Source organism: Paenibacillus sp. LC231, from assembly GCF_001860525.1.
Lineage (GTDB): Bacteria > Bacillota > Bacilli > Paenibacillales > Paenibacillaceae > Paenibacillus_AQ.
This window is the reverse complement of the sequence record NZ_JFOM01000027.1, coordinates 1-57,671: the sequence shown is the minus strand read 5'-3', so window position 1 is coordinate 57,671 and position 57,671 is coordinate 1. Positions and strand designations below refer to the sequence as shown.

At 50.6% G+C, this 57,671-nt stretch carries 41 protein-coding genes (1 of these 41 running past the window's edge); 9 read left to right on the top strand and 32 right to left on the bottom strand.

Going from position 1 to position 57,671, the window contains the following annotated elements:
* Positions 1–1,066, bottom strand: partial view of a spore germination protein gene (locus AK95_RS19915; RefSeq protein ID WP_083397679.1) — the 5' portion only. 509 nt of this gene lie to the left of the window's left edge; the window shows 1,066 of its 1,575 coding nt (coding positions 1–1,066); it begins with the start codon at positions 1,064–1,066; its stop codon lies beyond the left edge, outside the window.
* A gap of 135 nt (positions 1,067–1,201) precedes the next feature.
* Here AK95_RS19915 and AK95_RS19910 point away from each other — a divergent pair, with 135 nt between their 5' ends.
* On the top strand, positions 1,202–2,590 hold the full coding sequence (locus tag AK95_RS19910) for an amino acid permease (RefSeq protein WP_071221651.1): 1,389 nt from the start codon (positions 1,202–1,204) through the stop codon (positions 2,588–2,590).
* On the opposite strand, the gene AK95_RS19905 is transcribed toward AK95_RS19910, so the two are convergent.
* From AK95_RS19905 to AK95_RS19835, 14 genes are all read right to left on the bottom strand, one after another.
* Complete coding sequence (locus AK95_RS19905; protein WP_071221650.1) at positions 2,534–3,382, bottom strand: aspartate--ammonia ligase; 849 nt, start codon at positions 3,380–3,382, stop codon at positions 2,534–2,536. The genes AK95_RS19910 and AK95_RS19905 overlap by 57 nt on opposite strands.
* Before the next feature lie 135 nt (positions 3,383–3,517).
* Positions 3,518–4,153, bottom strand: coding sequence for a LysE family transporter (locus tag AK95_RS19900; RefSeq protein ID WP_071221661.1), 636 nt, complete (start codon positions 4,151–4,153; stop codon positions 3,518–3,520).
* A gap of 129 nt (positions 4,154–4,282) precedes the next feature.
* Complete coding sequence (locus AK95_RS19895; RefSeq protein ID WP_071221649.1) at positions 4,283–9,982, bottom strand: LamG-like jellyroll fold domain-containing protein; 5,700 nt, start codon at positions 9,980–9,982, stop codon at positions 4,283–4,285.
* 139 nt (positions 9,983–10,121) lie between these two features.
* A complete protein-coding gene (locus AK95_RS19890) occupies positions 10,122–11,570 on the bottom strand; it encodes a glycosyl hydrolase family 28 protein (protein WP_071221648.1) in 1,449 nt (482 codons plus the stop codon).
* Positions 11,571–11,719: 149 nt separating this feature from the next.
* The gene (locus AK95_RS19885; RefSeq protein WP_071221647.1) at positions 11,720–13,273 is read right to left on the bottom strand and encodes an extracellular solute-binding protein; all 1,554 of its coding nucleotides are present in this window, start codon (positions 13,271–13,273) and stop codon (positions 11,720–11,722) included.
* A 72-nt stretch (positions 13,274–13,345) separates the two neighbouring features.
* Positions 13,346–14,215, bottom strand: coding sequence for a carbohydrate ABC transporter permease (locus AK95_RS19880; RefSeq protein ID WP_083397677.1), 870 nt, complete (start codon positions 14,213–14,215; stop codon positions 13,346–13,348).
* Positions 14,216–14,243: 28 nt separating this feature from the next.
* The gene (locus AK95_RS19875; RefSeq protein ID WP_235613169.1) at positions 14,244–15,227 is read right to left on the bottom strand and encodes an ABC transporter permease; all 984 of its coding nucleotides are present in this window, start codon (positions 15,225–15,227) and stop codon (positions 14,244–14,246) included.
* Between the two features lie 212 nt (positions 15,228–15,439).
* Complete coding sequence (locus AK95_RS19870) at positions 15,440–16,339, bottom strand: AraC family transcriptional regulator (RefSeq protein ID WP_071221645.1); 900 nt, start codon at positions 16,337–16,339, stop codon at positions 15,440–15,442.
* Between the two features lie 75 nt (positions 16,340–16,414).
* The gene (locus AK95_RS19865; protein WP_071221644.1) at positions 16,415–17,566 is read right to left on the bottom strand and encodes an AGE family epimerase/isomerase; all 1,152 of its coding nucleotides are present in this window, start codon (positions 17,564–17,566) and stop codon (positions 16,415–16,417) included.
* 344 nt (positions 17,567–17,910) lie between these two features.
* Positions 17,911–19,593, bottom strand: coding sequence for an RICIN domain-containing protein (locus tag AK95_RS19860; RefSeq protein WP_083397675.1), 1,683 nt, complete (start codon positions 19,591–19,593; stop codon positions 17,911–17,913).
* Between the two features lie 478 nt (positions 19,594–20,071).
* Positions 20,072–22,156 (bottom strand): beta-galactosidase, encoded by a 2,085-nt coding sequence (locus AK95_RS19850; protein WP_071221642.1) that lies wholly within the window; start codon positions 22,154–22,156, stop codon positions 20,072–20,074.
* A 17-nt stretch (positions 22,157–22,173) separates the two neighbouring features.
* Complete coding sequence (locus tag AK95_RS19845) at positions 22,174–23,856, bottom strand: type 2 periplasmic-binding domain-containing protein (RefSeq protein WP_071221641.1); 1,683 nt, start codon at positions 23,854–23,856, stop codon at positions 22,174–22,176.
* 27 nt (positions 23,857–23,883) lie between these two features.
* Positions 23,884–24,753 carry a carbohydrate ABC transporter permease gene (locus tag AK95_RS19840; protein WP_071221640.1) on the bottom strand — a complete coding sequence of 290 codons (870 nt, stop codon included), beginning with the start codon at positions 24,751–24,753 and terminating at the stop codon, positions 23,884–23,886.
* Between the two features lie 15 nt (positions 24,754–24,768).
* On the bottom strand, positions 24,769–25,698 hold the full coding sequence (locus tag AK95_RS19835; protein ID WP_071221658.1) for an ABC transporter permease: 930 nt from the start codon (positions 25,696–25,698) through the stop codon (positions 24,769–24,771).
* Positions 25,699–25,952: 254 nt separating this feature from the next.
* On the opposite strand from AK95_RS19835, the gene AK95_RS19830 reads away from it, so the two are divergent.
* The gene (locus AK95_RS19830; protein ID WP_235613168.1) at positions 25,953–27,680 is read left to right on the top strand and encodes a sensor histidine kinase; all 1,728 of its coding nucleotides are present in this window, start codon (positions 25,953–25,955) and stop codon (positions 27,678–27,680) included.
* Positions 27,658–28,461 carry a response regulator transcription factor gene (locus AK95_RS19825; RefSeq protein WP_071221639.1) on the top strand — a complete coding sequence of 268 codons (804 nt, stop codon included), beginning with the start codon at positions 27,658–27,660 and terminating at the stop codon, positions 28,459–28,461. The genes AK95_RS19830 and AK95_RS19825 overlap by 23 nt, the downstream gene beginning before the upstream one ends.
* A gap of 196 nt (positions 28,462–28,657) precedes the next feature.
* Here the strand turns inward: AK95_RS19825 and AK95_RS19820 are convergent, their stop codons facing one another.
* Together AK95_RS19820 and AK95_RS19815 are read right to left on the bottom strand one after the other, a co-directional pair.
* Complete coding sequence (locus AK95_RS19820) at positions 28,658–30,037, bottom strand: BNR repeat-containing protein (RefSeq protein ID WP_071221638.1); 1,380 nt, start codon at positions 30,035–30,037, stop codon at positions 28,658–28,660.
* A 56-nt stretch (positions 30,038–30,093) separates the two neighbouring features.
* Positions 30,094–31,656, bottom strand: coding sequence for an extracellular solute-binding protein (locus AK95_RS19815; protein WP_235613167.1), 1,563 nt, complete (start codon positions 31,654–31,656; stop codon positions 30,094–30,096).
* Positions 31,657–31,695: 39 nt separating this feature from the next.
* Here AK95_RS19815 and AK95_RS34240 point away from each other — a divergent pair, with 39 nt between their 5' ends.
* A complete protein-coding gene (locus AK95_RS34240; protein WP_162487612.1) occupies positions 31,696–31,845 on the top strand; it encodes a hypothetical protein in 150 nt (49 codons plus the stop codon).
* A 490-nt stretch (positions 31,846–32,335) separates the two neighbouring features.
* On the opposite strand, the gene AK95_RS19810 is transcribed toward AK95_RS34240, so the two are convergent.
* From AK95_RS19810 to AK95_RS35165, 5 genes are all read right to left on the bottom strand, one after another.
* Positions 32,336–34,105 (bottom strand): cache domain-containing sensor histidine kinase, encoded by a 1,770-nt coding sequence (locus AK95_RS19810; protein WP_071221637.1) that lies wholly within the window; start codon positions 34,103–34,105, stop codon positions 32,336–32,338.
* Positions 34,102–35,613, bottom strand: a complete 1,512-nt coding sequence (locus AK95_RS19805) for a response regulator (RefSeq protein WP_071221636.1) — start codon at positions 35,611–35,613, stop codon at positions 34,102–34,104. Before AK95_RS19805 ends, AK95_RS19810 begins: the two co-directional genes overlap by 4 nt.
* A gap of 163 nt (positions 35,614–35,776) precedes the next feature.
* A complete protein-coding gene (locus tag AK95_RS35245) occupies positions 35,777–36,022 on the bottom strand; it encodes a DUF6138 family protein (RefSeq protein ID WP_071221635.1) in 246 nt (81 codons plus the stop codon).
* Positions 35,997–36,152 (bottom strand): DUF6138 family protein, encoded by a 156-nt coding sequence (locus AK95_RS35240; protein ID WP_201259412.1) that lies wholly within the window; start codon positions 36,150–36,152, stop codon positions 35,997–35,999. The genes AK95_RS35245 and AK95_RS35240 overlap by 26 nt, the downstream gene beginning before the upstream one ends.
* 158 nt (positions 36,153–36,310) lie before the next feature.
* The gene (locus tag AK95_RS35165; RefSeq protein WP_071221634.1) at positions 36,311–36,820 is read right to left on the bottom strand and encodes a PadR family transcriptional regulator; all 510 of its coding nucleotides are present in this window, start codon (positions 36,818–36,820) and stop codon (positions 36,311–36,313) included.
* 201 nt (positions 36,821–37,021) lie between these two features.
* Between AK95_RS35165 and AK95_RS19790 the strand changes: the two genes are divergently transcribed.
* Positions 37,022–38,251 carry a cytochrome P450 gene (locus tag AK95_RS19790; RefSeq protein ID WP_071221633.1) on the top strand — a complete coding sequence of 410 codons (1,230 nt, stop codon included), beginning with the start codon at positions 37,022–37,024 and terminating at the stop codon, positions 38,249–38,251.
* Positions 38,252–38,600: 349 nt separating this feature from the next.
* On the opposite strand, the gene AK95_RS19785 is transcribed toward AK95_RS19790, so the two are convergent.
* A complete protein-coding gene (locus tag AK95_RS19785; protein ID WP_071221632.1) occupies positions 38,601–39,509 on the bottom strand; it encodes an AraC family transcriptional regulator in 909 nt (302 codons plus the stop codon).
* Positions 39,510–39,644: 135 nt separating this feature from the next.
* Between AK95_RS19785 and AK95_RS19780 the strand changes: the two genes are divergently transcribed.
* The gene (locus tag AK95_RS19780) at positions 39,645–41,630 is read left to right on the top strand and encodes an alpha-amylase family protein (protein ID WP_071221631.1); all 1,986 of its coding nucleotides are present in this window, start codon (positions 39,645–39,647) and stop codon (positions 41,628–41,630) included.
* Positions 41,631–41,954: 324 nt separating this feature from the next.
* On the opposite strand, the gene AK95_RS19775 is transcribed toward AK95_RS19780, so the two are convergent.
* The 4 genes from AK95_RS19775 to AK95_RS19760 form a co-directional block, all read right to left on the bottom strand.
* A complete protein-coding gene (locus AK95_RS19775) occupies positions 41,955–44,153 on the bottom strand; it encodes a heavy metal translocating P-type ATPase (protein ID WP_071221630.1) in 2,199 nt (732 codons plus the stop codon).
* A gap of 235 nt (positions 44,154–44,388) precedes the next feature.
* Positions 44,389–45,411: a serine hydrolase domain-containing protein gene (locus AK95_RS19770; RefSeq protein ID WP_071221629.1), complete on the bottom strand. Its 1,023-nt coding sequence runs from the start codon at positions 45,409–45,411 to the stop codon at positions 44,389–44,391.
* 53 nt (positions 45,412–45,464) lie between these two features.
* Entirely contained in the window at positions 45,465–46,289 is an 825-nt protein-coding gene (locus AK95_RS19765) for a MerR family transcriptional regulator (RefSeq protein ID WP_071221628.1), read from the bottom strand.
* Between the two features lie 113 nt (positions 46,290–46,402).
* The gene (locus AK95_RS19760) at positions 46,403–47,191 is read right to left on the bottom strand and encodes an alpha/beta fold hydrolase (protein WP_235613166.1); all 789 of its coding nucleotides are present in this window, start codon (positions 47,189–47,191) and stop codon (positions 46,403–46,405) included.
* Positions 47,192–47,466: 275 nt separating this feature from the next.
* Here AK95_RS19760 and AK95_RS19755 point away from each other — a divergent pair, with 275 nt between their 5' ends.
* Positions 47,467–49,512 carry a serine hydrolase domain-containing protein gene (locus AK95_RS19755; RefSeq protein WP_071221627.1) on the top strand — a complete coding sequence of 682 codons (2,046 nt, stop codon included), beginning with the start codon at positions 47,467–47,469 and terminating at the stop codon, positions 49,510–49,512.
* A 484-nt stretch (positions 49,513–49,996) separates the two neighbouring features.
* On the opposite strand, the gene AK95_RS19750 is transcribed toward AK95_RS19755, so the two are convergent.
* Complete coding sequence (locus AK95_RS19750) at positions 49,997–50,962, bottom strand: DUF4097 family beta strand repeat-containing protein (RefSeq protein ID WP_071221626.1); 966 nt, start codon at positions 50,960–50,962, stop codon at positions 49,997–49,999.
* A 198-nt stretch (positions 50,963–51,160) separates the two neighbouring features.
* Positions 51,161–51,976 (bottom strand): ZIP family metal transporter, encoded by an 816-nt coding sequence (locus AK95_RS19745; RefSeq protein WP_071221625.1) that lies wholly within the window; start codon positions 51,974–51,976, stop codon positions 51,161–51,163.
* A gap of 332 nt (positions 51,977–52,308) precedes the next feature.
* Here AK95_RS19745 and AK95_RS19740 point away from each other — a divergent pair, with 332 nt between their 5' ends.
* Entirely contained in the window at positions 52,309–52,869 is a 561-nt protein-coding gene (locus AK95_RS19740; protein WP_071221624.1) for an NAD(P)H-dependent oxidoreductase, read from the top strand.
* 77 nt (positions 52,870–52,946) lie between these two features.
* Here the strand turns inward: AK95_RS19740 and AK95_RS19735 are convergent, their stop codons facing one another.
* Positions 52,947–53,318, bottom strand: a complete 372-nt coding sequence (locus tag AK95_RS19735) for a winged helix-turn-helix transcriptional regulator (protein WP_071221623.1) — start codon at positions 53,316–53,318, stop codon at positions 52,947–52,949.
* 112 nt (positions 53,319–53,430) lie between these two features.
* Complete coding sequence (locus AK95_RS19730; protein ID WP_071221622.1) at positions 53,431–56,619, bottom strand: bifunctional cytochrome P450/NADPH--P450 reductase; 3,189 nt, start codon at positions 56,617–56,619, stop codon at positions 53,431–53,433.
* A gap of 390 nt (positions 56,620–57,009) precedes the next feature.
* Here AK95_RS19730 and AK95_RS19725 point away from each other — a divergent pair, with 390 nt between their 5' ends.
* Positions 57,010–57,501 carry a DUF2798 domain-containing protein gene (locus tag AK95_RS19725; protein ID WP_071221621.1) on the top strand — a complete coding sequence of 164 codons (492 nt, stop codon included), beginning with the start codon at positions 57,010–57,012 and terminating at the stop codon, positions 57,499–57,501.
* A gap of 79 nt (positions 57,502–57,580) precedes the next feature.
* Here AK95_RS19725 and AK95_RS33555 read toward each other — a convergent pair.
* On the bottom strand, positions 57,581–57,671 hold a 91-nt coding region (locus AK95_RS33555; RefSeq protein WP_162487510.1), incomplete at its 5' end, for an IS3 family transposase.

The following is a 57,671-nucleotide window of genomic DNA, read 5'->3' as shown; positions in this document are numbered from 1 at the left end:
CAGGCAGTGGAGTGCCTTCCCTTTGCGCTGCCAAACTAATGAGAAGTGGAGTCGGAATCATCTCCTGATTAAACGTCGAGAAGGCAATATATAAGGAGGGAAGCAGCAGGGATACCACAAAAGAAACAAAGCGAATGGCCCGCAAAAATGTGGTCAAGTCATACCGTTGATAGTAGTCTTCACTAGAATGGAGGAACTTAAAAAAAGTAACAGGAGCAATCAGTACAAAGGGTGAACCATCAATCAAAATGGCAACTTGTCCTTCCAAAAGGCTTCCAGCCACTGCGTCAGGGCGTTCTGTGTTAATCATCGTTGGAAAAGGTGTCACGGAAGCGTCTTGGATAAATTCTTCGATATATCCGCTTTCCAGCACGCTATCCGTATCAATGGAATGTAAACGTGACATAATCTCTGATACAACCTGCGGATCCGCAATACCCTCAATATGAGCTGTAGTCACTCTGGTATTGGTATATTTGCCGATTACCATCGTTTGAACCCGCAAATCCGGTGTTCGAAGCCTTCTTCGGATAAGGGATAGATTGGTCGAAATATCTTCAGTGAAGCCATCTTTAGGTCCTCGAATCACGGTCTGTGAACTCGGCTCAACAATCGATCGCTTCTCCAGACCTGCAACAGATGCTGAATAAGCGACATCCAAGCCATCAATTAAGATAACGGCTTTACCTTCTAATACCGCCGGGATTAAGGCATGAACGGATCGCAGCTGAGTTACCTGCCTTGCCGGCAATACTTTTTTCAGCAATGCATCCATATCAGGCGTTCCAGCGGTATCCACTGTAACGGTTAACCAAGCTTCCATGATTCCGTTAAGCTGATCCAGATCAACTAGTCCCTCTATGTAGCACACCGCAATTTCCGGTATACCGTCGCGACCCGGTACTATTCTGACAATAAAATCAGAGCTATTCCCCAGTTTCTGCTCCAATATTTGAATGGAGTCTTGAAGTGACGGGGTTATCGGATGTGGTGTATCCGTTGTTTTCTTTGTTCTGTTCTTTGGAATGCTTCGTTTCAGCGCATTTATCAGTAATCGACTTAACATACACTCACTCCCCACCAATCTATAGCTATTATGGGGACTTACATAATAATTATTCCAATAATGGTTAATCTGCTCAAACCAGATGCATACTCCGCACGGTACATGAACAACTTAACCATAGTGGAGGTATATGCTATGGATTCACCTGGGTGTGCAGGACCGAACGATTCCGCATCGATGGATCAAAAGAGCAGCAAAGGCAGCTTAAAGTGGTGGCAGCTCTCACTGCTTGGCATCGGCTGTACGATTGGTACGGGGTATTTTCTAGGTTCCGGCATTGGCATTAAGCTGACGGGACCTTCCATGGTTGTATCATTCCTTATCGCTGCTATAGGAACCTATATTGTCTTTCATTTTTTGGCCAAAATGACGACGGCGGATCCTCAAGAGGGATCCTTTTGTTATTATGCGGGAAAAGCGTTTGGGCGGTGGGCACGTTTCGGAAGCGCATGGAATTACTGGAGCACGAAAATTCTAATCATGGGCAGTCAGCTGACGGCTCTGTCCATCCTGACCAAGTTTTGGTTCCCTGATATTCCGCTATGGATATTCGCAGCCATCTATGCCGTATTATCGATTGCCGTCGTTCTGCTGGGTACGAAAGGCTTCGATAAGGTGGAAAATATATTGGCCGTCATAAAAACAGCGGCGATTCTCATGTTTATTCTTCTCTCAACTGCAGCGCTTATGGGCTGGATTCGCGGGGGCAGCGATGGTAGACCCGGATTTCCCGATTCGGTTGGACAAGTGTTCCCTGGCGGATTTCCCGCATTCTGGTCCTCGCTCTTATATGCTTTCTATGCCTATGGGGGTGTCGAAACCATTGGTTTGATGTCCATGCAGCTCAAAAACAAAAAGGATGCTCCCAAGTCAGGAAAAGTCATGCTCATCGGACTGACCGTGATCTACATGATATCCATCGGGCTTGCTGTCTTCATGGTTTCCTACAAACTCTTGAGTGAGAAAGAAAGCCCGTTCGTTACGGCGCTATCCAGCTATCCGCTAACTTTCTTTCCCCATGTATTCAATGGAGCGATCATTATGGCCGGATTCTCGACGATGAGCGCTTCATTGTTTGCCGTAGTGAATTTGCTTGTGACGATGGCTAAGGACGGCGATGCACCAAGTATTTTTACGAAGAAGCTGGAAAAGTTCCGGAAGCTGCCGCTCCCTTCCTTGGTGCTTGCCGCGGTCGGTTTATCGGCTTCAATCGTCACGGCACTCCTATTGCCCGGAAAAATATACGAATACATTACAACGGCTGCCGGCATATTGCAGATGTATAATTGGTCGTTCATTATCATTTCGGCTTACAAAATTCTAAAGGTCAGAATGTGGGATGTGATTCTGGGTGGATTCGGCATCATCCTCCTGCTCGGTGCCGTAACCGGAACCATCATGGAGAAGAGCATTCGGCCCGGTTTTTTTGTCAGCTTGATCTTGGCTGCGCTTGTGGCTATCGTGACGCTAATTATGGTCAAGATATGGAATAAGATGCAGACCAACACCATCCCTAATGAATAAAGAAAGGATATCTTCATTGTAAGATATCCTTTCTTTTTGCTCCACCGCACAATTCAATACCGGATACCACAAAACAATATCCCCGTTAAAAGTCCAGTCATCATAATCCGGCGAGCGGCCGTCATGCACCTGACCGGACTTCATCGTTCCGCCTATTTGCATAATGAATACGGCGCCATGTATCCTGACAATTTCATTTTCCCTTTCCTTCGGCGTTAAACTAGGAAAGCGATCTTCCAACTCCTGCGTCGTGATGAAAAAAATTCGCTCCGGGAGGATCGGCTTCAAGAAGGGATGAAGTTCATAAAGGTACTCTTCCGTGGATTTGATCACATCATATATCCTTACAACTTCATGTTCTAAGGTGGCGAGAGTACGCATGTCTTCGCATATCACTTTTTCCCAATCCCACTGATCGACGTATATGGAATGCAGATTATCCATGTTTTCATCCCGCCTGACGGCTTTCATATCGGTGTATAAACCTTCCCCACTCGTAAAGCCGTATTGGGCAAGAGCCGAACGTTTCCACTTTGCAAGGGATTGCACAATTTCGACCCGGCCTTCCTTCATATCCATCACATCAAAAGATTCGGTCCGTTCCGTGCCGTTCAAATTGTCGTTAATACCTGTGCCCTCTTTTACCATAACGGGTGAGGAGACTTCGGTTAAGCGGAGTGCCTTCTCAAGCCCGGTCTTAAAATACGATTTGGTTTTTTGTATGGCGATAGCCGTTTCCATCCTGTCCAGCCTGGATTGGTAACGCTCAGGAATCACGATAGATCTTAGCAAGTCGTTTTTCTCCCCTTCACAACGTATTAAAATGTAAACTTCTGCCTAATTGACTGAGAACAGTTTATGTTTACCTTCCAATACTGTCGCTTTGTCCCATGTATATTGAACGGAATTGGGTAGAAGACCACTTGGTTATCCTGTTAACGCAAGAATGCCCTGAATACCAAAGTACACACCGAAACCGATCAGTGATATTCCCGATATGACCGAAATCGCAGTCAGCATGTTCTCATTGAGGAAGCGACGAAGTCCTGTCGTTAAACCGGCAACGCATAGATCCCAAAGGGTTAAGCCCAAAAAGATCATGCTGCTATACAACAGCAAATGGCTCGTCCCGAACGCTGAGGCCGTCTTGGCCAGGATGGAGCCATAAATCCCCAGCCAAAACAGTATGGATAAAGGACTCGTGATGGACATGAAAAAACCGAGCAGAAAACAGCTTAACAACGAATCCTTTTTTCTTGCCGCCGAGCTGATTTTCAATTTATTCACTTTCGTTATGCTTTCAACCCCGCTGTAAATTAACACGAATCCGCCAAAGAGCCACAAAAAGATCTGAACGATCGGAAAATTAAGAAATTGAACGAGACCTAAATAAATGAACAACATAAAAGCTGCGTCTGCCAGCATTGATCCAGCTCCGACTACCCAAGCATGCCAGAAGCCGTTCTTGATGCCTTTATCAAGCCTGGCCGAGTTCACGGGCCCGATCGGAGCAGCCAATGTTAATCCCAGAATAATGTAGCTAATTAATAAATTCACGTTCAATCGCATTCACTCCCGCCTACGAATACCAAGCTTGTACATTTTATGTGAAAAAAGCGGTTGGATATGACTTCTAATCCTAAAACCAAGAAAAAAACCGCCTATCAAAGGCGGTTGTTGTACATAAGCAAATCAGTATACCGTTTCGGCCCATCGGACCAGAATCGAAGCTTGTTCCTCGGTAAAGAACTTCCCGGCATGGCCCCGAACCTGACCGATATACCCGTTCATAATTCCTCTTGCGGCTTCGATGTGACCGCTGTCAGCCTTTTCTTTTGCCTGCTCCAGCTTTTTGTTATAGGATTTCGCCACAGATTCCGAGGCTTTATCCCCCGTCTCCCGAAGGAATGCATTCGTCATGCTCTTTAAGCCGTCATACGTCGCCGTCACCGTAAATGCATGCGTACCCGTTGTCCGGTGTCCTGCCAGATCCTCTACTGTAACCGTTACCTTGTTCTCTCCCGGTTCGAGAAGATACGCTTGCGTCTGCAGTAGCGGTCCATCGCATGGCGTACCGTATACGCTGGAGGTTACATCCGCCGCGCTGCACGTGATGCTCACCTGCTGATCGATGGTATAGGAAGACTCGCCATGAAAGTGCAGTTCTGGTTCTGTCAAGTCAAGTTTAATCTCCAGCGATCCGGATTGATCCGCATCAGCGGTAGAACGATATAAGAAACGATGGATCCCTTCTTCGTTCAGAACAACCTGCTCCTTGTAGGCCATCCATGTGTTTCCTCCATCCAGGCTGTACTCCGTGCTCGCAGCCGGTCTCAATGTAAGGATTACAGGGCTCGTGTACCAGCCATTGCTGCCGTTCGGATCGGTTGGATCTGCCGTAACATCGACGCCTTTTCGCTGGAGACCTTCGAGTGCGGCAAGCAGATCGGTGGAAGCAACATCGACATCCTCCTGGTTGGAATCACCCGCAGATGCCACCGTATTCGCATGAGCCATGGCTACCTCCAGCACTTCATAACTTTCTGGCGTACAGCATTCCGCATCCACCTTGGAAGCCTTATTCAGCAGCAAGGCAAGCAGGGAATCGTCAAACCATGTAGATGTTTTGTTATAAACAGCCTGTATTTCTTCAGAGCTTAATACGGAATCATACACACGAAAGTCATCGATCTTACCGGTAAACAACGGATCTGCGAATTGACTCCTGCCGATATAGTTGTTGCTGGGCTTGAAGTCGCTCGGTTTGATTGTCATGTTGTTCTTCTCGGCTTTCAATTCGCCGTTGACGTACAATTTGCCCGCGCCGTCTCCCAACGTAACCGCTATGTGCACCCACTGATCCGTAGCAAGCTGCCCCGTCTCCACGAACTGCTCGCCGCCCCCGTTCTTGATGGCGAAGCGAAGCGTATTGCTGCCCGATCGCGGCGATAGAAACAAATATTGATTTGTGTTGTTCCCAAAATCGAATATCCGCTGCCACTGACTGCCTCCCTTCCAGTACACCCAAGCCGCGATCGTGATGTTGTCGGCTGCTGCTTTTTTATCGGTCGCTGGAAGAGTGACATAGGCATCTATTCCGTTCAGCTCGACCGCCTGCCCAACTTTTCCGGCCGTGTACTCGGTTGTTCCGGATAAGGCAGCACTGGACGAACTCAAGACATTATCGGCGTTTCCGTCGAACGGGTAGAGCGCTGCCTTATAGGGCTCCAGCAAATTCTGTGCCGAATAGACCTCATTAATCAGCGCTTCCTCGTCTCTTTCCGGCTTGTTCATCTCCGTCTTAATCCGTTCCAGTTCTTGGTGGTACAAGTAGTAACTTGCCTTCGTATAGTCCGATGCCGGCAGGCCCTCGGCATGCCTTAAAACGTCTTCGAGGGAGTCCGCAGAAACCATCACGTCATAGAAGGCCTGCGCGGATCCATCAGCGTGAATCGGCAGGATCTTGTAAAACACCTTGCCATTCCGGACGTTGGATTCCTCGTAAGAAGTGCCTCTAGTCCCTGACAGGACGAGTGTCCACGGCGATCCCTCAACCGGCTCTGTGGTGCCCGGTTTCAATTCCGGATCGGTCAGGCCCGCCTCTTCATCGGTCGTGCGATACACGTTAAACCAAGAAGCCTGCTTCGGCTTGTTCCAATGGATCGTGATCTGATCCTGCTGCTTTACAAGGAACGGTGTGAGATGGCCTTGCGGCGTTTCCGTAACCGTTACGTCGCTGAACTGGGCTGAATCGGAAGCGGTAACGCCCGTGTAGTATGCATAAGTCAACAATGGGGACATTTTCATAATATAGGTCCAATTGCTGCCGTCCTTGGATACAAACGCGTACACCGTCTGTGAATCGTGGTCGCGTATCAATTTCACGTACGGATACTCGGCGGCCGTATATCCCTGCAGCTTCGCATCATAGGGGCTTGCCGTTTCATTCCACCAATGATGGAAGGAGTTCCGCGTTCGGTTCTGCAAGACAAGCTCCCCATTCTCATCCGCTCCGAAATAAATATATCTTGCTTTATCAGCGGTGTGCCGATCCCGCATCATGATGCCGCTAGCTTCACCCGAAGCACCGTCGATCTTCGCGCTGATGGTACTGCTTCCTGCGGTTACCCGGCTAACATAATGCAGCGAATCGTGGATATCCCGTAGATATAGATTGTAATCGTCCCCTTGACCAAGCCCCGTTCCTTCGGCTCCTTCAATCGTTATGGAAGAACCGTTGATCAAGGCGGTGCCTGACGTATTGCCAATCCGGTCGTCGCGCCAAACATCGTCTGCGTTGGCGGATGCCGGCGCGGTCAAATCAACTTTCACTCGATAAGAATCCCAGCCCTCGCCGTTCTCGTTCACAGCAGAGACTGTATAGTAGTAAACCTTACCGTTTTGCACGTTCGTATCCTTGTAATAATTGCCTTGGACATCCGTTGCAATGACCGAATAAGGCCCCTCTTCCGACTCCGATCGCTTCACGGTATAGGACTGACCGCCGGACGTCGTTTTCCAAGTGACGCCCACGTAACCGTTACCTGCAAGCGCATGCACGAAATCGACATGAAACGGTTTAGGGGCGAGTTCGAGATCAGAGGTTAGTTTCAGCACCATGGCGGATTTCGGCACAGCCGTTACCTTGCCGTCCACAACCGGCACGTTCGTCCCCGATACAAGGTCGATCACCTCGGCGCCCGAGAAGTCGGACGGCAGCTCAACGTCGAAGGTTTGTTTGTTTCCGTATTCGTCCCGGGTCGTGTTAAAAATCATGAAATATTTTCCGTATCTGGAAGTCTGCAGCTCGGGATATCCGGAATAAGGGGTATCCGCTTCGAAATTATCGCGATTGACGGTGCCTACGCCGGGCTGATAAGAAATCGGCGAAGGCTCTCCGGCCAGCGCCTGCGGCGCTCCGCTCCAATTGTTCGCACGATCAGACTGGAAATCCCAATCGATGTTGCCTGCACGCAAGTAATAATCTTCATATCGGAAAAGGTTATTGGTCGCGATCTGAACGATATGGTCATATTGATCCTTCATAATATGAAGCCGCCCGTTGCCTGCCATCCCTCGATTGCGATAAAACAAGGAACCCAGCATCCTGAAATCGCCGTCTCTGACCGACACGTACATGTTGTCGACATCTGCCCAAGCCCATTGATCGTAATCATTCGGATCAACGCCCAACGCTGCGATTTCTTCCGGTTTATAGTAATCGAAATCCGTATGCGGCAGAACGACACCTGCCTGAATATCGCCTCCGAACCGGTCGTAATCGGCACGACCGGTTGTAATGTATTCATAAGTGTCTGCCAATCGGAAATCGGGTCCGCTCATCGTTCCCCGGTGTCCGAAATCCTTGGTGTGGAGCAGCTGATGATCGGCAAGCTGCTGCTGCACGAAACCGACCGCTTCCTTGGCAAACTCCCAATATTCCTCCCATTCCGGACCACTGTACCTCGCCTCGTCCTGAGCCATCGCCATCTCCAGCGACGCGAATTGCATCCCCATGCCGAGCCCGATTCTGGCGCTGTAAGCAGGCATGCCGGTTAATCCCTGATTTCGCTCATCCGTTACTTGCTCCGCTCGCATGATTCTTTTCCCATTATCATCCAGAGACGTGTAACGGACAAATCCGCGGGCATGAACCGATTTCAACGCCGCCTTCAGAATCTCGTCATTCATGTTCTCGTCGCCGGCATGGTTAAGCGTTTTATAGAAATAAGTGACAAGATAGTTGGCAGATTCTCCGTAGTTCGCAACATAGCCGTTCTCCCTCGTGAGCCCCGCCTCGGTCAAACCGGTATAATGCTTGCCGTAGGGCAACCGTCTAACGACATTGCCGTCGGCGTCCAGCTTGCTCTTGGCAAGCCCCTTGCCGACGATGTGTACGAAGTCATCGGTAAAGACCGCACTCCCATCGTGATAGAACAACGAATGGTACAGATCCAACTCTTGACCATCCGGGCCGACCAGCTCTTCTTCTCCAAGAAACGGCTGTATCCCTAAAGATTCAAGCAGGATCCGTTGACTGCGTTCTCTGCCCTCGTAGTAATCCGAGCCGATGATCCGCTGTCCTTCGTGTGCCTCCCAGGCTCCAACATACGTATAGTAAACCTGGTTATAAATATAAGACAGCCGGGTCCTGGCGAAATCAAAATTCGCCTTCAGCGTCCGCTCCCAGGCCTCTCTGCGCGTCAATTCCCCGCCATCCCAGTCCACACCGGCCAAAGAAAATTCGCCGGTAACGCTTCCCGTAACGAACGGTTCATCCAGAAACGCATGGAATGCCTCTTCTCCGTAGATCTCATCGTCTCTAATCAGATTCTCCGCGATATACAGCGCTTCGCCAAGCGCGCCGTAATAACCGCCCCAATCGCCCTGGTGTCCGCCGCGCAGCACCAGTCTCGTATTGCCGTAATAATCTTTGACATGATTATCGATCGTTTTGAAGATTCGTTCCAGCGCCGCTCTTTTCTCTTCAGGCGTCTTTGCCGGCGACCAGTCGTATTTCAGAACGCTCGCGTAAAACATCAGTTCATCCTGATAGCGAATAATCGATAATTTACTGCCGGCACTTCCATCGACTTTCCCCGATAACGTGTTGAACAGATTGATGTGATCCTGTCTGTAGTTGTCAAGCAGCGCCTGCTTCTCGGCATCCGTCAGATCGGGCGGCAGCATCGTATCCGGGTTCTGGCCCGGTTTAAATTTATGCCCCTGCTGTTCCCCATCGACAGGAATATAGGCTTGTGTATGGGTGTAGGCACTATAATAGCCCCTCGTGTCGGTGATCATCGTCCCCCATGGGTTGAACGATTTAATCGTGATTTCGACCGTATCTTTCCCGGCCGTCGATTCCAGGGGAAGCAATATCGTATTGTAAAAGAACCGGTTCGGCAGCATCCAGCCCTTGTTGATGGCTTCATAATCCCCGTTGCTGATATAACCGACCTGCTCTCCGTTTATATGAATCATGCTGACGGAGGAGGTTTCGTTGCCGGAAAATTTCACAGTGATATAATTGCGTAAAACGGGGTCGACCTTCATCGTAAACGTCAAATCTCCGCCCTGCCCTTCCGCCGGTTGCCGCGGGTTCGATATTCTGGCAGGCTCATCGAAGAGCCCGATGATCGAGCTTGTGAACGCTCCCTGGAAATGATGGGCAGTTTCCGATGCCGTGTCGCCGAATACAATTTGATCCAAGAAACCTGCTGCTTGGGATGTCCCGCCGGATGCGTCGGCAGGAGCCTGAGCGGCGGATGCGGATTCCACTCCGATCGATGGCAGCATCAATGAAACTGCCAAGCACAGGACAACAAGCTTCCTGCCCCATTTTCCCGGTTCCTTCCCATGTTGAAATACAGAAGTAATGAGACTTTGCATTCGATTGTTGCCCTCCCCTAGATTCATATCTTCAAATTTATGGATAAGCGTTCACATGCTCTAGCTGCTTCGGTCATTCATAGTCTCGATCAAGTTTCGTCTGGCCTATTTATAAAGGAAAGCCTGTCGGAAGACCCGCCTATTCAAATGTCACGTTGCTTTGAAACTCGTTGCTTTGAATATTGCCCGCCTCCGCGCTTGTAATGAGCTCACCACTCAGCCGCAAATTGCGGAAATGTACGCCTGTCACCCTTCGCTTCGCGTCGTAACCCGCAATCACCGAAGGATTATCGCACGTTCCTTGATAGGAAATATCGTTGAAATAAACGTTCTCCACGCGGTTGCCGGGTACCGGATTATACTTCGGGTTATGAAAGACCCGTATATCGAAGAGCCTTCCCAGCTCGAACGGCTCGATTCGTACATCGTTGAAGGATACGTTCCTTACCGTATTTTGATCTCCGGCATTGATGGCCAGACAGCCCCAATAACCGTCTTGGGGCTCATGATGCTCCAGGATATCGATATCGTGGAAGGAAATATTTTCGATGGTATCCCCGCTCCCCTCATGGTCGCCATGAACGCCTATCATAACGGGATGAGCTACGTCTGCCCACAGAACCGCGCGATTCACCCGTACGTTCGACGTATCGCCCTTAAATGCGCCGCGGCTGGCATAAATGGCGATGCAATCGTCGGAGGTGCGCAGAAACACGTCCTCGATAAGGACATTACGACAGGACATCATATCAATGCCGTCGCACCACCCTCGCGTGCTGAACGCCTTGAAGCCGCGAATGCGAACGTTCTCCGATTGGCCCAGATGAATGCTGTAGTGGGGCGGATCGATGGAGATGATGTCCTCGACCGTAATGTGGCGGGAATAATTGATTTGCACGGACCGCCAATAGGTGGTCTTCTCGATGTCCCGCAAGTAAACAATCCCTCTACCCCGAATATGGACATTCTCGACGTGATCGCATACAAGCGAACCGATAATGATCGATCCGCCCGCAAGATACACCGTCGTGTTCGATGGCACATGAAATAATCCATCCTGGAATCGGTGCATGCCGGGTCCGAAATAAATGACGCGAATGGATTGCTCTCCCGCTTCGCTTGCAGATGGAAGAAGATCGATTTTGTCCTGAATCCCATATTCCCCGGGTTCCATGAAGGCTACTTCGCAGGATTTCGGATCCGGCGCATCTACTTCGAGACCGTTCGCAAACAGATGAAGATTGTGAAACCGATCCCCGTTCGCCTCAATGCTTAAGCTGCATGGCCGGTCAAGCCGGAGCCAGATTTTATTGACATCGTGATTGGATTGGATGTGACTGGCTATAGGCCTGACTTCCACTTGATGAAGCGCCTCTCTCCTATAAATAATCTCGACCTCGACAATGCCGGCAAAATCGAATGTCGCCATGGACGCTTCGCGCACATCGTGCATATCGACCCGAACCAGATAGGTACAGAGGTCTTGATACTCCCCATCTTCCGTCCTGACACGGATCTCGAAATCATCGTTTAAGGCCGCACCGTCAGGCGCGGGATAGGTTACAAGCGCTGTTAATGTTTGGTTCATGTTCATTCCTCCGAACAACAAAATAATACTAAGCTGATTTCCCATTAAGAGTGAAAAATGGGATTGTAGAGGGCTGACAAGATGGAATCTTCATCGCAGCGGATGAAGCTCATCATGGCAGCCCGATTTAAATGAACGGTAAACCGGGCTTATTTAGCAGCTTGCCTTGCTTGGTAAACAGCCGTCGCCTCGTCCAGCACTTCCTGACCGCCGGTTTTTAGCCATTGCGTCTTGAAAGCCTCAAAGGAAGCGTCCAGATCGTCCTTCCCGATAATGGCCTTGGTGTAGAACTCATCCTGCAGCGTTACGAGCGTTGCCCAGTACTTGCCCTTGCTTTCCAGCGCCGTCGGGCCAAGAATATCCGAAATCGGCTTCATTCCCTCGTTCACCGTCTCCCTGAACTCCAGCTTCTCTTTCGAGAAATGGTATTTCCACATGCTCGAATCCCGTTCCACCAACGGATTATAATAACCGCCGTACCCCATAGCACGGGCTTCTTCCACGGTGCTGGCGTAAGGCTCTTTCATGACGACGGCGCCGTCCACCAGATCGTAAGACACGCCTTCTTCACCGAAAACGCTGCGCAGGTAAGCTTCGTCGCTGGAAGTCAGATCCTCCAGCATCTGCAATATTTTAATGCGTTTGGCTTCGTCCTCCTCGACCTGCTTGCCGAACAGGAGCGGTACCTGAAGCGCACCGTTGGACATCACGATCGATTCGCCTGCGGGCCCGATGACGCCTTTGCCGTATACGGGATTGGTGCCGTTCGTCTTATCGGCTTCCTGTCCGGCGAATAAATGGTGGTACATGCTGTTATCGACATATCCGATTTTGTGGCTGCCCCACTTCTGGCCGATCAACGCACCGTCATCCGTCATGAACTCCGGATCGATAAGTCCATCATGGTACCAAGCTCTTAGCAGCTTCGTGGCTTCCTTGGCCTGTTCCGAAATTCCGCCCCATGTCACCGTACCATCGTCGGTTAACATGAAATGATAGGGATTAACCCCGTATGCGGCATAAATGGAATTGAACATTTGTGCCCTTACGTCTTTCCCGCGTCCGCTCATGCCGTAGGTGTCCTTCTTGCCGTTACCATCCGGGTCATTGTTGCGGAATTTGGTTAACACGTCTTCCAATTGTTCGAGCGTTTTGGGCGGCTCGTCATACCCGACCGCTTTCAACCACTCTCCGTTATAGGTCGGTATGAAACCATAGGCTCCGTTCAGCCAAATACGGGGGACGCCATAGTTTTTTCCGTCGATGATCCCGACATCCCAGGCGTTAGGGTCAATTTCCTCGACTTCCTTCACGTAGGTAGGCATATATTTCTTGATTTCGTCAACGGAAATGCTGGCGATCACTCCTTGCCTTGCCCAGTTCGTCATGTCCGCCTCACTGATGTTATGAGGTAAAATATCAGGAATCTCTCCGGAAGCGACCATGACTTTGAAATTCTCGTCATTTCCTCTCATGTTGACGAACTTCACGTTATAACGTTCTTCCAAATACTTCTGTGTTGGATTGCCATCATCAGTCGGAATGTCCCAAGTCGAAGCGTTGGTCATAATGACGATCGGTTTGTCTTCGCCTTGCTTATCGGTTTCGGCGGTCTTATTGCCGCTTGAGCTTCCACTACAGCCTGTAGCCACCAGTGAGATGGACAGAGCTGCGATCAAGCCGAGCCTTTTCCAATGTTTCATGTTTAGATCCTCCCTTTTTTGAACCAGTTACTTTATATAAACGGGAGTGTTTTCACTTCCCGATTATAACGCTCAGCCCTTAAGCGAGCCGATCATCGTCCCCTTCACGAAATACTTCTGAAGGAATGGATACACGATCAGAATCGGCAATGCCGCAAACATGATGGTTGCTGCTTTAATGGACGACGTATACTCGAAATTGCCTACGACGGTTCGCCCGAACGTTTCCGCATCCGTATTGGTGATGACGATTTCACGAAGGAAAAATTGCAGCACTTGCTTGTTCTGATCCGTTACATAGAGTACGGCGTCGAACCATGCGTTCCAATGCCCAACCGCGGCCCAGAGAGCCAATGTAGCGAGCACCGGCTTCGAAAGAGGAAGAATAATGCGGAATAATATGCTGACATCGTTGGCTCCATCGATCTTCGCGGACTCCTCCAGCTCCGTCGGGATCGCCATGAAGAAATTGCGCAGCACCAGCATCGAGAATACCGGAATCAGTCCAGGCAAAATGTAGATCCAGCGGGTATCCATCAAATGCAGAGACTTCATCAACAAATACGTCGGAATGATGCCGCCCCCGAAGAACATGGTGAACAGAATGACCATGGTATAAAAGCTGCGGTGCGGCAAATATTTGCGTGACAGCGGATATGCGCACAGCGACATCGCAATCAAAGACAAGGCTGTTCCGACAATGGTCCGAAACACCGAGTTGCCAAATCCGATCCAAATTTTTGTCTGGCTTAATACCTGGTTCCAGGCGAAGAAGTCCAGCTCCCGCGGATATACATGGAAACCGAAACGACTCGCTTCACTCGGGCTGCTTAACGATACGGATGCAATATGCAAGAAAGGGTAAACGGTTACAATACATAAGAAGGTAACGAATAGAATAAGGATGCATTGAAATATACGCTCTCCCGAACTCATTTTCATAAGACTGCTCATCTCCTTCCGGTCCTCATTAGAGGACGCCTTCCTGTCCCATTTTCTTCATGACGTAATTGGTGCCCAGCACCAGCATGATGCCGATGACGTTCTTGAATAATCCGACGGCCGTCGTTAATCCGAACTGAGCCTGCTGGATGCCTGCCCGGTACACATAGGTATCGATCACATCGGCGACCTCGTATACGGCAGGGCTGTACAGGTTGAAGATCTGGTCGAATCCGGCATTCAGGATACCGCCGAGCGACAGGATGAACATGATCGAAACGACGGGCAGAATCGAAGGCAGCGTAATATGCCACATTTTTTTCCATCTGCCTGCTCCGTCGATTACGGAAGCCTCGTACAGGGTAGGATCGATACCCGCCAACGCTGCCAAGTAAATGATCGTTCCCCATCCGATCTCTTTCCAGATATTCGTAGCAACCAGCGTCGGACGGAAATACTCGGGATCCGCCAAGAAGTACACCGGCTCCATGCCGAACAGCTGCAAAATGTAATTCACGGGTCCTTCCGAGGGCGACAGCATGACGATGATGATGCCCGACAAAATGACCCAGGAAAAAAAGTGAGGAATGTACGAGATGGACTGCGCTACGCGCTTGAACCTGTGAGAGCGCAGCTCATTCAACAGAAGCGCAAGAATGATCGGCGCGGGAAAACCGAATATAATGTTGTAAAGACTGATCAGCAGCGTATTTTGAAAAATCCGGGCAAAGTCGGGCGACTGAAAGAACAAAAACTCAAAATGTTCGAGTCCGACCCACTCGCTTCCCCATATTCCCTTGATTGGGCTGAAATCCTTAAACGCGAGTTGGATGCCGTATAACGGCCCATAATGGAAAATGCCGAACCAGATCAAGGTAGGGATGAGCATCAAAAATAAATATTTGCTTTTTTTATAATTTTTCCAGGTCTCTTTCCAAGCCCCGCCCCTGTTCATGGCTGCACTGTTACCGTTTTCATGATTGGGGACACGAGCGACATTTAACTTACTCAATGGCCTGCACTTCCTTCCAGCAATCTTAGGGATCGTTCCTTCATCATGGATTCATCCCCCGTAAACCATAGCATTAGTCTTTGCGCAGCTAACGCTCCCATTCCCATCTGCTGCTCTTTGAACCCATTGTATCTTCAATGAGGCCGTCAAAATGGCAAAACGATGCGCGAAAATGTTCATTGGTTGTTGTACTCCCCGTGACGAGATCGTGGTTAGCGCGCTTTCCCCTTGCCGTGCACCGAGTGAATGAACCCTGTTCGATATTTGAGCGGGGTCGTCCCCACTTCATGCTTGAACACCTGAACGAAGTAGGACGGGTTCGATATGCCGACTTCGGACCCGATCCACTCCACTGACTTCGCGGTCGTTTCGAGCAGCCTGCACGCTTGCCTCATGCGCTTTGCTGTTACATATTCCTTCAGCGTGCTTCCCGTTTCTTCATGGAACAGCTTTGATAAATAAAATTTCGATAGATGCATGGCATCTGCAAGATCGTCCAGATAGAACGTTTCCTGATAGTGTTCGTCGATCCAGCGCATCGCCTGCTGCACATAACCGGTCGACTTCAGCTCCAATGTTCCCGGCGACCGGCTTTGACCCGATGGATCATATCGAATGACCGTATCCAGCAGCCGCAGGATGAGCATGCCGATCTCCTCTGCGTCCTCGCCCTTGCCTTCTTGCCTGGTACGATCATAATCGTCCAAATTACGTTCGACCGTTTCCTCGGCTGCCTTCATATCAAACGCTTGGATAGGGTGGCTGCCTTGCCATAAAGCGGCAAACAATCCGTGACGCCTTGCGAAGGGACGCAGTAATTCATCGGCCAGCTGCGAATCAAAGTGGAAGATCGTACGTGTATACGGCTGCTCCGGGCTGACGTTGGCATAGACATGGTGCAGCTGATACGGACGAAAGAAGAACAGCATACCCCTGCGGATAGGGAAAGTATCGCCGCCTACGACGACATGCCCCGTCCCCTCGTGGACGAATAACATCTCGCAGCACTGGTGCCAGTGATAGTAGCCTTTGTACTGATCGATATTGCGGTGCCGATAATCCCAGAATAGTTTCGCCCCTCCGAAAACAACCGCCTCAAACATACGTTTCATATCCATTCCTCCATGCCGGAATCGTGAACGTACGACAAACTTCCATTCCGCTCTGCCCCAGACCGAATTACGACGTTACCATAAATAAAAATCATTGCCCTTCAGCTTGAACGCCGCTTCCATGAAAAAGTAATCTCCGTAAATAATCGGTTGGTGATGCGCGCTGCCGCGGTACGCCGCTGAACCGCGCTGAATGATCGCATCTGATCGTTCGGTCCAATCGCTCCGAGTCTCCAAGGATTTCAGCAGCTTCAGCGCCGCCTTCAGATAAATGTGCTTGTCGTATGTTCCGACGCACCTGGCTATCTCGATCAACCCGCATGCCGCGATGGCGGCAGCCGTATCGTCATCCCGCTTTGGTTCGGGAGGCTGCCGGAAATCGACCGGAATGACCCCGTCTTCAGGAATGTTCGCCATGAAGTAATGAGCGATTCGCTTGGCGGTATCGAGATATTCGGCTTTGCCGGTGTGCTTGTAACTCATCATGAAGCCGTACATCGCCCATGTCTGGCCTCTTGTCCAAGAGGAACCCTCTTCGTAACCTTGGCCGCCGTATGTTCGGACAACGCCGCCTTCGTAAGGGTCGAATTCCACGATATGATGAACCGAACCGTCCATCCGGACGAATGCCGTCATGGCCGTATCCGCATGTCTTTCCGCAATCTGCTTGAATCTCGGATCGCCCGTCTCTTCCGTTGCCCAGTAAAGGAGCGGAATGTTGAACATGCAGTCGACAATCGCCCAGCCGCGCGTATCACCGTCATCCAGATCATTCCAGGCGCGAATGAAGCCGCCGGCCGGGTTGAATCTTCCTGCCAGCAGCGTAGCGGCGTGCATGGCTCTTTTTCGGGAATCGGGGTTTGACGTCAATTTGAAATTGGCAACGCTCGTCAGCAGCCACATAAACCCGACGTCGTGATGCAGCCCGTAAAATTCGTCAAAGCATCGATCCAGTTTGGCTTCGGAATTCACCGCAACATCTTTATATTTTTCGTTGCCCGTTTCGTGGTACATCAGCCACATCATGCCGCCCCAGAACCCGTTCGTCCACCAATTGATCCCGTCCGTCAACGTGCCGGAGGGATTCGAGGCGGAACGATCGTCATGCGTCCCGTCTATCGTTGTGTAAGGAATTTTATGCCTCGATTTTTCGCTTACCCAAGCCATCTTGGCCGTGATCTTCGCAATCAGGGCGTTCAACCATTGCTGCTCGTCGGTACTTAACACGGATCATAACCTTCTTTCTGTACGAAAACTGATGATTTAACTTTAGCTAAAGTGTAGTTTCTATCCGTATCGAGAAGTTTGAAAAACAAGACAAGAAATGTTGAAATCTTGTTGTTTGTCTCTCTTGAATCCAGTGTAATTCGGCAAGGTTGCTTGTCCTATTGCACTTTTGCAAGATACCTTGCAATTTTCGATGGAAAATAAAGAAAATCCGGTTTGACCTCCGATGCGGGCGGGCAAGGCGACCATTACGTGAACGCATAAAAAGCCCGGCCACGTGGCCGGGCAAGCATCATATCATCAAGCCTTCCATTCTATCCGTACGCTGCAAGGCGCTATCCGCATTACTCGGATACGGGCTCGAGTTTCCATTGCTGATGGTGTCCTAAGATATACCGCCATTGCTGGATAAGCGCTCCGTCCGCCGTAGAGATATCTTTGACGTCTGCGGGTTTGTTGCTTGTGACGGGCGTGATCCGGTGGTGCCCGTCACCGACGGGAATGAATACGAATCGTTGATGGTCACCGCTATTACGATTCGCCAGCTGAAACGAGGCGCCATGATCCAACGAAGCATTCGATATTTGCAGATACAATCCGCTTTTCTCATTCTGTATCGAATACTGCCCGCCGCCGAGATGCGCCACGTTCCATTGCTGGCTCGGATCCCCGTTTAAGGTTCGCTGCTCGATATTCGAGCCGCTTGCCGTTCCGGATGCCGTCATCGCTTTGCCGACATGGCGTACCATGAAACGATACGTGCCGTCCGGAATGTTTCCGCCTGGCAGTACGGCTGAGTCGCCGCTGCCGGGCGGCCTGGTATACAGCAGCGTTCCGAATCCGAGCTGGTCGAACGTTGAGGCATGGGAGGCATTCGGGCCGCCTTCCGGCCTCAATCGCTGTGCGCGGGCAGCGATGTTAGGCACTGACAGCCCTTTCCGGTTGGCGTAATGGTTATAAATCATTTCCCATACGGGGCGCGGTTCATTGCGGCCGGCAGCGGAAATGATCGTCTGCCTCTGTACGGCCCCGTTCGTTCCCGACCCCCATTCGTAGGCTGCGAACGGAACATCATCGCTTCCGTTGTTGTATTTGGCAACATATTCGGCGGCACGCATAAAGCGGTTGTTCGCCCAGCCATACAAATCGTCGCCTTGATTCCACGCCATCTCGCTCGTGACGGCCATCAGTCCGATTCCCAGTTGGGTGTGTGCCTGATCGCGTCCGGATTCCTGCCATTGGGCGAGGCCGTCCGGATGCAGGAATGGGATCGCGTTATAAATCGAGCCGTTGCCTGCCCCATGCTTGAAATACTCGATACCGATGTCGTAAATGTCCCGTCTGTCGCAAAAAATGCCGATCGCCACCGTTGCCGCCATATTGCTCAAATCCCAATTGGCCCAATAATTTTGAATATATGCATCATTGTGATCCCTGCCATACTCGTTACCGATCAAGAAACGCTCGTTGAGGGGCTTGTAGAATACATTCAGCAGCATGTTCTGCATCCGGGATACATCGAAGCCGGGATAGTCCCGCATGAGCTCGGCCGCATTGGCCAGCTGGTAGCCGTTAAGACCTGCGGCCAAATAACGGTCTGCATTGCCGGTGACCGTCGTCAACGTGGCAGACCAGGCGTTGAGGATGTCCCGCGCCGTATCGCCATGCGCCGTACTGCCGGCGATCTTCCATCTTAATGCATTCTGGTAGGCTCGAGCAACATCGTTATAGAGCAAAGCAACGTTGTCGCCCGCTCCGCCTCGAACGATCGTTGCCGTGGCACGCGGCGTCCAGCCTGCCTGCGAATACGGGCTATTGACGAGCTGGTTCCAGCCGTCCAAATACGGCTGGGCACCCTCCTCCACCTTCTGTTTGATCCGGGCCAAATCCATCTGGGTGTGAAGCAGGCCTGGATGGAGAAACGGGCCGGCCGTTGCCGGTTCGGCTCCTTCTCCATGGACATATCCGGTCATGCTCAGCATGAGACCTAAAATCAAAGACAGCACGACGCCTCTTTTCATCTTCATTCACCATTTCACTCCTTCCCTTTAACATTTTGACTTTGCTGCATCATCCCAAAATCAGTCTTTCTCGCTGCATGCAAAGCAGCCTCCTATTTTGCCTCCCTACTTTATGGATGCGCTTTCAATTATCTGAGCCCGCCTCCCTCCATGCTTCATGAATATGGGTGGTTACAATTTCTATTCTACACTTTGAAAGGACGAGTAAATTTTGAATTCCTGTGTATAAATGTAAATTTCTTGCTGTTTTGATTCCTCTCTAATCCTATCAAGTGTTTTCACACTTGCTTTCGCAGTAGGCAAGTGGTCCGTTGCTTGATTTGGAGGTTGCTGGCCGCGGAAGCCTTTCTGTCCAAGCATGGATTTCCGAACGTGGATGAACTTCACGTCTCCTGCCGGCATATTAAAAGCCCCGAGGATTCCCCGGGGCCTTAGATATTCTGCACACTCACTTATGGAAGACGATGCCTGGCCAAACCGCATCTTAAAAACCCGTCTTCGGAATTTCCCTCGGTTGGCGGTCGAAGGCCTGCACCGCTCCGGTACGGACCTCATACATTCGTTCGTGCGCCGTTCTCGCCGCCACGGCGAAGTCGGCATACGGTCGATTGCAAACGTCGACCATGCCGATCTGGTAATTCTCGCCGTCGAAACGGCCGAGGGCAGGCTGATCGTTCCATTGAAAATAATGGACGCCGATCAATTCCGGAATCGCCGCGGCTTGTTCCACGTAATAGCGATAGGCGCCGCCTCTCTCCCGCTGGGTGGCTACGGCCCGGATACCGTAAGCAGGCAATCCCCCCTCGGCTGCCCCGAAGTGGTACTCGCCGATCATGACGGGTCTGTTCAGCTTCTCCGCAATCTTTGCGATCTGCTCGCGATCAGGCGCGAACCGGTAACAGTTAAGTGAAAACACGTCGAACCATTCGCAGCCCTCAAGCACTTCTTCGCTGCTCACCCAGGCATAGCGCATGCCCAAATTCAGGTGGTTCGGGTCTGCCTCTTTACACAGGCGGGCCGGGAGCTCCACGTATCGCCGAATCAGAATCCGGTTGAACGTCGAGCAATCCTCCCTATAGGCCGCACGGAAGAATTCCTTCGGTTGCGCCGGCTCGTACAGCTGGAGGAAGCTGTCATAATCGTTCCCCCATGCCGCGTTCAGCCGTTCAACCGTTTCGTATTTGACGCTTATCCACTCCACGAACCGTTCCTTGCTAACGAAACGGACGGGGGACTCCAGCATGAGCCGGGTCAGGTCCAGACCTTCCACAAAAGCCCAGTGCGGCTCGTTACGCATGAAATAACCGATCATACGACGATCCTCCCGGAGCGGCACAAGCTGATGCGCGAACTCCTTCGAGCCCCGTTCGTACTCCGGACTGAACACGTCCGGAAAGTCGCGGAAAATGGTTCTCTCCGTCGACGGGAAGTCGGTCAGCGGATATACGTACGGCAGCGACGAATCGCGGATAAAGCTCTCATCGGACCAATTGCCAATCGTGTTGAAGCCAAAGTGCCGCAGCCGAAACTCGGTGAGCGACGCCCAATCCCGACGCCAGTCCGCACCGAATGCACGAATCAGATTGGCAACCTCGAAGCTGAAATCCGTTCCCCCGCGCGTCCATGCATCTCCGTATCCTTCCTCCGGTGTGGGCAATTCGGGCAGCAAATGTTCCATTCCCGCAATTCGCATTGGCGAAGCCGGGCCGATGCAGTCCATCCCGGCACTGAACAATGCGAAGCCGTCAGGGTCGACGAACCACCAATTCGAGCCATCGTGGGCCGTGCGGAAATACCCGGTCTGCTCGAATGTTTTCCCCCTCCAGCCTCCGTATTTGCCAAAACCGAAGCCTTCCAAGGTACGGGACGATCCTTGAGCTTGAATCCCGCTCCGTATTCCAATCAGTGCCGTATTTCCTCCGGTTTCGCATTCTTCGGCCGCACCTTCTCCGGCTGCCCCCGCTTCTGCACGTTCGGCTTGAAGCCGGCTCGCCAGTTCCTGCTCGTCAGCCGTTTTCCATGACCATTCGCGGCCGACCATCTGTCCCATCCGATCGATGTATACCTGACGCTTCCGTTTGAATTCCGGTTCGTTGACGTTTAGGCGCAAGTTAGAGATCTTGACGCTGCGATCCGATGTCGAGGGAATCGTGGCAATCGTGAAGCCGTCGATTGAATTACGATCGACACGCGCATCGCCGCGAAGCACCGTCTGCAGCATACCTGGATAACGGGAGAGAAACAGCTTCTCTCCGTCCAGATGTTTCAGCGGCAAGCATACCGTTGTCAGCACCTTCGGCAGTATGCCGACATGATACGTGATGGACCGCCCTTCTTGATCCCCGAAGCCGAACAGAAGCACCAGTACATCGTGGCACTCGTGATAGACGTCGGCAGCAACGAATTCGCATGCGGTCCAAACGCTGCTGCTGACCGTTCCCGTAAGCAGCCGAATGCCGCCGCCTTCCGGCGGCGCAGTCAGCCAAAACTCAGATGAGCGAACGGCTTCAACGCGGATCCGGTCCTCAACTTCAAATGCTTGGCAAGACAATAACACGGAGTTATCCATATCGTGACTCCCTTCTATTATTCCAGCCCCATTTTGGTCATCGCGTCCTTGGTGTTTGTACCGGCATACCATTCATTGACTTCCTCGGTAATTTGCGTGCCTCCCTTGGCGTACCAGTTCTGTACGAACGCATCGTAAGCTTCAAGCGGCTCATTGCCGTAGATGATCTTGGTGAACGTTTCCTTCTCCATGGTCGTCAGCTGCTCCCAGGATGTCTGCATCGTCGCGGTCGGCGGCCCGTTAAATGCGCTTGGCAGCAGCGAGTCACGGTTCTCGTACGAGATGACGTATCCGTCCTTCGTGGTCTGTTGGGCCGAATCTGCGGCCATCAAAGGCCCGTTGTCCGGTTTAGCCCCGTTGGCCAGATCGTAAAAGTTCTTGCCTGCGGGGTAAACGGCCGGCGTATTTTTGGTGAATGCCATTTTTCCTACGCCTTGAATGGCATCCATCGGTTCGTTGAATTTCGTCGGATCAAACACGACCTCTCCGTCCACGATATCGTAGTCGTATCCCTGGGCATAACCGTACTGGAAATCCCCCGTTCCGAATGCTGCGTCATATAGCTTGTCGTAATACAGGAAAAAAGCTTCCATGTTGCTAAAATCTTTATTGAACATAAAGTACCCGTCGTTCAGCTGGCCGTTCTGGTACGTCCGGTCTCCGTCCACGCCTTGAATCGTCGCGTACGCCTTGACCTTGGCGCCCTTGACGTTCTTCTCGACGTCCTTGACGCTGTCGTAGAGCCATGGACGACCGACGATTATGCCTGCTTTGCCTTCCGTAAAGTCGGCAATCGCATCCCAAGCTCCCTGCGTAGCCAGCTCTTTGTTCAGGTAGCCCTTCGAATACCAGTCACGCAGCTTAGCCAGCGCTTCCTTGTTGCCGTCCGCTACCGATCCGTACGCCAGCTTGCCGTTCTCTTCGCTCCACTGCATCGGCAGCTTCTTGCCCGTGTAAGCGCTGAAGATCATGACGGGATCGCTGACCCAGCCGGTATTGTAGCCGTCTTTTCCGGAGAACGTGAATCCGTACGTATCATTCTTGCCATTACCGTCCGGATCTTCGTTCGTGAATGCGGCGATGACGCTTTCGAATTCGTCGATCGTTGTAGGCGCTTCCAACTGTAAGCTGTCCAGCCAATCCTGACGGATCAGCATGACCTGCCCTTCCGTCAAGTTCGGCGATATCGCCATGCCGTATACTTTGCCGTCGCGAACAACCGGATTAAACGTCGTTGGATACTGTTTATAGATCTCTTTCAGTCGGGCGGGCATATATTTCGCTATATCCTCCGTAACCTCCTTGACCCGCCCCGATTCGATCAAATCGTTAGCCAGCGTCGTATCGTAGACCGGAAACAGATCCGGCAGCTTCTCTGACCCCGTAAGGGCTAAGCGCAGCTTGGTATTGTAATTGCCCGCATCCCCGCCGAGAAGGGTCGTTTGCGTCTTGATGCCCAGATTCTCCAGCGCCCACCGCGTCAACACGTTGTCGTCCACACTCTCCCCGGTCTTGTATTTTCCCGCGTTCTCGTCCAGCTGCTTTCCGATGGCTATCGTGATGGGCGGTTCGTATTTCCCATCCTTGAGTACCGCAAGAGCTTCTGGCTCGGTCCCCGAATCACCAGATCCGCACCCCGCAAGCATACTAATCGCCAGCACGGCTGCCGATAAGATAACCCCCGTCTTTTTTATGTACATGGCATGTACTCCTTTACCTATTATTTTTTATTCCTTAACGGCCCCAAGCACGATTCCTTTGACAAAATACTTTTGCAGGAACGGATATACCGCGATAATCGGCACCGTGCTGATAAAGATTTGTGCGGCTTTTATGCTCTGTTCCGACAATGCCGCAGCCTCGGACGCGCTGAGCGCGACATTCTGCGCCGTATTCTGAACCACGACCGTCTGCAGGAAGGAAGCCAGCGGGTATTTGTCGGTGGTGGACATATACAACAGGCCGTCGAACCAGGAATTCCAGTGTCCCACCATAATGAACAATCCGATGGTGGCGAGGCCGGGCAGAGACAGCGGCAAATAAATTTTGCTGAAAATGACGAAGAACGAAGCGCCATCGATGAAAGCCGCCTCCTCCAGCGCTTTCGGTATCGTTTTGAAGAAATTCATGATAAGGATCAGGTTGTACGCGCCGAATGCTCCAGGCAGGATCAGCGCCAGGATGGTATCCTTCAGCCCAAGCTCCGACACGAGGATATAAGAAGGAATGAGCCCTCCGGAGAACAGCATGGTAAAGACGAAAATCCACATCAATCCGTTACGGCCGCGAAACTCCTTCGATAAGGCATAGCCGGCGGTTGTAATCACCACCATGCTGATCAGCGTGCCTAATACCGTCCGCACGACCGAAATCCACATCGAACCCGTAAAGTTCGAGTTGCGAAACGTCTTGGCATAAGCATCCGTGTTGAATTCGACCGGCCAGAACGATACCAGGCCGCCGTTAACGGCCGATTTGCTGCTGAACGACTGCGCCAATAAGTGCAGCAGCGGCAGGAAGCACGATAGTGCGACCACGATCAGCAGGATATGATTGAAGACGGAGAACGCTTTGTACCCCTTCGTTTTATGATACATCCGGCTACCTCCTGCTTAAAAGATTTTATAATTGGCGACCTTGTAGGCGATACGGTAAGCAACCACGATCAGGATCAGGCTGATGCCCGATTTGAACAGTCCGACCGCCGTCCCGAATCCGTATTGTCCGTTTAACAGCGATGAACGGTATACATACGTATCGATGATATCCCCCGTACTGTAAACGAGCGGGTTGTACAGGTTGAATATTTGGTCGAAGCCGGCATCCAGGATGCTGCCCAGGCTGAGCGTGGCGATGACGATAATCATCGGCATCATGCACGGCAGCGTAACGTGCCGCGTTTGCTGCCAGCGGTTTGCGCCGTCAATCTCCGAGGCTTCATAATACGAAGGGTCGATACCGGCGATGGTCGCCAAGTACACGATCATGCCAAAGCCGAAGTTTTTCCACAAATCGCTGATAATAACCGTCGGCCTGAACAGATCCGGATCACCAAGGAAATAGATCGGCTCCGCACCGAACACCGTCGTGATGATTCGGTTGACGCCGCCGTCCAGGCCCAAAATATCAATCATGATGCCGGCGATCGTAACCCATGAGAGAAAATGCGGCAGGTACACGAGTGTCTGAATGCTTTTTTTGAGCCCCATATGACGAATTTCATTCAGCAGAATCGCCATGACGATCGGCACGATGATGCCGACAATGATCTTGATGACCGCGATGATCAGCGTATTGACGATCGCTTGTTTCGATTCTTCGTATTGAAAAATTCGGTCGAAATGATCCAGGCCGATCCAGGCGGAGCCTGAGATGCCAAGCCATGGTTTGTAGTCCTGGAAAGCCATGACCAGTCCCGCCATCGGCCCGTAGGAAAAGATAAGGACGAAGCCCAATGCGGGCAAGCACAGCAGATACAGCGGCCAATTTTTCCGGATTTCCTGTTTCCAGGGATTCCTACGGATCCTCTTGTTTATTCGCATGTCCGTTTGATCCACCTTTATTCCCGCCATCCTAGCGATTTTCCTCCCCTCCTTTTCACGATCTCTATTCACTATGGTGCTTGCACGTTCTATGTTAGCAATATCGAATGCATTAAAAAATGTCCGAATTTCAAGATCATGTACCCGATCTTAACCATATTCGAAGCGCTTACATTCTTCCTTTTTATTTTGCCTTCCGCCGATTATGATAGAGATAAACAGCAAACTTAGTAGATGAATGGGAAGTGAGCCTGATGAAAAAAGTGAATATGAAGCGTTTCATCTACTTCTTTGTGTTTTTCCTCCTCCTTACACTCTCTTTGTTTTCCGTCATGAACGCGCTGGATTCCCGAACGATTCAGAACAGCCTGGTGAATACGGCTAAAAATCAGGTGAGTTATGCGGAAAGCGTCGTGGATGACATGCTCTACGAAGCCGGCATGTACGCCATCCAGTATACCGCGGACAGCTCGGTTCGATTCTATCAGCGGCAGATCCTGGAACTGGGCAGCTACGACGCACAGATGAAGAAGAACGATATCGAAGAAAGGATGAAAAATACGCTGCTGTCCAGCCAATCGGTCGAATCCCTGGGCATCTACTGGAGATCGGAAGGCACGTTCATCGCCACCCGCGGAGAATTGCTTGCCGATGATATTTACGGTACCGTGGACAAGCGCGGATGGAAGCTCGTGAACGGCAGCTTGTATTATTTTTCCGTCTATCCATACGTTCGGGAACCCCGCACGCCTGAAGACATCGAGTATATCGTTGGCGTTAAGCTGAAGACGGACTACCTCAGAAATCTGCTGCAAAAATCATTCAACGGCGGCAGTTCCAACGCCTTCTTCCTGGTAGGTGACGATTTGACGATCAGTGACGGTAAGCTTATCGACGGTATCGCGAATAAAGCCCGAGAGACGGTGTCACCGGACCCGAAACGTATTCTCAGGTTCGACTTCAGCAACCAGGGTGGAGACTACTTTGTCCTGTCCAAATTTATCGAACCGATCGACGCCTACCTCGTCACCTATACGCGAATGAGCGATTTTCTGGAGCCGCTGAACCGGAATCGACAGGTTTTCTTCGCCAGCATCTTTATCATTCTGATCATCGGCTTGATCGTTATCGCCACCTTCTATCGTAATTTCTACAGGAACGTCTACCTTCTCAACAAAAAGTTCCATCAGGTTGAACAGGGAGATTACGCCATCCGGATCCATAACCGTCCCAACAATGAATTCGGCAGTCTGTTTGGCAGCTTCAATCATATGGTTGCCCAAATCCAGATGCTGTTCACGTCACTGAAAACGGAGACGGACCTGCGCCGCAATGCGGAAATAAAGCAGCTTCAGGCGCAGATCAATCCGCATTTTCTCTATAACAGCCTGTTCTTCATCATGTCGATGGCCAATTCTTCGCCGGAAGCCGTCATCCGCATGAGCAAGCATTTGGCTGAATACTACCGCTATCTGACCCGGTTAGACTCGAGCAGCGTCACGCTTGCTACGGAATTGGAGCTGGCCGATCATTACCTGGGCATCATGGCCCTCTGCAAGACCATGGACTACGACATCAAGCTGCCGGATGAATTGAAGGAGCGGCCGATCATGCCGCTAATTATTCAGCCGATCGTGGAAAACGCCATCCTGCACGGGATCGAAGAGCGCCAAGGCGCCCATCGGGTCTCCATATGCGTGGAGGCGTTCCAATCGGGAGCCCGAATAACGGTTGCCAATGACGGGAAGCCACTTTCGCCGGAGGAACTGAGGGCACTGCAAGCTAGCGTCGAAGCGCCTCTTCCTCCTCCCGGAACAGATGGCATCGGGCTCTGGAATATCAACCAGCGCCTGAAAAATGCCTACGGTCATTCTTGCGGCCTGCGGTTTGCCTTGAATGATTGGGGCGGTTTGTCGGTTACGGTATTGGTGGATTTCTCGTTTGAAGAAGGAGGAGCCTATGCATTTATTGATCGTGGATGACGGACAGTATGTCGTGGAGTACCTCAAACATTTGCTTAACTGGGCGAAGTTCGGCGTTCATCGCATTGAAACGACGACCAACCCGACGGAGGCCCGGATGCTGCTGGACAGCGACCGGTTCGACATCATGATTACGGATATTCGCATGCCTGAAATTTCGGGCATCGACCTGCTGGAGCATATTCATAGGCGGGGGCTTAAAACAAAAGTTATTTTTTTGTCCGGCTATTCCCAATTTGATTATGCTCAAAAGGCGATTCGCTTCGGCGCGTTGGATTATCTTTTGAAGCCAGTGGATAAAGACGATATGGACAAAGCGATGTGCCAGGCCGTCAAGAGTATCGGCGAGAAGCGGTCAGAACCCCAGGATGACTTCGCCCGAAGCGAGACAGATAACATGGCGCGCCCTTCCGATCAGCCGGACCGCTACTGCTCCGGCGCGGATATCGTGCGTGCGATTAGGGACTACATTCTTGGGCATTTGGGCGACAGCCTTAGCCTGGAAGAGCTAGGCGGCATCGTCCATCTTCATCCTGTCTACCTGTCCAAATTGTATAAGCAGGAAACGGGTGAAAACCTGTCGAGTTACATTCTGCGCGCTCGCTTGGAGAAATCGGCCCACCTGCTGGAGGTTTCCCATCTTCACGTCATGGACATCGCACGCATGGTCGGTTACCGGAAACCGCAATATTTCATCAAGCTATTCAAGGAGCTTTACGGTATTACGCCCTACCAATACCGAAGGCAACGAATTGAACAAGCCATCAGGACGGATAGTTAAAGCTGCAGCTGCGTATGACGCATGACGCATGACAAGAACCTTAAGGCGCTTTGGCCTATTTTGCTATTATCCACACTACGGTCACAGGGAAGCTGCTAACTTAAACAATAATTCCTTCCTCTTATAAAAAATCGACCGCTTCCCCTTTGCGGGAAACGGTCGACTCCAAGCTGTTCTTCAAGTTGATGCAGATGACTTATGCAGAAGGATCGGTCCTCCTTTCGTCTTCAATCGCTACGTCTTCACACAAGGTTTGCAGCCCCGTCGTATAACCCAATCTCCCTTGCGAATGATCCCAATAGTAGTAATCCCCGTGCATCCATATCACATCATACGGTTCGCCCGGCGACGCATGGCGGACGACGAAAGGTCGAACGTTGTTTTGAGTCGAGTTTTCAGTGACTTGATTAATGTTGCAGATCGAGCCATCATCCGCGATGACGCATTGATGAATTTCGAAGACCTCACCGTATTTACCCTGTACGGGGATTGACATATACACGGTGGAAGGATCGTTATGATCCAGTGACATGCCCCCGGAATAGCAAAGTTCTCTTTCTTCATTTTGGTGGAACCATCGTCCGCCATCTGCCAACAGTGTAATCTGCCAATCGGAGCCGGACCACTTAGCGTAACAATAGTGATGACGATCCTTATCTGCATTGATCCTAACAAACAAGATTACCGGGCATCCCTCTTTATCTGGGGCAATATCCCAGTTCCAGTTGCGTATGCCCGGCAGGCGATCCACCAAGTGGGCCGGGTCGGTTTCATTGTTGTCCAGCTTCAGCGGCCCGCGATTCAGATCTGCGAGCTGATGGCCATCAGCTCCGTGCAGCGTCAGAGTATTCACGTCCAAATACGAATAGTATAACGAATTCGGAGTCATATTGTCCGGATGTGTGTAGGTATACGTCATCATAATTTTGTCTTTGCCGTTCGTTTCGTACTTGGCATACGGCCTTTTTCCGGTTTCCTGTTCATGGCATCTGGAATCCACGATCTGCTTCGGTTCCATGTTGCAGGAGACGTCGCCTTCGGGATCCGGCAGCGTGAACCTTGCTACGGTCGGATGCCAGTTTACGCCACGCCACAGTAAATAGAAATAATCGGGCTGATCCGTCAACACGAAGGGCGAAGGATAGGTGGTATTCCCGTATCCCGTGGTATCGATGATTTTTTCAGGTCCTAACGTCTCTAGATCATCAGGCTGGGTTGTTACGCGATAATAAATATAAGGGGTTGTCGAGTGCTCGGAATAAAAAATCATCACCCGGCCGTCGGGCAGTGCCAAAAACGTCGGATTATTATGGTCATCCTGCTGAAAACCCGCTCGCACCCGCACTTGCTTGCGTTCTTGGGTCACATGATCATATTGAACCGCCTGAATGCTGCCCGCAACATCGATGTACCCGATGTATGTCTTGTCGCTACCCGTTACGGCATTGACATGTCGCAGCGCCCTCGGATCGGCAAACCAGCACCAGGCACCGTCACCGGTAAGGGTTGTAGAGATACGTTCGATACGTTCGATGCGTTCAGGTTCAACATTAAGGTTTCTATTGGATTTCGTCATTTGAGACCTCCTCGCTTCCTTGTCGGATCACTAGTTTGCTTCATGATTATCCCCTATCATTTCTTAGCAGCGAATGCATCCAGCTGATTCTGCAGCTCCTCCATGAAGCTCGGGAATCCAGCTTCGTTCATCCGCTGCCTAGCAAGCGCAAGATCAGCATCGATGCCTTCGGACATGCCGACGGACAGCGGTACGATGTGATGCGATCTGACTGCATCCATGGCTGCGAGCTCCGTCGTTATCGGCCCCGTATCGAAGCGGAATCCCGCAAGCGGGCTCTCACCGTTTTCTACGGCCCGTTTCGCGCCTTCCGAATGCAAATGCTCAACGATGGCCTGCCATTCTCCCGGGTATTTTTCCATCAGGCTCATACTGCCGTCATACAATCCCGTCCAGCCCGGCTTTTTGTTTTCCGACTTGATGCCCGTGTAGCTGATGTAATCCCCCTCCAGGTGGTAGTTCTCCCCTTCCACGCCATACAGCAGGAGATTGTAATATATACGATCCGTGTGCGCCTTCTCGATCAGCTTGAGCGCAATTTCCTTGTGCTTGGAGTGGGCGCCGACCGAGATCATCGTGATGTTGTCCGGTGTCATAAAAGGCATGTAGTTCGGCACGTGGTCGAGATAATAATCAAACCATCCGTACTCGAACTCGGGAAACAACTCCTTGAGCACTCCGATGTAACCGCTGCTGACTGCGCCGAAATGGTTGTTGAATTCCAGCGGCTTCTTATCCGCTTTCATCCATTCCAGCGTTTCGCCGGTGGCATTCCCCTGGGCAGCCAGTATCTTGCGGCTTACGATCCCGTCCTCATACCACTGCTTGGCTCGAAGCAGCACCTGCCTATACTCCGGGGTTTCATACATGCTGAGGGCTTTGTAAGGTTCGTCGACGGAGACAACCGCATATCCTTTGACCACATCAAGATACTTGGAGCCGGCGATCAGTGTCCACAGATTATCCGCAAACCGTTTGTCATTGATCATCGGGGTGTCCGGATATGCCTCCTTGGCTTTGTAAAGATATTTTTCAGCCGATTCGAGGTCCTTGATTTCCGGCAATCCCCATGCTTTGCGCAGGTCCTCCCGGAAGAGCATGCCTTCGCCTCCGCCGCCCGGCATATTGTATTGCGGAATGCCGAAGAGCCTACCATGGATCATGACGCTATTCAGCTTCCCGTCATAGTGCGATACGAGATCCGGTACCTGATCCAGCAATGGCGTCAGATTCGCGAATGCATTCCTCGCAACAAAAGATGTGATATCAGACCACGCACCTCCGACATAGAGGTCGTATTCTTTGGATGCAATCGCTCGGCTGATCTGGTTCTTCTCATCTCCCCATGGAATGAAATCGAATCGAATGGTCGCTCCCAGGTCCTTGATGGTTAACGCATCAAGCTGTTGATAGAATCGATCCATTCCGCTCGCTGGCTCGCGGCCCATCGTGATGCCCTTTAATTGTACGACGGGCTGTCCGTCCGGACCGCGTATCATGTCTGGATTTCCGTCCTCCCCGAGATCGGGCGAAGGGTCGTGCCAGCATGCGGACAAGATGAAGACGATGAAGAAGATACAGGTCAGCAGCGCTCCTATGGTTCGTACCGGTTTCCGCAATGATATCCTCCTTTTATAAGTTGATGGTTGTTTCAGTGGATGGTTGTTGCTATTGTTGCTGTTGTTACTGTTGTTGCGGTTGTTGCTGTTGTTACTGTTGTTGCTGTTGTTGCTGTAGATGGCTGTTGCAGCAAACAGCTGAGCCGCTGCCCTCACAATCTCGATAGTACGCTGATCTCACCAAAGTAACACCAGGGTAATGCGTCGTATTACCCTCTCCCTCAACAGGACCAACGCCATCGGCTGATTTCACCAAAAGAACACCGGGGAATTGCGCCGTATTACCCTTCCCCTTATTAGAACTACCATCATCGATCCAGCTTTGTTTAAGCAGAAAGGCAATGCCGGATGCTCAGTAATAACCGAGCGTGGCTGCCAATGAAATTAACTCTCCATGGATTTCCGGTATTATAGGACCCTGGTTCCGCTATTTCTTTGTTTTACCTGTTTCACAGCCATATGCGGACAAGAGATCCGCTATTGCAGGATTTAGCGTGGAATCATTCGCGATTATGGTGCAATAACGGATCCTGTGTCCGTAAGATCCCCATAATGAGCCCATTTCGGCGAAATAGCGTATCCTCTGTCCTCATGATCTCAATATGAGGCAAACCCCAGCATGAAGCGGAGCCTCTTCTATACGCCATGTACCCAAAAGCGTGCCGAGTCCAGCCAAGTTTCAACCCGATTCGAGAAGTAGGGAGGAACTCAAGTCCCCCGTGATGGCCGGGACATCGATGGAAACGGTTGTACCCGTCCCTTGTACCGAATGCAATTGAATCCCGTCTGCTTCGTTGAAATAGTACTCCAACCGCTTTCTGATATTGTTCAGCCCATAGCCGCTCCCCCGGTACCCATCAGAATGAGAGACTTCTTCCCTCATTCCCGGACCGTCGTCACTCACGGTCAATCGCAATCGCCCACTGCGGACGCTGCCTTTTATAAGAATCCGCCCTTCCGTTTCGGTTTTTTCCAATACACCGTGAATGATGGCGTTCTCGACGATCGGCTGAAGCGTGATTTTCGGAAGCAAGCATGCCTCTGCTTCCGCCTCAACCTCGATTTCAAACCGGATTTTCCCTTTGAACCGCTTCTGCTGTATAGCTGCATACTTCTCACACAGTCGGAGCTCATCTATCAAGGGTACAAAATCCTCTCCTTTGTTCAGGATCAGCTTGTAATAGTCGGACAGAGCATAAACGACTTCCTGAATATTCTCTTTCTCGTCCTTCTGGGCCATCCACAGGATCATATCGAGGGTGTTATACAGGAAGTGCGGATTGATCTGGGACTGCAGCGCCTTGAGCTCGGCTCCTTTTTTTGCCTGGCCCAGGCGATATTGGTTGTCCATCAGCTCCCTCACGCTGTTGATCATATAATTGTAACTCGAAACTAAATGCCCTACTTCATCCTCTTGAGTTGCAATATCCAGGGTGTTTAACCGGCCTTGCCGGACCTGGCTCATCTTGTTCATCAACAAGAAAATGCGCCGTGTGATGGACTTGGTTACCGGTATAATGCATATCAATAAAGCCAAGCAAACGGCGCCGTAAACCAACAAGACTTGATAGCGTGCCTGGTTGACGGCTTGTGCCGCCGTATCGGCCGATAGGACGGAGCGCAGATACAGGTTGGTCGATCCTATGCCCGAGTCCCTAACCAAATATTCGCTATCTCCCGCAGTCATCGGCTCGAACCGCTCGCGGTTCATAGGTCTGGACAACGGCTGAACCCGATGCTCCATTCCGTCTTGTCCGCTGCTGATCACGACTTCTCCGTCATCGGTCTCCAGGTAAATAAGCTGCCCCGCGGACGTATTCATGACGTAGGATTGAAGCTGGCCGAGCTCGATCCGAACCGTAACGATACCTACAGGTCTAGATAAATCATGAACATTCCACAATACCCTGCCAAGCATGAGGTGCCTCGTTGACGGTGCAGCCTCGTCCTCAGCAAGGACCCACACCGCATTTCCTTCGGCGGCCATGATTTTCTTGGCCCATGGCAAAGCGGCCACGTTCCCGATCGGCCGGTACATGGTTGCTCCTTCTCCGGCAACAACAAAGTCATCATGGATATAGTAAATGATGCCGTTCATCTCGGTGTTGGTCTGCAAAATGCGGGTATAATCGGTAATTCGCTCAAACGCGGTCAGCTGTTCCCACACCTGCAAGCGATCCGGGTCTTTTGAGAAAACCTCGTTGATCTGCTCGTCGATCATGATCATGGACGAGATATCTTCGAGATGGGTGAACTTGGTCGACAGCAAGGACAAGGCCTGTTCGAAATTTTGATTGGCGGCATCATGCTGTTTGCTGATGATGGAATCCCGAAGCTCGCCGTAAATGGCGGCAAAGGTCACCACAAGTGGAATGATGCCGACCATTGCAAACAGGAACATCAGCTTTTTCCTTAACGATAAATTCCCGAGCCAAGCCTTGAACTTCATCCGGAACGCTTCCTTCGATATTCAACCGGCGTCAGACCGGTGGATGACTTGAATACTTTGGCGAAATAGCCCGGACTTGCATAACCGCACATTTTGGAGATATCAGCCATCTTGAAATGCTCTCCCGCTATCAAGCTTTTCGCCAATTCCAGCCGGTAATCATTCACGTACTGCTTCATCGTGGTCCCCGTCTCCTGTTTAAATAGAACACCCAGATGGGCAGTCGACAGATGCACATGATCGGCAATCTCTCTGATATCCAGGTCCGGATGGCTGCAATGTGCGGATACATACTTCATCACGGCTCGTATCACACTGGAGTAGATGGATGTCTCTTTCACTTCCTCTTGATAAGCAAGGCACATACCCAGAATGTACTCCTTAACCTCCTTCATCGTTTGGCAATGATTCAAATGCCGCTCGGTTTCGCGAAGCTGATAGACCTTGCCGGTTCGAAGCAGCATTCCGTTCTTCTCGTTTAAAATAGCGTGCGCAAAGGAAGCAAATAGCGATACAACCCCCTCTCTAAGCATGTATGGGCCGGCCATGAGCCGGTCGCAATACGATTCCATCCATGCTGCCAGTTCTTGAGGTTTATGCTTCAGGCAGTGATGGAATTCCAGATAGACATCCCCCGAGACGGAATGTTGTCCGAACAAGTTCGGCTCGAACGTTACGATCATGGACTCTGGGCGATAAAAGCCGGCCTCCAGAGCAAACACCGATTCTTGAAAGCTTCTGGGTACCTCATGCAGATCCGAGACGACGCAGCCCACGCCGATTCGAACGCCGGACTTGCGCCGGCATATCTGCTCTGCCACGTGAAGCACCATCCCGCGCTCATTCCGTTGGCGCAGCGGGATCAACAGGAGTTCCCTTCGCCGATCGAGCTGTTCGGTTAATGCCGTACCCGCATACGTTCCCCAATCGTTTTGCTCTGCAATCAAAGGTTCCATTGTCTTCCCTTCCAACCGGGATATGATGATGGATATATAACTCGTATCTGTTGGAAATCCAGCTTCTTCGCACATCTCTATTATTTCATCCTGGCTATGCCCCCCGGTTCGCAACGCAATTGCCAGCTTCCTGCGATTCATATCAACCTTCTGGTTCAACAGCGCCTCCCGTTCCTTGCGTTCGCGAATGTAGCCGATCGTCCTCCCGATGGCCTTCTCCATTTCCTGAAGCTTAATCGGCTTCTCCACATAGTCCACGGCCGCGAGACGAATCGCGCTTTTCATGTAAGCCACCTCCATATATCCGCTTATGAAAAGCAGCTTGCACTCAGGGCAGACGGCCGATAATCGCTCCGCAAATTCAATGCCGTTCAGCTTGGGCATTCGAATATCGGTAATGACAATCTCGGGTTGTTGGGCCGCTGCCATCTGGAGCGCCTCCGAGCCGTCTTCTGCCTGGAGAATCTCTTGTATGCCCAGCCGCCTCCATTCGATCGCCTCAACGAGGCCCTCCCTTGTGTAAACGTCGTCGTCGGCAATCAGCACTTTCATCGAATGGCCCCTCCCGTCTATTCATAAGTTCGGCAGAATCATAAAGATAACGCTTTCAATTTATCGAATGGCTCCAAAATTCCATGCCCTCTTGTCCGTATTTTATATCAACCAGGCTCACTTTAGCTACTATATAAACGGCTTTCGATTCTATCGTTATTGCCTAAACAGTATGACTAGGATAAACAAAAGCCGCCATTCGGCAGCTGTTCATTGACTCCTTTAAAGGTTGGTGATGGTTCCCTTTGTTCAATTGCAGAACCCGCTCATAAACGCCAACGATCCAGTCGGCATCCGCATCTGGAAACAGTCCCTCGTCCAGGATATGTCTGGACAGGAAAAACGTCTCCAACGGTTTGGTCGGATAGGTTCCCGCTTCTAGCTTATCGGCAATATTCAAGCAGTGCATAGTCATGTATCCCGATCTGCAGCGAAGTACGCTTCACGATGTTCTCTGCGTTTTTATCGCTGATAAAGGCCATCCATTGGTCGGCCTCCTGTTTCATTTCGTTCAAACGTGTTTCCAGTGTCTGATCCATGTTCCACTATACTCCTTTATATCATTTCGTATTGTTCTTCACTTGCTCTAACTTGCCAAAATCTAAAAATCTTAATGCCTTGTTCAGGCTATTGCTAAAACATCGTCGTGCTGGATGCTTCATTGATCAATGATCTGGTCGAAGCCGTACTTAAACCATCACGTTAAACTGTCGACCAGCCTGTCGATCCACGCCAATTCGCCTTGAACCTGGGAGACCGAATACCGCAGAACCTCGTCCCGGAACAACTCGTCCCCGCCTTGATTCCGTCTTCTCTCGATATCGGAAAGCAGCTCCTCCAAGTCCTTCTTTCTCCTATGTAATATCCGCATCCGGTCCTCCTTAGAAATACGATCGAACAGGGACACTCTAACCATGAATTCGATTTGATGTTTTGCATCTTTTTCAGTGAATTCGTTAATGAGATTTGCGATTTTTCCCCTCCCTGTTTCTGTAATTTCATATACATATTGATTCGGTCTGCCTTCCTGCTCATTTCGATGTTTACGAACAAATCCCTCCTCCGTAAATTTTCGCAATGTCGGGTATAACATGTTGTGATTGACGTCCATTAAATAACCGAGATCCTTTTGTATTTCTTTTTTTATTTCATACCCGTGTTTCGGGGATTTCTCGATTTGGATCAAAATGAGAAGTTCAAGATACATGATCGTTCAGGCCTTTCGTCGATGGATTTGACGAAACCGCTGCAGATTTAACAGCACATCTCTAGCGTATATGTTCAACCAAAATCCGACAAGGAAGAATATAAACAGAACTTTGGACATGGGTCATTGGAAACTATGACCAGTTACAACTATATGTTAAATTAACATATGTTATATTACACTAGCATTGGAGGGAATGTAATGAATCATGAGATCATCTCCTTAGAGGAAATTACGCAATTCCATTCACCGACCGAAGAATTCAATCCTTATGATTGGTACAAACACAAATTGCAGCATGAGCCCATCGTTTATAATCAGGCGACCCAAACCTGGAACATCTTCCGGTACAACGACGTCAAGAGGGTTCTCAAGGATCATGAATATTTCTCTAGTGTAAGAACGCGGACGATGATCAGCGTTGGCGCCGACAATGACGAAGGCCAGAAAATGAGCAAGATTAACCTGCAGTCAGACCCCCCGGAACACCAAAAAAGCCGTGCCTTAATATCGGCCGCTTTCACCCCACGCAGCTTGAAGCTCTGGGAGCCGCGCATTCAAGAGATTGCAGACCAGCTTCTGCAGGAAATGGGAGACGCCAACGTCATTGACATCGTCCAACATTATGCCAGTGCGCTGCCAACGATCGTCATCGCGGATCTGCTCGGAGTCCCTTCCGAAGACCGGTTATTATTCAAGGAGTGGGTAAACCATCTGTTCCTTCCCCTGCCTAAAAACCATTCGGAAGATGTTCAAGAACTGAAACGTCGTGCTGCCAAAGAATATTACAACTATCTCTATCCTCATATCGTCCAAAAAAGAGGCAATCTAGCGGACGATATCATCTCCGACCTCATCCAAGCCGAGGTGGACGGGGATCGGTTATCGGACGATGAGATCGTCAGAACGACGATGTTTATCCTGGGTGCAGGCATTGAAACGACGACTCATCTGCTAGCCAATACGTTTTATTCCTTCTTATATGACAACAACCAAATTTACGGGGAAATCCAGGCTAACCGCGAGCTCCTTCCCAATGCCATCGAGGAAATGCTCCGCTATCGGTTTAACATCGCCAAAATGGATCGAACCGTCAAACAGGACAATCATGTTCTCGGCGTGGAAATGAAACGAGGGGATCTCGTCGTCGCCTGGATGAGTGCTGCCAATATGGATGAAGAGGTATTTGAAGATCCGTTTACCCTGAACATCCACCGTGCCAATAACAAAAAGCATTTAACCTTTGGGAATGGCGCTCACTTCTGCCTGGGCGCTCCGCTGGCACGGCTGGAAGCAAATATCGCGATAAGCAGGTTCATGGATTTCTTCAAGCGCATTGAACCGGTTCCTGAATTTAAACTGGAAGATAACCTGAGTCCTTCCGCTGCAGGACAAATGTTGACTCAGCTTCCTATCCGTGTTCATCGGTAAGGCTAACCTGTCTCAGTCTACTAGGTACAATCAAAAAAAGCCCTGCACAGCAAGGGCTCATGGTATCCGGAGGCCCTGTCTGTTTCTAAAATCACAGGGCCTCTCGCTTTTTAGTAAATAGTGGAAATCACTCTCTTGTTTTTGACCTCTCGGGTTCATCCAGTAACCGGGCCGCCCGTTGTTTAAACGCATGAGCGCCTCCAGGAAGAAATCATCGCCCCAAATGACAAAATCGTCCGGCGCAATTCCACCTCTGACAAAATACGAACCATGTCGAAAATGACCTTTCGAAGTATTACCTTCACACGGGATACGCACTCACTGTATCTCTGGGATGCCTTATTACTTATCAGGGTTGCCCAGGTAACGCGTTCCCTCCACTTTCCTTCTTCTGTCGAAGCATCTGCCGATAAGCACCAGGCGTCATGCCAAGCTTGGCGGTAAACAGGCGCGTCATGTAGTTGGAATCTCGGATTCCCACGCGTTCCGCGATCTCGGAAATGCCAAGCACCGTACCGCCAAGCAGTTTCTTGGCCTCCTCCAGGCGCAGGTGCAGCACGTACTGCAGGGGTGTTTTGCCGATATGCATCTTCATGCATCTGGCGATATAACTCGCTTGGAAATGGAGCTTTTCCTCCAGCGAGGCCCGTTCAAACGGCTCCCTCCAATGTTCGTTTAAATAGGCTGTGGCAACTTGGGCCAGCCGGACGGAAGGCTCCGGCTCGGACGTCCGAGCGCAGCCTGCCTGCAGCGCGGCAAACAGCTCGGTCAGCAAAAGGTGGAGCTGGAGCGCATTTTCTCCATTCAGTCTGTTGTGGGTATCGTTCAATCCGCGCAGCATCGGCTCCACGGTTTGCACCTCGACGGATGCAAACTTCGGCAAGTACATGCGCTGCTGCGATGAGGGCTCAACGTCTTCGACCGTGCCTTTGGACAGCAGGCTTGTCCAGGGAATATCCTCCTGCTGGATGTGCACGGCCGGATGCCCATGGATGAAATGCACCCAATAAATCTCCGTATGCTCCGAGCAGGCTTGGTGCCCGACATGCCGCAGCCCCGCCTCCAGCACCAGCAGCTTTCCCGCGCCTACCTCATACTCCGTCTGTTCCTCCCTCATATAGAGCGTTCCTTTTGTGACCAGCAGCAGGTCATAAACGCCGAAGGTACGAGCGAAATGCCTGTCTCCCGGCTCCCATACGGCATGTCCGGCCGTTACGAATTGCGGCAGCGGCGGTATGGCGAATTCTAAGCACAGCAAGGCCATCACCTCCTTTTCGCAAGTTCATTTTGTGCTATTTAAAGTCTATATTATCACTGGTTGCCCGCATGAAAAAGAGGTACATTTGATCACGAGTAACCGCTCTCATAAAGCGACTAAGGAGGCTGTTTACGCATGCGTTATCGCCAGGTTCATCTCGACTTCCATACATCCGAGGTCATTGCCGACATCGGAAGCCGTTTTTCAAAATCCCAGTTCCAGAACATGCTGCGTGCCGGGCACGTCGATTCCATCACGGTGTTTTCAAAATGCCATCACGGCTGGGCATACCATCCGAGCGAAGCCAATGAAATGCACCCGCATCTCTCATTCGATCTGCTGGGCGAGATGATTGCTGCCGCCCACGAAATCGACGTCAAAACGCCGGTGTACTTATCCGCGGGGCTGGACGAAAAGCTGGCGCGGCGCCAGCCCGAATGGCTGATCCGCGACGCGGAAGATCGTACGCGCTGGGTGAAAGATTTCATGACGCCCGGCTACCACGAGTTTTGCTTTAATACGCCTTACCTGGACATCTTGATTGAGCAAATTCGTGAGGTAGTTTCCAGATATGATGCGGATGGCATTTTCCTTGATATCGTCGGGACCCGTAAATGCCGGTGTCAGCATTGCGTGGCCGCGCTGCGATCAGCCGGTCAAGACCCTCGCGATGAAGCAGCCGTTGCCGCCCTGGGCGAGGCGACTTACCTGAACTATGCCCGCCGCGTTCGGGAAACGGTAGACGAGATCAAGCCCGGTCTTCCGGTTTTCCATAACAGCGGCCATCAGCGTCGCGGCCGCCGCGACCTTGCCCATGTCAACAGTCATCTGGAACTGGAATCGCTGCCGACCGGAGGCTGGGGTTACGACCACTTTCCGCTGTCCGCACGCTATGCGCAGACGCTTGGCATGGACTATCTCGGCATGACGGGCAAATTCCATACCTCCTGGGGCGAATTCGGCGGTTACAAGCATCCGAACGCGCTGCGCTTCGAAACGGCGCTCAGTCTTGCCCACGGCGCCAAGTGCTCAATCGGCGATCAGCTTCACCCTTCCGGCCTGATGGATGAAGCGACTTACGCCTTGATCGGCACCGCCTATGCGGAGGTAGAAGCGAAGGAGCCATGGTGCAGCGAAACATCTTCAGTGGCGGATATCGCTGTCTTGTCGCTGGAGGCTGCTTGGGAGGCTTGTCCCGAAGCACGGAAGTCTGAAGACCGTAACAATCTGGCGGATGCCGGAGCTGTACGCATTCTGACCGAAGGACATTACCTGTACGACATCGTGGATGCCAGTGCCGATTTCAGCCTCTACAAAGTGCTCATTTTGCCGGATGATGTGCCGGTATGGCCGGCATTGGGAGAAGCTATACGCGCTTTTACCGCGAGCGGCGGCAAGCTTCTGGCCACGGGTCGCTCAGGTTTGGATCCGGACGGCAGCGCATTTGCGCTTGATCTTGGACTGAACTGGAGAGGCGCCAGCCCTTACCGTCCGTCATATTTCCGTCCGGACTTTACTCCAGGGCCCCTTCTCCCTGCTTCATTTGTCATGTACAGCGAAGGACAGCAGGTTGAACTGAACGGTGGTCGTGCGCTTGGCAGCCGGGAGAATCCGTACTTTAACCGGGACGTGTTCACGTTCTGCTCGCATCAGCACACGCCAAGCGCGGGGGAGGACAGCGGACCCGGCATGATCGAAAGCACAAGCGGTATTTATATCGCTTGGAATGTGTTCGGCGACTACGCGGACAATGGACATCTCATTCTGAAAGAGATGGTATTGCATGCTCTCGCCCGGCTCCTGCCGCAGCCTTCCTTGAGCTGCGATTTGCCGGCACGAGGCATTGCGACGCTTCAGTATCAGCAGAGCGAGAAACGCTACATAAATCACCTGCTATATGCGACCCCTGTGTTGAAGGGGCGTGTTGAAGTCATTGAAGACATCGTTCCGCTGCGGGATGTTTCCGTCGGCTTGCGTCTCCCGTCCCAGGCTTCGGTTAAACGGGTCTATTTAGCTCCCTCGATGGAGGACCTTCCTTATACAGTCAATAATCAAGACGAGATTAACTACACGGTTCCTTATTTGGATAATCATCAAATGGTTGTGTTGGAGCTGGCGTAGTGATCCTTCCTGCCATAGATGAGTGATGGCAAACAACTCTGCCTTGAGGAATAGCCGCAGTCCCCGGACTGCGGCTTTTTCCTTTTACTATCTTTTATTGCATCGCAAGAAAGGACGGTTTACATCTGATCGAGAGGTTACTCAGGATCAGTTAGTGGTAGAGTCAACATGGTTCCCTGCCAATTAGCTGTTATGTTTTCCACACTTCGTTACATACCGGTACTTTATCCAGCCAAAGGAATGACCATATTCCAGGTGCGGGTGAAATCCCAGGCTCGCGGACCCGTACCGGTGGCTGCATATCAACGGGTTGGGACTCCGTCTTCACATTATTATGTGGTTCTTATCCAGTCTCTTCACCTTCAGCTGCAATCTAAGCGCATTCGCAACAACAATCACGGAGCTAGCCGCCATGCCGATGCAAGCGATGCGCGGATCCAAATAACCGCATGCGGCCAATGGTACGGAAACGGCGTTATACAACAGAGCAAACAGCAAATTCTGATGAACGTTCCGCATCGTTTGGCGGCTCCACGTATACGCATCGATGATGTTGAATAGCTTGTTTCCGATCAATACGATGTCGCCGGCCTGTTTAGCCGCGTCCGCTCCCCCGCCCATCGCCATGCCGACATCTGCCACGGCTAGCGCAGCCGCATCGTTTATGCCATCGCCAATCATCGCAACGGAACGCCCTTGATGTTGAAGCTCGCGGATGAACGCCAGCTTGTCTTCAGGAAGCATGCCTGCGCGCATCTGATCGATCCCGGCCGCGGCAGCCACCGCCACGGCGGCCTGCTCCTCATCGCCAGTTACCATCCACACATCGGCTCGGCGCTTTAACTCCTGTACAATCTTCCGGGCGTCTTTTCTAAGCTTGTCAATCAATACTAGCGACCCGATGCACTTCCCGTTCACGGCGACATAAATCCTTGTATAGCCGGGGTGATCTGGAGGACTCTCCAGCTGTATGCCCTGCTCCAGCAGCCATCTTCGATTTCCCACGCATACGTGCTCACCTTTGACATAGCCTTCCATCCCTTTCCCAACCCGCTCTTGAAATTTCTGGGCTTCCAAAATGGGGGAATGTTTGTCTTGGGCAGCTCGTACAATGGCTTGTGCTAACGGGTGGGCGGACCGGGAAGCCACCGCAGCCGACATGGATAGCGCGTAGGCAGCTTTGGTGCCGTCCGCAGTGTAAATCGCCGTAAGTTGAGGCGTTCCTTCCGTCAATGTGCCAGTCTTATCCAACAATACGACATCCGTTCGGCGCAAACTCTCCAGAGAACGGCCGTCTTTGAATAGAACGCCTCTTTGGGCTGACGAGCCGGTTGCGATCAGGATGGATACCGGCGTAGCTAACCCGAGCGCACAGGGACAGGCGATTAACAATACAGACAGCGCGTGGCGCATGGCCGTTTCGGATGCACCGGGAGATTGGGAAAACCAGAGCCACCCCGCATAGGTAAGCGCAGCACAACCGATCATCATGGGAACAAAAATCGCCGCTATACGATCTACGGTTCGCTGAATGGCCGGTTTCCCCTGCTGCGCCGACTCGATTAGCCCAATCATTTGAGACAGGCGGGTTTCGTCATGATATTTATCAACCACGATGTCCAAACTTCCGATCAGACAACGCGTGCCGGCGTAGACTCGATCTTTCATGCCCTTTGCCACCGCTGTACTTTCACCTGTCAGCATAGATTCATCGGCTTCCGCCGTCCCCGACTGAACAAAGCCGTCAATGGAGATCCATTCCCCCTGATTCACCCGGATGCGGTCTCCGATCTGCACCTGATCCGCTGAAAGCCATTCTTCCCCATGACTGCGTAAGACTCGAACCCGTTTAACCTGAAGCTCATATAAGGCACTAAGCTGTTTCAATGCTCTGCCTTTGGCCATGGTCTCAAGCCACTTGCCCAGCAGAACCGCGGTCATCACCATCGCAATCGTATCAAAATAAAGCGTTGGATGCGTAAAGCTGTCCCGGGATTCAAACATGGCATAGTGGCTGTAGAAATAAGCCACCGAGGTACTTAACGCAACGAGAGTATCCATGTTTGCCGTACGATGGATCATGGCCTGGTAAGCTCCGTAATAGAAAGGATACCCTACGCCAAACTGAAGCAAGGTAGCGAGCAACCATTGAAATACAGGTTCCATCAACAAATTCGGTATCCATTGTGCAGGCCAATCGGCAACATGCGCCATCATCGCCCATATGAGCGGCATGGATAAACAAGCGGCAATGATAAACCGGATGCGATACGCTCCCGTCTCCGCATCGATCCCGGCCTGCGGATGAGACAGCCTGTCTGTCGCTCCATAGCCAAGTTTTTCGATTTTCTCCATGATCTTCTCTATACCAATCTGCGTCGGTTCATAATGAATCGTGGCCTGAGATAAGGCGAGGCTAACACGGACAGATTGAATGCCTTGCACCTTACGAAGGACTTTCTCGATCCGGGCTGCACAAGCCGTGCAAGTCATGCCCGTCACTTGGATTTGATGCAGCTTCACAACGATTCCTCCCCACCCTCTGCTTATTTCTGTTTTCGCTTGTCCATACAATGTATGAAAATACACGTAACATCAGAATGGCTAAGAAGGGCCACCGATTGCGATTTTTGCCTGAAAGAGTGTGCAGCAACCATAAAAGCCGCCAATTTGGCGGCTTCAGATACACAGATATTTTTGTTCTTTTGACGTCAACCACATGTTGAACGCCGATACTGAGCAAAAAGCGATGATCTATTTAGTCGATGACCGCCGGGATAATGCGTTCTTTAATCAGTGTCCAGCGATCCCGAGGATTGACGGTAAAAGCTGATGCAATGGCTACGACCAAGTCTTGCTTCGGAATGCAGCAAATGATATTGCCTCCATCGCCTACTGCCGAGTACGCAGATACTCCGTCCTCATCGCGCAACCACCATAGATATCCATAATGGTTGGAATTCATCGCCGTTGATTGGTCAATCCATGCTCCCGATATAATGGGCTGATTGTCCCATGTGCCGCGGTTCAGATAAAGAAAGCCGAAACGAGCCATATCTCGAGGACTTAACGTAAGCCCCCACCCTCCAGTGGAGTTGCCAGCCGGATCTTTAACCCATCCCCTGACGTCTTTTCCGAATAAATCATCAAATCCGAATGAATTCATGTCATAATCCGGAATTTCGTTCATGCCGATCGGTTTAAACAAGTGTTCGTTAGCAAACGCGCGGGCACTTTTACCTGTGCTGCGAGTTATGACAGCTGAGAGGAGATGCACCCCTGCAGTAGAATACTTAAATGCTCCGAGACTTCCACCGATGCCCAGCATATTCAGCGTATAATGAACCCAATTCGATTGCATGCACAGTTTGTCCAGTGGTTCGTGCCAATCCTCAAATGGATAGGGAGCCGTCATCGTGAGCAGATGGCGTAACGTTATTTCCCGTTGTTGTCGAGCATCAGCTCTAGGTTCATATTCTGGAAAAAAATCAAGCACCTTCTGATCTGCATGTTGTATATAGCCCGCATCTATAGCAATGCCAATGAGAGCGGATATGATACTTTTCGTAACCGATGCAACATGGTGCCGATCCTCCGGGCCATACCCATGATCATATTTTTCATAAACGATAGCTCCGTGTCGAACCACGACTATGCCATGAATATCGGGATAATCGCTTTTGATCCATGTGTCCAGCCCTGAAAGCTTGTCAGCGTCCATTCCCACCGTCGCCGGGGCTAGAGTTTGCCATAATGTCGTTGGCCAGCAGCTTCTATTCATAATAGATACCTCGCAGAATTCGTTATTTAAGCTATATGGTATATGTAAATCTCTTATTTTTTGGTCACGGGGAAATACACCTCGGTAACCAATTTCTCGGCAGTCAAGGCCTGATAGGGGTCGGTTACATAAACTTCATAGGGCGATTGAGTCAAAGCATATCCTTCATCTTCTATCCATTCCCTCAGTTTGGCATATACCGATGTCAAATTGGAATAAGCCCCCTTTAAAACAGACCTCGCGCAAAGGCCCCCGCACAACACTCTCGTTCCCTTTACAGCCTCCCTGACCGGGAGGGCGAACTCGGTGTCATTGCCTGCAGGATGAAATTCCGGACTGTGATATATCGTCATGGGTGTTCCAACCAAAGTAAGTTGCTCCCTGGCAATCTTTTCGTACAAACTGCTGTAATACCCGCCGTATCCTAAAGCATAGTCATCTCTGCTCATCATCTGACGCATGTAAAGGATATTCATTGGTTCTGTTTCAACAAGCTGTACTTCGATATCATCCAGATATGACATCAGATGTATGCCCTGCTCCAGATTCAAGATATCCTGGTTCATTTGTTTTAGAATATATTCATACGTGTCTAACTTCTCCTGAATGTCCCTACGTTTGCGATGAAGGGCGAAGCGAAGCTTCTCTTCGGATGGATCCGCTTCCTCGTCCAGAATCTCCTTGATTTCTTCCAGCGAAAAATGATAAGACTTCAAACGGTTAATATAAAGCATTTTCTTTAATTGACTAATGGAATAATATCGGTAACCGTTTTCCGGATTGATCTGATCCGGATGTATTAATCCGATTTCATCGTAATATCGAAGTGTCTTGGTAGATACTTCGCATATTTTGGAGAATTCTCCAATCGACAGCAAAGGTTCACCTCTTTTCTGGTTTATCGCTCTTGGTTCAAAATCACTATACACCTTGCCCTAAGGGCAAAGTCTACAGCCATTTTTTGAGAAGGATTATGATCTGACCGTCCCCGCTATAAATGAGGAGTACCCTCCGGAATTGTACCGGTGTTAAGCCAATGGTTCACTACCCGATTAAACAGCGCCGGATCAGCAAGCGGTATGCCGTGCCCAACACCGGGAAAGATGATCCCGTCAGCGTTTTCGCTCAGCTGCACGAGATCTTCAGCGGACTTTTTAACACGGCCTCTCTCCTTCTCCCCAACCGTAACCAATAGCTTCGTTGTGGATTCTTGAATCCGCGGAGAGATTGAATAGGACATATTCTCCTTCAGCACTGAAACCAGCATCTCCCGCTTCATATGCAGTGTTTCCGCGTAATACTGTTCAAAATCAACCTCATTCACATACAGCGTGCTTGCCTGCCATCTGGAAAACCATCTGTATCTTGTTAATGGGAAGCTTATTCGAACGGAAGGTTCAATCAGCTTAAGCGCTGTCGGCATCGGCCGTAGCAATGCGCTGTTTACGATGGCGTAATCAATAAGGCCGGGTCGCTGACATATCATCTCTACGAGAATTTGCGCACCTAGTGAAAAGCCGAAGACAACAATCTCCCGTCCATCAGCTTTGGTCGAAATGACCTCGTTAAGCTGCTCCGCGGTGCGGCTTATGGAAAAAGGCGGATTGCCGGTGTTGCGCCCATGTCCGGGCAAGTCAGGTATCAGGCAGAAGCTGTTTTCAAAAAAGGAAATCTGCTTGCTCCACATCCATCCGCTTACACCGCCGCCATGCAAGAAAACGATCATCCTTGCTGCCTGCTTATTTCCGCTCTCCTTAATGTATAGATTCAGTTTCCTCATCCCCCAGTCACCTCTATATTTATACTATTATAAAATAAGAAGTATAAATTTTGATAGTATATTACCTAAATGTCACAAAATAATTGTACTAATTAAAAACATTGGTATAAAACCATCAATTTCGCTCTCGGTTATTCTATCTCCCCTGGACCAAAGTCGAGGCCTGGTTCCCTCCGAAGAGCCAGCTAAAACTCATTCTGCGGACCGTTCTTCCATCTCCCTCCATCGTCTACCATGAAGTGGAAATCAAATACGATTGACAAGGAGAGGAACCCATGAAGCCAAATAAACAAAACAAATCCAGAACCATTCGTGTCCTGGCAGCCTCCGTACTGTCCGCTAGCCTGCTGGCTTTCCCTGCCGATATCTTTGCCGATACAGTTAAACCCGCCTCAAGTACAGCTTTAACACAGCATACGGGAGCACCGGTACTGAGTGCCAAAGAAGTCAAGGCGTTCACCGACGCCTATTTTGCCAAACCCCAGGTTTCGGACATGCTGGCTGGTGCGCTTGTTGTGGTCGTAAAAGACGACAAGGTGCTGCTGAATACGGGCTACGGCTATGCCGACCTTGAATCCAAGAAAAAGATTGACCCCGATCGAACCTTGTTCCGCATGGCCTCGATATCCAAATCGATAACCGCGACGGCGGTCATGCAACTGGTAGAGGAAGGGAAAATCGACCTGAAGCAAGACATAACCCATTATATGCCGGATGTTAAAATCACCAACAACACCGGGACACCCGTCACCGTTGAGCATTTATTGACCCATACGACAGGCTTCGACTTTACGGACGACTACTCGCTTCCGCAGCATATCATTCAGAAGGGCGAGGTGCCGCTTGCCGACTTTATCCGGTTAAATGCACCGGCTGTGGTTCGCACGCCAGGAGAGGTTTACCGCTACGATAATCTTGCCTCCTCCATGCAGGGCTACATTGTCGAGCGGGTATCAGGAGAACCGTTTGAAGATTATGTAAAAAAGCATATTTTCACCCCGCTACAAATGGAGCACGCTGCATTTCGGATGGATGAGGATATCATCGCAAACCTTGCGACTGGCTACAATTCCGAACGTCATCCGTTTAAGCCGTACCAAAACATACCTACCATCGCGCCGGAAGGCGGCATGTTCGCCACCGGTACCGATATGGCCAATTTCATCACTGCCCATCTAAATAAGGGCCAGTTCGGATCTTCTCGAATAATGAAGGAAGAGACCATGCGTTTGATGCATCAGACGCATTATGATGCAGCTGGTCTTCCGTTGATGTCATACGGTTTTGAGTCGTTTATGCACACCAGCCATAACGGCCAAACCCTGATTGGCAAAGGTGGCGATTTGGATGGCTATCATTCCTGGCTTTGGCTCCTTCCCGACCAGAATGTCGGAGCCCTGATCGTTGTTAACAGTGACGCGAGCACATCGATCCGCGCCGAATATTTCACCGCATTTATGGATCATTTTTATCCGAAGAAGCAGGTTCAGCCGAACGACTTCCCGCTTAATCAGGAGCAGCTCAAGAAATTCGAGGGCATGTTCAGAAGTTTGAGAACACCGATTATCGCCACACAGGTGAAGGCCGGCCAAGGTGAGTTATTGGTCTCGGATGCATTGGGCGAACATAAACTCACGCCGGTCGGTCCGCTGCGATTCGTAGATGAGAACGGTACGCCTGCCGCCTTCAAGGAAGATGATAACGGCAATGTGGCGTATATGTATTATACGGCGATAGACAGCATGTCCGAGAAGCTCGCGGAGCCTGCTGCGTACAGCGACGTTCCGGAAGAGAATCCTTATGCCAAGGATATCTACTTCATGCAGTCCCTCAAGGCTTTTGGAGAGAATGAGCAATCCACCTTCCAACCGAATGAACCGATTACGCGGGCAGAGTTTGTCAGTGTTATCAGCCGTCTGGCCGGGATGAAGCCTAGCGAAAGCGCGAGTTCGTTTAAGGATATGCAAGGGCACCCTCTCGCTGGTTATGTGCAGAATGTCGCGGACATGGGAGGTGTCACCGGCACACCAGCCCAGAACTTTGAACCGGATCAGCCGATCACGCGCCAAGAGGCTGCTGCTATAATATGGCGTGTGGCCCAAAACACGCTTGGCGCCAAGGCGGTTCCGGCCAAACTCAGCTCAAAACCGGCTGCATGGGCAGACGAAGCCGTACAGTTCATGGTCGGATCCGGGATGCATGGACCCGAGGTGACAACAGACGCAAACGGGGCCGCCGATTATCGGCCGTCCGACAAACTTCTGCGCAAGGAAGCTGCCGCCATCTATGCGAGACTGATTCAACAAGCTTTTGGTTTTTAATGAAAGAAACACCGAAGTTGGTCATAACCCTGTCAAGTTGACGCGAATAAAGTGACATCTTTAAGCTGCGACCGTTTCCCGGAACTCCAATGGGAAGCGGTCGTTTAGTTTTTCTGAACAGTCTCCGTGAGTTTGCAGAGTTTGCACTCCCCCGCACGAACGTAGATAATATCCTTGACCCGTTTTTTTAGCTGCGTGTCCGACTGAAAGTTCCCTCCATATGATGGGATCAGTGTTATACGAAAGTAACAGAAGGATGACTCCAGCGGTCGACGACAGCCGTAGTATGCTCTTCTATCAGGTGCTCCTACTGTTCTCGCGCATCCATCACGGAAGCCCGCTGTTATTCCCATGAAAAAATCCCCTCCGGCAGACAACATGTAAAGCCATCTTAACAGATGTCTTTTTTCGTTGTCTGCCATGAGGGGAGAATACCAATTCGGGGTGTCTTCTCTTCAAATCATCGATTCTATTGTGATCAACTTTATTCCAGCTTGAAGTTTCCAGAGCCCGTGCGAACTTTCAGCGCTATGTCGCCATTGCCGAACTTCCCCTTCAGTCTGCCTTCGTCTTCGTCTTTTACCTCATACTGTATTCCGTCCCACTCGACTTTCCCTTCACCGGAGCTTCCTTGATAATCAACTTCCAGGGAGGATGGCTCTTGAGCCAAATCGATGGTTACGTTCCCGCTTCCGGCACGGAGGTCGGTATTATGGATCAACCGCTCCGATTCCAGGTGTATGTTTCCAGAGCCTGTATTTCCTTGTACGGCCGACTCTCCGTCTTTCAGTTCCACGTCGCCGCTTCCATTCTGAAAGTTCAGCGTTGTGGCATGGTAGCGTTCCGCCTCTATAGTGCCGGATCCGGATTCCAACATAAAGGATTCGGCTTCAATCTCCGTTGCCTCAATATCACCACTGCCGGTATACACCGTAAGTGAACCTGCATTTACTTCCTGAATATTGATATTCCCGCTGCCTGCCTTAACGGTGACAGCATCTCCACGCATATTTCCGATCTCGATATCGCCGCTTCCACTTTCGATTTGGGCCGCAGTCCATTGCTTTTCCGGTATTTCCACGGATAAAACGATATCCATAATATTCACGCCAAACTCAATACCGTCAGGAACATCAACCCCGATTTCCAACGTATCTCCGTTCGGCTCGACCTTCAATTTCACTTGGTCTGCATTTTTCGTGCTTACCTTTCCGTTCAACCGGATTTTAATCTCGTCTGCATTTCCTTTTGTGATTTCAATGTCGGAGCTTCCAGTCTGTAGGGACAAATCCCGGAAATCATCAGCGGCCAATGTTTTCTCTTCATTAATTTTTTTGGTCTTAAAGGAAAATCCGAATTGAACATCCGAAAAAATGTTCATCGGGTTCATCGTAAAGAGCAACAGCAGTACGCCGGCCACTACGATCAATATACCTGTTTTCTTTTGCATAATGTGTTCCCATTCCTTCCGTCGTCCCTTTTTGTCTCTCTCCTGCCAAATCCTGAAGTCCTATTCAGTATAGCATCCATTTAGAGACTTGAGCATTGGTCCCGCGAATGAGACGGGAACCTCGACTTTAGTCCAGTATAGCTTAGCCGGAGTGAACGACAAAACAGCCAGTCCGCACCCGGCTGGCTGTTCTCGTCGCTATCCCAACGCCACATCAAGAATCATCATCAATACAAAACCGAACATTAAACTCATGGAAGCCAAATCCTTATTCCCTTTTTCTTGCGAACTTGGAATAACCTCTTCGGCTACAACAAAAATCATCGCACCTGCCGCGAAACTTAATGCGTAAGGGAGCATGGGTTCAATAAAGGCGACGGCTACCGCGCCGATTACCGCGGCAATGGGTTCCACCATACCCGAGAACTGTCCATAGAAAAAGCTTTTTCTCTGAGACATTCCGTCACCTCGTAATGGCATGGAAACTGCAACGCCCTCCGGGAAGTTTTGAATACCGATGCCCAAGGCCAGTGTCAAAGCCCCCACCAGCGATGCTTCAGTTCCTCCATTAGCAAGCGCACCGAATGCGATCCCGACCGCTAATCCCTCCGGAATGTTGTGGAGGGTAATTGCGAGTACCAGCAGCGTACTCCGTTTTCTCACCTTGGGGTTATATCCTTCCGCTCCTCCAATCGGAGAATTGGGATGAAGATGGGGTAATACCTTATCGATTCCCCATATAAAGACTCCACCTAGCAAAAATCCAAAGGCAGCCGGAAACCAGTTTCCAATCGCATTGCCTTCCGACATCTCGATGGCTGGAGCCAATAAGGACCAGTAACTGGCCGCAATCATGACACCGCCGGCAAAACCCAACATACTATCCAGCAGGCGCTGGTTCAATGTTTTTGTAAAAAAAACAAGAGCCGCCCCTAACGCCGTCATTCCCCAAGTAAACAAGGTGGCTAGTAATGCTTGGATAATGGGATTGAATTTCATAAAAAAATCTACCATTAAACAAGAACTCCTTTATGAAAAAAATATGATACCAGATAATATCTCCGAATATAGACCTTACATACATTTAACGGTTATTCAGAGAGTGATCTAGAAATTATGTACCCGTGAGAGTTCATTCTAATGCAGCCAGTGCAAATTATTATATATCATAATATGCGATTATGGTTGTCTTTTATTTTTCAGAAAACCCTACAATCTAGAATCTACGTTATCCTCCGCCAACACTCACCTTTTGGTAAGTACCTGTACTAAAAGTGCATACTTACATAATTGCAGTGCGCGCTTTATACTCAAGAAAATCAATCATGCTCAAGGAGGATACATCATTGAAAACACTTGTTATCGTTACACACCCAAACCTGGAAACATCCGTCATTAATAAGCGGTGGGTAGAAGAACTCCGACAATACCCGGAAAAATATACGGTACACGAATTGCATAAGGTTTACCCCGACGGAAACATTGATGTGCAACAAGAACAACAGCTTATTGAATCGCATAGCCATCTCGTTCTGCAGTTTCCGATCTATTGGTTTAATTGCCCGCCACTCCTCAAGAAATGGCTTGACGATGTTTTTGCTTATGGTTGGGCTTACGGTTCAAGAGGCGATAAATTAAAGAATCGGAAAGTGGCTTTAGCTGTATCCGCCGGCATCAAGAAAGAAGATTATCGGGAAGACGGAAGGTATCGCTACACGCTTGCCCAGATCCTAACTCCTTTTGAAACGACCTTCCTGTACTGCGATGCAGATTATCGTTCGTTCTTTGCCTTTTATGGACAAGAGGCTGCTCCTGGCGGCAACACGCCTGACATGGACCTATCGCCTCCTGATAACGCACTGGATATAAGTGCACGTGACTATTTGAAGTTCATAGACAACATGTGATTAATAAACCGAATGAAGCCGTTAAAAAAAGAAGTATTTCCTTGTTCAGGAAATACTTCTTTGAATATAACAAAACATCATGCTTCCAGTTGCACAGCTTCCATAGCCGGCAAACTGTTTTTCTCTCCCCACTCGCACATCATATGTAACACAGGAATGAGGGATAGTCCGCGTTCCGACAAGGTGTATTCGACTTTTGGAGGGACCTGGGGATATTCCGTGCGAACGATAAGTTCATCTGTCTCCAGCTCCTTTAACATGATGCTTAGCGTTTTAAAGGATATGGAACCAATGCTTCGCTTCAGCTCATTATGCCGCATTACCTTATTTTCAGACAACCAGTACAAGATGATCATTTTATATTTACCGCCGATCAAGGATAACGTATAACCAAAGCCGGTGTCTTGAGGTTTCACGCCAGTCGGAACACAGGTTTCAGTTTCGCGCATAAGTCACACTCTCCTTCGAATCTCTTCCATTACTCATGTACTGATCATCTTAACATAAAAACAGTACTGGATCGAAAGGAGATCTGGAGAACAAAATTCGCTGGAATGACCATCATCCCGCCCAGACGTCTTTTACATATTGTCCCGACGCCTCCAGCCCGGATAGCCAGGCGGCAGCCTCTTTTGCACTAACGCCATGTCTTTCCCGATAGGAAAGCATTAGTGTGTGCTCTACCTCCGGGGCCATCCGAGAACCGTCACCGCAAATGTACATTCGTGCCCCTGCCTCAAGCAGTGACAGCAATGACGCTCCGTCTTGTGTCATTAAATGCTGGACATAGCACTTATCTACACCGTCTATCCTTGAAAAGGCTGTGTGCAAGGTGACCAGGCCTTCTCTCTCCGCTTGCTCAAACTCCTCGCGGTAAAGATAGTCTTGCTCCGGATTCCGACAGCCGAAGTACAGATGCGCAGCACCCAGCTCCTGCCCAGCCTCCCGAAGCGCTTGTCTCGCCTGGATGAACCCCCTGAACGGAGCCACGCCCGTGCCCGGACCAATCATGATGATTGGCGTTGCCGGATCCTCCGGCAGCGCAAAGCCCGACTCCGGAGAACGAATGAACATCAGAACCTCTGCGCCCGTCTCCAACTGTTCCAAATAGTTGGAAGCCACGCCCCGGTATTCCCCCTGACCGCTCCAAGCACTGCCTCGTACGACACTGACCGTGATGCTTGCCGTATTCGGGCTAACCTTCGGGGAGCTGGAAATCGAATAATATCTCGGCTTCAATGGCGGCAGGAGCTCAAGAAACCGTTCAAACGGCAGCTCGCAGGCTTCATACCGCTCCAGCAGGTCGAGCATGGTGATCCGTTTGGCTCGCACTTCAGCCTGATAGGTCGCTTCGGCAAGCAGTTCTTGAAGCTCTTTGGCATGCGGCGGGCATACCGTGTAAGCGGCCATCTCCCGAATTTGGGCTCTTGTGGCCGGCTCCTGCAGCTCCACGCTGCGGAACAGCAGGTCGTCCAGGCGGACAGGAATGCCTGTCGGCAAATGCGCACCGCTTCTTCCTTCAGCAGACAAGATAAGATGAGCACCTGCATCCAGTTTGAAACTTCGGAGCACTCGCTGAACCAGTGTCACCGGATTGACCGGAAGTACCCCCAGATGATCTCCTTCACGATAATCCGTTCCCGCCGGAAGCGAGATTTCGATATGCTGCGTGATCCTTCCGCTGTCCGCATGCTGCAGATTGCGGGTATGAGCAACGTGCCCGGTTACAGCCTGGTAGGTTTCCGCCAGGGGCACGGCGGCCGCTCCCTGCACGAACTGGACGGACAGGGCACTGCGCTTCGCCACATTGACGGACGTAAGAGGGAGTCCTAGCGATTGCATCAGATCCGGCCATAAATGCTCCGTCCATTCGTCGACTTCACGCTCAAAGTCTCCGCTGGCATCACTCTCACCACGCGCAAGCAGTCGCTGCGCCCCTTTGATTGCAAGCTGATCGTCTATCAAGCGCGGAATCCGCTGATAGGTGCTTGCCCAGTTGTGGTCTCCGCAGCCGAATACCGCATATCGCACACCCTCAATTTCTGATTCAGCGGCATTCTCCAGCCATTCCGTAAATGCCTTGGCATTGGAAGGCGGCTGTCCGTTGTACGAGGCGGTTACAATGATGACGGCCCCTTCCTTCGGAAGCTTTCCGGCATAATCGTCCAGTGTGCCCACCTGGCTGTCGAACCCTTGGTGCTTCGCAGCATCCGCCACCTCTCGGGCAATCCCCTCTGCCGTGCCCAGATTGGACCCGTATAAAGCGAGGAGCGGCGTATGATGAGCATTAGTCCCGGTTGTATCGGACAACGTGGCGTATTCCTGCTTCTCCGAATCGTTTGCTCCCGTCTTGCCTCCTGCCGGAACCAACAGTGCAGCCCCGTCCTGACGGCTTCGAACTTGAATATGGAACCCTTCCGGCTTCAATGTGAGGGTTTCCTTAACCTTTAACTCATAAGACTGGTTATCGATCAATTCAAAATATTTGAGCACCAAGCCAAGCACCAAGGTTGCCTCCTGCAGCGCAAACTGCTGCCCGATGCATGCGCGTTGTCCGTTGCCAAATGGTTTGTACGCGTCATGCGGCACCTTGCTGGGATCTTCGAAGCGCTCCGGTCTGAACGTCTCCACGTCGTCTCCCCACACGCGGGAGTCCCTATGCAGTCCCGGAATCAGGACCGTTACGCTGTCCCCCTTCTGAATCGGATAGGTTCCTCCGATTGCCGTATCTTCCTTCGCATATAACGAGAAGGCAGGCGCAGTTGGCCATAAACGCAGTGACTCGCTAAGAACCATGCGGACGTATTTGAGCTCCCGCACCTGGCTGTAAGTCGGCACGGGATCTTTCAGAACGCGGTCCACCTCGCTTACCGCTTTATGCAATTTATCCGGATTTTTCAGCAAATAATAAATAGCAAAGGACAGCAATCCGCTTGTCGTCTCATGCCCCGCGATAAGAAACGTAATCATCTGATAACGAATATTCTCTTGATCCAGGCGCTCGCCTGTATCAGGATCGACGCCTTCCAGCATATGCGCGAGCAAATCCCCTTCTTCACCGCCATACTTCTTGCGATCTTGAATGAGCTCGTCAACTAGCGAGAACATGTTCTGGACATCTTCCTGAAACTGCCGCTTCTTTTTAATCATAAACATGTCCTGTATGCCCAGACGGTGCAGCTGATTCATGCCTTCATCAAGGGCCCGCACCATGCTGTCGATAAACGGGTGATTGTCTTCCCGGTAGAAGCTGTTAAAGCGATAATTAAAACCACACAGGCCGATGGTATCCAGCGTCAGACGAGTCATGTCGGCAGGAACGTCCACGGATTCGTCGGGGTTGAGCCGAGCCCATTTCTGGATGAGCTGCATCGCGATATCAACCATTTTGGTATGGTAGCCTTGCATCGCACGCTGGCTAAAGCTGGAGAGCAGGATGTTATGTGCCTTTTTCCAGTTGGGCTCGTGTGTAGCGCTCGTAAACAATCCATCACCTGCAAAAGGACGGACATTCTGAAGCGGCGCCCAGATTCGTTTATCAAAACGCTTCTCATCACACGCGTCCTTGACATATTCGTGGCCGGAGACGTACAGCTCCCTGCGTCCACCCGGATATTGAAATTGAAATATCGGCCCAAGTTCCGAGGCGACCTTCACAAGCGATTGGACCGGAGCAGCGGAATCCAGCAGCGGCAGATTGCCGAGCGGTCCGTAAGTTTTAGGTTGAGGTACTTGCTTCATATGCGACATTCGATCTCCCTCCATGATCCATAGTTTCTTTAGTATGCGTCCCTTTGTCCGGACGGGTGAATTCGTATCCAGTACTAATTGACCAATATCGTAATGTGGTCATTTCGCGATAAAAAAGGAGGATTGACGGCGGCTTCGTTAGTTTCCACTTCGCTTGGCTGTCTTATCCTAGCCTTTACCCTATCACGATATGAAGGTCACGCATATCAGCCGTAGGTCCTTTAGGACTATAAAACCAAATAAAGGATCTCCCACCCTGAAATGCAATGAAATTAGTCATTTTTGTACTTTGCAAAGGAATGTTTTTAGAAAATGTTCACAGAATTTTCACTTACGAGAGACTTTCTCCGATCTCTATAATGACAAAGGTAACTAGAAAGGATGATGAACTTGCCAGCAACAAAAAAAGAAAATGTTTATTTTGGTTTGATGATGTGTGCGGGGATGGTTATCATGATGACCTCCTACAATTTGTTCACAAACGGATTAATTGGGAAAATATCGTTTATGGCCATACTTCTGCAATTGGTGTTGGGCTTTGTGATTGCCTTCTTATTGGAATCGTTTGTTGTCGGACCCATAGCAAAGAAAATTGTTTTTTCCTTATTGCGTAATAAATCCAGTAAAATTCTTATGATTGTGATGATGGCATTTTGTATGGTGATCGGCATGGTTACTTTTATGTCCATGTACGGGCTAGCTTCCTCCTACTATGCAAACGGGCTCGGAGGGGAATCACTGCTTGGAAGCTACTTCTCCATCTTCATTAAAAACTTCGTGTTTGCGCTGCCGCTTCAACTCCTCATTGTAGGCCCGACCGTTCGCTTCCTGTTTGGCAGGTTGAAAGCAAAACGCGTGAACGAATCATTATCTGCCGTATAATCGATTGGAGTCCAATCTCTCTCAACAACAAAAGCCGCGAATTTGAAGTGACCCCCAAAAGTTAGACACGGTTATTTCATTAGGCAGCTTTCTCAAAATGAGTTCGGTACTGTACCGGACTCATTTTTAATTTTGCCTTTAACCGTTTGGTATTGTAGTATTCAATATAT

Coding starts and splice junctions, on each gene's coding strand:
- AK95_RS19910 (WP_071221651.1), top strand. CDS start 1,202: ATGGATTCACCTGGGTGTGCAGGACCGAACGATTCCGCATCGATGGAT.
- AK95_RS19895 (WP_071221649.1), bottom strand. CDS start 9,982: ATGCAAAGTCTCATTACTTCTGTATTTCAACATGGGAAGGAACCGGGA.
- AK95_RS19890 (WP_071221648.1), bottom strand. CDS start 11,570: ATGAACCAAACATTAACAGCGCTTGTAACCTATCCCGCGCCTGACGGT.
- AK95_RS19885 (WP_071221647.1), bottom strand. CDS start 13,273: ATGAAACATTGGAAAAGGCTCGGCTTGATCGCAGCTCTGTCCATCTCA.
- AK95_RS19880 (WP_083397677.1), bottom strand. CDS start 14,215: ATGAAAATGAGTTCGGGAGAGCGTATATTTCAATGCATCCTTATTCTA.
- AK95_RS19870 (WP_071221645.1), bottom strand. CDS start 16,339: ATGAAACGTATGTTTGAGGCGGTTGTTTTCGGAGGGGCGAAACTATTC.
- AK95_RS19860 (WP_083397675.1), bottom strand. CDS start 19,593: ATGAAGATGAAAAGAGGCGTCGTGCTGTCTTTGATTTTAGGTCTCATG.
- AK95_RS19850 (WP_071221642.1), bottom strand. CDS start 22,156: ATGGATAACTCCGTGTTATTGTCTTGCCAAGCATTTGAAGTTGAGGAC.
- AK95_RS19845 (WP_071221641.1), bottom strand. CDS start 23,856: ATGTACATAAAAAAGACGGGGGTTATCTTATCGGCAGCCGTGCTGGCG.
- AK95_RS19840 (WP_071221640.1), bottom strand. CDS start 24,753: ATGTATCATAAAACGAAGGGGTACAAAGCGTTCTCCGTCTTCAATCAT.
- AK95_RS19835 (WP_071221658.1), bottom strand. CDS start 25,698: ATGCGAATAAACAAGAGGATCCGTAGGAATCCCTGGAAACAGGAAATC.
- AK95_RS19830 (WP_235613168.1), top strand. CDS start 25,953: ATGAAAAAAGTGAATATGAAGCGTTTCATCTACTTCTTTGTGTTTTTC.
- AK95_RS19825 (WP_071221639.1), top strand. CDS start 27,658: ATGCATTTATTGATCGTGGATGACGGACAGTATGTCGTGGAGTACCTC.
- AK95_RS19820 (WP_071221638.1), bottom strand. CDS start 30,037: ATGACGAAATCCAATAGAAACCTTAATGTTGAACCTGAACGCATCGAA.
- AK95_RS34240 (WP_162487612.1), top strand. CDS start 31,696: ATGGTTGTTGCTATTGTTGCTGTTGTTACTGTTGTTGCGGTTGTTGCT.
- AK95_RS19810 (WP_071221637.1), bottom strand. CDS start 34,105: ATGAAGTTCAAGGCTTGGCTCGGGAATTTATCGTTAAGGAAAAAGCTG.
- AK95_RS19805 (WP_071221636.1), bottom strand. CDS start 35,613: ATGAAAGTGCTGATTGCCGACGACGACGTTTACACAAGGGAGGGCCTC.
- AK95_RS35245 (WP_071221635.1), bottom strand. CDS start 36,022: ATGCACTGCTTGAATATTGCCGATAAGCTAGAAGCGGGAACCTATCCG.
- AK95_RS35240 (WP_201259412.1), bottom strand. CDS start 36,152: ATGGATCAGACACTGGAAACACGTTTGAACGAAATGAAACAGGAGGCC.
- AK95_RS35165 (WP_071221634.1), bottom strand. CDS start 36,820: ATGTATCTTGAACTTCTCATTTTGATCCAAATCGAGAAATCCCCGAAA.
- AK95_RS19790 (WP_071221633.1), top strand. CDS start 37,022: ATGAATCATGAGATCATCTCCTTAGAGGAAATTACGCAATTCCATTCA.
- AK95_RS19780 (WP_071221631.1), top strand. CDS start 39,645: ATGCGTTATCGCCAGGTTCATCTCGACTTCCATACATCCGAGGTCATT.
- AK95_RS19770 (WP_071221629.1), bottom strand. CDS start 45,411: ATGAATAGAAGCTGCTGGCCAACGACATTATGGCAAACTCTAGCCCCG.
- AK95_RS19760 (WP_235613166.1), bottom strand. CDS start 47,191: ATGAGGAAACTGAATCTATACATTAAGGAGAGCGGAAATAAGCAGGCA.
- AK95_RS19755 (WP_071221627.1), top strand. CDS start 47,467: ATGAAGCCAAATAAACAAAACAAATCCAGAACCATTCGTGTCCTGGCA.
- AK95_RS19750 (WP_071221626.1), bottom strand. CDS start 50,962: ATGCAAAAGAAAACAGGTATATTGATCGTAGTGGCCGGCGTACTGCTG.
- AK95_RS19745 (WP_071221625.1), bottom strand. CDS start 51,976: ATGGTAGATTTTTTTATGAAATTCAATCCCATTATCCAAGCATTACTA.
- AK95_RS19735 (WP_071221623.1), bottom strand. CDS start 53,318: ATGCGCGAAACTGAAACCTGTGTTCCGACTGGCGTGAAACCTCAAGAC.
- AK95_RS19730 (WP_071221622.1), bottom strand. CDS start 56,619: ATGTCGCATATGAAGCAAGTACCTCAACCTAAAACTTACGGACCGCTC.